Raw genomic sequence first — 51,276 nt, 5'->3', positions numbered from 1 at the left:
AAAAAAGCAGTAAACGGGATTTAGCATTGCTCCCAACGATATCGGGCCAGTTTGATTCTCTGGCCATCAAACCCTATCCCCTCCTTTTGCAGTAACTTTTTTTGCCGTTGATAGCCAACACTGCCCAATGGAAAAGCGATTTCACCTTTGGCGTTGATCACTCGATGCCATGGTAATTCAGACTCTTCTGGAAGCTGCTTTAATATCGTCCCAACATAGCGGGCATGGCGGGGATAACCACAGACTCGGGCAATTTGTCCGTAAGTCGCCACTTTCCCCTTAGGAATCATTGCCACCACCTGCCAGATAATTTCGTTTAGTTTTAGCTGATTCAAGATCGCTTACCACTTTTCATTGTTTATTTGCCTTCCTCGCTATTTTTCCGTCTTCTAGTTGCCGGTTGAACTCGATGATAAGGTTCATCTCACTGACGAATAGCCCGGTCAGGCACCAGGGAATTATCCATGCAACTCTTTTTCACTCATCGCTGCTTTTGACCAGTATTTTGTTAGTGAGCACCTCTGCTTTGGCTGAAACACCTAATTTGCAACCCGGTCTTTGGACATACACCAGCAACGCTTCGGTTGAAGGTCCAATGAATATGCCTGCCCAAACCAATAGTAATCAAGAATACCTGACACAGGAAAAACTGTAGAAGCGTTGATGTGCTGAATATTCCTGAAAGTTGCAATGTCACACAAACCGATATTAAACATGACAGTGTGATGATTTGTTATTGATTTACTAATTGATTCGACCCGTTGAACTTCAACTACATAATGCCTTCGTGATAGCTATCTGGGTACCAGCTTTCCGGTCATCTCAAAGCCCGAAAGGATAGGTGTCAGGCATGCCTTGCATCGCTTCAAAATCCAATGATTTAACGGCCTTGGTCTGGTCAAACCAGATATATTCGTCAAACTGTTTTCTGAGACGTGCTTGAAAATAATGGCTGGTTAATTCGCTTTCTGGGCGGTAAATCACCCCGATAGCCCGCTCTGGCCGCTCTTCAAGCAGGTGTTTTCTCAATTCCTTGGATTCAGGTTTACGCAGACCGAGCATAAAGGCTGGAATGTTGGTGTCATGACATACACGTTCCCAACTGCCTTCCATTGATGGACGAATGGTTTTAATCTGCATTGATTCACCCCAGTTATCCGCAGCCGCCACAGTGCCTCCGTGCGTACCAAAACCGATCAGATAAGCATCGTCTCCAAATTTACTGCGGCATAACTGCCCCACATTATGCTCGCCCCTCGCCGACATCGAGGTAGCACGGGCATCACCAATATGGGAATTATGTTCCCAGATCACTATTTTTGCCGGCTTCCCATCATGTTGCTGTTTGAAATCCAACAGGGAGCAGATGGTGTCGAACATGTGGCTGTCACGCATATTCCAGGAAGAGGTATATTCTTTATATACGCTTCGATAATATGCTTCCGCATTGGCTATCAATCGGGCATTTTGCATCGCATCCAGAAAGCTTTCCCCATCGCTTGCCACATACTCGGCCTGTTTTTCCATTATGCTCACCAGCATATCAACGACGGAATCTTCACACCTGTCATATTCTCCCGAAGCGGCCGCCCGACCATAAGTAGCTGGATCCGATTGCCATGGTGTTAAACAACCATAGCGTTCACGAGCAATTTCTGCAGCCTCGGGATCCACTGCTTCAAGATATCTAATCACCTCATCAATTGAGGAAAACATGCTGTACAGATCGAGCCCGTAAAAGCCAACTTTTAGATTTGGTTTAGCCTGCATGGCATTATGCCGACGCAGCCATTCGACAAACTCCTGCATATCCGTATTACGCCACATCCAGGTTGGAAAACGGGCAAATGCCCGCCATTCTGAAGGAGGGGTCGTATGTTCACGAACATAATGGTCAATGCGGGCGGCATCTGGCCAATCGGCCTCGACTGCCACCATATTAAAGCCTTTTTGTTCTATCAACTGTTGGGTAAGGCGGGCACGAAACCGATAGAATTCAGATGTCCCATGAGTGGCTTCACCTAATAACACCAGACGAGACTCACCAATTCGTTCGAGTAGCGGACTGAGATCCACTGTTTCAATTGCATCGATTGGTTGTGCTGCCTCAGCAATTAAGGCTTCAATTGTTTGCGATTTATGACGAACAGTATTTTCTGACTGTTCCGTGTCAAAAGGCAAACTATTGCTGGATTTTTGCTTTGTTGAGGAAGTGTTCGAATCTTCACTCCAGCCTTCACGGCCGATCAGCGGCACAAAGTGAACCTGACTAATCAGCTCTTCGTCAAACTGATTTTCATCAATACGTGTCACTCGCAATAACCGCTGATACAGACGGTTTCCAATCGGAATGACCAGCCGACCGCCAATTTTTAATTGTTTTTTTAATGTCGTCGGGATTTCCGGCCCACCAGCAGAAACCAGGATCGCATCATAAGGAGCTGCTTCGGCATAGCCAATAGTGCCGTTCGCATTGATAATTTTAATATTGTTATAACCCAGCTTACTAAGCACTGTTCTAGCCTGATCCGACAAGGATGGTATTCGCTCAATGGCGATAACCTGATCGGCGATTTCAGCGAGGACTGCCGAGGCATAGCCACTGCCCAGGCCTATTTCCAGCACCCGTTCACCACCGTGCAAATTAAGCGCGTCTATCATGAGCGCAACGATATACGGTTGGGAAATAGTCTGGCCTTCAGCAATAGGTAAAGGCGAATCCTCGTAGGCAAACTCCCGCATTTCCAGTGGTAAGAATTGCTCGCGGGGTACAGATCTCATCGCTTCAAGTACTTTTGCAGAACTTATATTTCGATTAATTAATTGCTTGCGGACCATTTCATCACGTAAATGTTGAAAATCGGTTAAAACATATTTCGAAGACATACAAATTATCTCCTTTCTGTGTTTTATTTAGGTCATCATGCAATCATGCGAGAACACATCCTGAGCAATAAAATCGAATCGATTTTAGCGGCGCTTGTTTTTAGCTTTAGTCATCATCAAGCTGGATGACTTATTTTCAATAAAATCAACTTATTCGAAAGTATAAAAGAGCTTATACACATAATTAAAAAATACACCAGCACCACTTTTCAGTAAAACGCATAATTTTCACTCTAGCTGCATTATTCTACTGATCAAAATAGACGAATAAGTATCTGGATCCTGTTAAGACTATTGCGCTCTACCTCTCACACAGGCAAGATTCTTTACTATCGGCATAGCTTATGACGACCAACATAGCAAAACATTAGGGGAACACCACTGTGCGTTATTTCATTTATTTTTCAACTTTATGTGCCACTGCAGTCCTGGCTTTGCCCGCTTTGGCAGAAACCCCAAATTTAAAACCCGGTTTATGGTCATACACAAGTACTTCGACTATGGAAGGACCAATGAATGTCCCACCTCAAACCAGTAATAATCAGGAGTGTTTAACCCAATCACAGCTGGATAAAGGTATTGATGTACTGAATATTCCGAAGAGCTGTGATGTGACGCAGACGGATATCACCCGGGAGAGAGTAGATTTCGCCGCAAATTGTAATGTTGAAGGCATGACGACCGTATTTAAAGGTTACGCTACGTTTCATGGCACCAACCTGGAAGGTAAGATGACCAGTGAAATGAATACACCGATAGGTCCGATGATCATGAAAACAGTTTATAAAGCGGAACGGGTCGGCGATTGTCAGGGGAAATAATTCCATCTGAAGCCGATAACATCAAAACCAACTTACGAGGCTAAGAATGACTATGGGAATAATTTACTATCTGTCGTTTCTGGGTCTGTTTATCATTTTACTTACCTTACTGGTGCAGTGGTTTGTCGCCAGTAAAACCAAGGCTTCACAAGAAGGAGCCATACCTGGCAAGCTTCCAGAAAATCTCAGCCATGATTCCTTTGTATTCAGAGCGCATCGTACGTTTATGAATTCATTGGAAAACATGCCGCTTATGCTAGGCACTTTTTTTATGGCCGTATTGATTGGGGCGGATGCTTTTTGGACAGGTATATTCGTCTGGATATTTGCCATTGCCCGAATCCTGCACATGGCGCTTTATTACGCAATTGCCACAGAGCAAAACCCCAGTCCCAGAACATGGTTTTTCATGATTGGGCTGTTGGCTAATGTCGCATTACTGGTGTTATGCGGTATAACACTGCTGAGTTAGTCTGATGGTCATCAAAGCGTTTCGAGGTAACAGTCCCAAATTTGGTCAACGGGTCTGGATTGATGATACTGCCTCACTGATTGGCGATATTGAAATTGGTGATGACAGCTCAGTCTGGCCGCTGGTATCCATTCGTGGCGATATGCATCAAATACGCATTGGTGCCCGCACCAGCATTCAGGATAATTCGTGTTTACATATAACCCATGCCAGTGAATTTAATCCGCAAGGTCATCCTTTAATTATCGGTAATGATGTTACGATCGGTCATATGGTGATGTTGCATGGCTGCACGATTGGTAATCAGGTGTTGGTCGGTATGTCTTCGACCATTCTGGATGGTGTGGTGGTGGAAGATAACGTGGTTATCGGTGCTGGCTCATTGGTGCCACCCGGCAAAAAACTCGTATCCGGTTATCTCTATCTCGGCTCACCAGTGAAACAAGTTCGCCCGTTGACTGAAGGTGAACTGAATTATTTTCATTATGCCTGCCAGAATTATGTGAAATTGAAAAACGAATATCTGAATAACGCTGATTAGGCTGTCAGCTGTATCAGTCGTTCGCTGATCTGATCTTTCCTGGTTAATAACTTCTCGGTATCAGCTGATTCAAAATCAATAATTTCGATGCATGAGTGAGGAAAATCATCTGCCAACTCATCATTCAGCATCGCCTCAGCAGCATATCTAGCCATATTTACGACTGCAGCCAATTGACCAGCCGCCTTATCAGATGAAGGTGTTTCTAAATGCTGAATAGTTTCAATGACAAGAGTCGGCATACGCCAACGAATAACGATCATCTGCGAAACAGCCAGCCAATATTTTTCCTCCAGTTGATGAACAATGACGTCATCTAACGGCAAGGTTTGCTGACCGGCAATATCAATCAGCGTCTGGAGAACCGCAGGACGGCCAATTGAATGAATCAATCCTGCCAGAAAAGCCACTTCGACATTTACGTTACAATGGCTGGCGATTTCCTTAGCCCACAATGAGGTTGCCAATGCTTGGCGCCAAACTGCTTCGGCATAGTCTTCATAGCCAGGAATATTAAATAATTTCGCATTGAGTACGGCACTAATAGCGATTTCACTGATAGTGGTCATCCCCAGGCGAGCGATGGCCTGTTGCAGCGAGTTCAGATTCGCCATCGGCGTATATGCCGCCGAGTTGGCAATTCGCATCACGTGCCCGGCGAGTGACGGATCAGTTTCAATCAACTTGGCCATTTTACTCGCATCAGACTCCCTATCATTCGCCAGCATAAAGGCTTTATTTGCTATTTCTGGCAGAACGGGAACCTCTACAAATCCCTCTGCAATTGCCTGATTTAATAAATCTTCCAGTTCTGATTGTTGTGGTTCCATCGCTTCATCGTCGTGCATTTCGCCATCCATTTATGATTATTGCAAGAAGTTTTCATGCCATCATTACGAGGCTGTTTCTAACCAAGATGATTCACTCAATTTATGCGTTTTTATTACTACTCTGCCAAAAAATTTAATGACTTGCATTGCTTTTAAATATAATTCCACAATTTTTATAATGTAAATACATTTATTTCACATTCTGTCAGCTAATATCCGGCATAGATAAAATAAATCATGTCTCATTAAGGACAATCACATTGGCAAGATGCATTTCTTCAAAGGATCTCCGGCTAGGTATGTTTATCCAAAAACTTGGCGGCTCATGGATAACTCATCCCTTTTTACGGAGCAGCTTTCTCTTAAAAGATCCACAGGACATTAAACGGATCATCGAAGCCGGTATCAAAGAAGTATGGATTGATGAGGAAAAAGGTGAACCATTAGTAACAGAATCACGTCCGACGGAACCAACATCAACGTTACCTGAAAAAGTATCCGAAACGACCATCAATTCCTCACCAAAAGAAGAGAAAAAAAACACTGCCGGGAGCTTGATGGAAATCGACATTATTCGTGCCCGTAAACTTTTCAAGGATGCAAAGCCCCAAGTGATGGCAATGTACAAAGATGCCAGACTGGGAAAAGCGATTGATCCACAAACGACATTAGCGTTAGTGAATGAAATTGATCTCTTAGTGCAAAGAAATTCCGCAGCGATGCTCAGTGTAGCCAGATTAAAAAACCATGATGACTATACATATATGCATTCAGTCGCTGTCAGCGCGCTGATGATTTCACTTGCCCGACAACTTAATCTGAGTGAAGAGCAGGTTAAACTCGCCGGTATGGGTGGGCTGATGCACGATCTTGGGAAAGCGCTTATGCCTCTGGAAGTGTTAAACAAACCCGGAAAGCTCTCCGACGCTGAATATAACATTATGAAAAAGCATCCTGCGGCAGGGGCTAAATTATTAGAACGCTCTGGAGCACCGACAGAAGTGGTGGATATTGCACTGCACCATCACGAAAAAATAAATGGCTTCGGCTACCCCAATCAACTAAAGGGAGATGATATTTCGATATTGTCGCGTATGGCCGCAATTTGTGATGTTTACGATGCTGTTACTTCTGAACGCGCCTACAAAAAAGCCTGGGATCCTGCAGGAACGATTCGCGAAATGTCTAAATGGGAAGGCCATTTTGATAAACAAATATTTAACGCCTTTGTAAAATTAGTCGGCATTTATCCTGTTGGCTCTCTGGTACGTTTAGCATCACAACGTCTGGCGGCAGTCATTGAGCCAGGTACGACCTCGCTGATAAAACCGAAAGTTAAAGTGTTTTTTTCACTGCGTTCAAAAGAACAGATCCCTATGCAAGTTATCGACCTTGCCCTTTCAGGTTGCAAAGAAACGATTGAGGGACCGGAAGATCCCTCCACATGGCACTTCAAACATTTGGAGACGCTCTGGCAGTAAACGATTTACTCTGCTGCATTTATATACAGCAGAGTAATCGAGTATGGTGAATCAGACTTTCACTTTATAACCGGTTTTAAATATCCACCAGATAAACAGCAAAAAGATCAGCAGAAATGTTGAGATCATCACTAAACTGAATGTCAGACTTACATCAGCAGTTCCATAAAAGCTCCAGCGAAATCCACTCACCAGATAAACCACCGGATTAAATAACGTCACTTTTTGCCAGAACTCCGGCAACATACTGATGGAGTAAAACGTACCACCCAGAAAGGCCAGCGGAGTGACCACCATCAGTGGAATAACTTGTAATTTTTCAAAGCCATCGGCTACCACACCCAGAATAAAGCCCAACATGCTAAAAGTAATACAGGTCAGCACTAGAAACAGCATCATCCATAGGGGATGCAAAATCGAGTAGTCCACAAATAACCGGGCAGTCAGCAAAATCAGCATAGCCAGAATAATGGATTTGGTTGCCGCTGCTCCGACATAGCCCACCACAATTTCAAATGCGGAAACCGGAGCGGATAATACTTCATAAATAGCTCCAGACCATTTGGGCATGTAAATACCAAATGAGGCATTGGAAGTGGTCTCGGTCAACACCATCAACATGATCAAACCGGGAATAATAAATGCACCATAACTCACCCCGCCAATGCTGGTCATGGCTGAACCAATGGCCGAACCAAATACGATGAAATATAACGAGGTCGATAGTACCGGTGATGCAATGCTTTGCAGAGGTGTCCGCCAGCTGCGATGCAGTTCAGATAAATAAATAGCTTTAATGGCATACCAATTCATTTCGACTCCTCCAGCAAACCAACAAAAATCTGCTCCAATGTACTTTGTTTGGTTTGCACATCACTGAGTTCTATCCCCGAACGATGAATTGCCGCCAGCACTTCCGTGACATTATTGTTCGACTGATTATCATCATAATCATAGGTCAGCTTTTTGCCATCCTCATCAATATCAAACACAAACTTCTGCAATTCCTTCGGTAACTGGCTAATCGGCTGCTGTAACTGCAGGATAAGTTGCTTACGTCCCAACTTTTTCATCAGATCCCGTTTGTTATCAACCAACAGAATCTCGCCATTGTTAATAATGCCAATCCGATCAGCAATTTCTTCAGCTTCTTCAATGTAGTGGGTGGTCAGAATAATCGTGGTACCACGTTGACGTAACTTTTCCACCAGTCGCCACATATCACGACGTAATTCCACATCGACACCGGCCGTCGGTTCATCCAGAAAAAGTATTTCCGGCTCATGCGCCAAAGCTTTGGCAATCAGCACACGCCGCTTCATGCCACCGGAAAGGAATTGAATCTTGGCGTGGCGTTTATCCCAGAGGGATAATGCCTTTAAAATTTCCTCCAGATAGGCATCATCGCGAGGTTTACCAAATACGCCTCGGCTGAACACCATGGTATTCCAGACAAAAGCAAAGACATCAATCGCCAATTCTTGCGGAACCAAACCAATTTGCTGGCGAGCCTGGCGATATTGCTTGACCACATCATAGCCACCGACCAGGACTTCGCCCTCTCCAACATTCACCAAACCACAGATAATGCTTATCAAAGTCGTTTTACCCGCCCCATTAGGGCCCAGTAAGGCAAATATTTCGCCACGTTTGATTTGCAGATTGACCTGTTTTAATGCCTGAAAACCGGAGGGATATTGTTTGCTGAGATTACGCACATCAATGATGTGATCTTCCATCACTTGTGTTTCCTTTACTGCATTATTTAAAAGCTTAGTCGATTTAGAGTGTCAATATTCGACAAGTTTAAAATCGACAGCATTTAAACATAAATGACTCTGAATCAGGAAAATGCCTTCAAAGGTAAATAACTGTTCATTTTGCCATTTCAAAGTTAAAAAAGCGTTATAAAACTGGAGAAAGCCTCCCATCACCGTGAAAACAGCCGATAGGATGATTTAACGCTGGAGATTTTGCGATGACAAAGCTGTAGCAGCTTTTGGTGTAAACGCCTTTTTGTCCAGCGGTTCGCCAATGACAAACTGGTTAGTCATAATAGTATCGACGCTATTATCCGCAGAGGTTTGTTTTAAAATAATCGATCTGAATAATTGATATTGCGGTGCGGTTAAAACAGATTCAATGGCCTGGGAGCGTGGTTCAAAACCCCATTCTACGCCACCTGACCAGGTACAGGTTTTCACCTCATCCTGACTGGCGATACTGCTATTCACACAGGGCTGGCCTGCCACCATCGTCATTTTATCGCTTGAACGAACATCCTCACGGGCTGGCGAGCGTAACAATAAACTGGCATCAATATTGGATAAAGGCTTTAGCTGATAAGGCTGATTATCATTCAGATGTATTCCGGTTACCCCATCGGCTTCAATCAGAACATGCCGTCCACGACTGATGAGCTCAAAATAACAATGAGGCGTTTCCTGTGGCTCGGCCAACTGATAATCCCAGGACTCCAGGCGATAGGCGGTTATATTCCCATCTATCCAGCGTTGTAACCGCATTGTTCCCAGTTGACTTCGCTGTTTTGCTGTCAGTTGTTTTAACGGCACCTGTTCTTCCTGACAAACTTTGAGCAAATCGTCATAGAGTTCTCGACGGTTTTTGGCTGAGGTCGGGGTAATAGTTTGATCAATATAAATACCCGGCATAACATCGGGGGGCTCAATCACTTTTATCGAATCCACCTCGGTATCACTTATTTTAGAATCGGACAGCTCATGCTCTATCACGAATACAAGAGCCAATAATCCGATAAAAGCCAGCAGCCAAAGTAAGGAAGTGAATTTCAATCCATTATCCAGCTAGTTCACATTCAACCGTTTCATAGCCCGTCCCCTGTTGCTTATTAACCAGTTCAGAAGCTTTTTGAAAGCCAGCTTGTTGTGCAGCAGGCATATCTTTTTCTGCTATTTCGTGAACCACAATCGCGCCATTGCCCATTCCGCAAGCAGCAGGATAAGCCACCCCGGTTTTATGACCACAATACGTTTTGTTAACCGTGATTCCCGCATTGAAAAGTTTGGCGGCACTTTCAGCGGGATCGATACCGGTGGTTTCACACTGCAAAGCCTGTCGGCTTTCAAACACCAGCACCCTTTCCGACAGTGAATGCTCATTCGTGCAACCGCTGAGAAGGATCATTGTGATAAAGATTAAGGTACATATTTTCATAATCACTACTTTACCATCCGCCACCTGTTTTTTTATGCTTTTCAGCTCATCATTGAGCAAAGCGTTCCTACGATGCATTATTATCCTGCTCGAAAAATAACGCTATCTCACTCAATCAATGTGCAAGACGATTGGCTAATAAGTGGGTTCGATCAACGTTAAAGTTGAAAAAGTGGTGAAAGCCCCAGGAGCAACTGGAATAAATAGCGGCGTGTCGGTTTCCGGGTGATCGGAAAACGCTAAAACCAAAAAAGGGTAAGCGATGCTTACCCTTTGTTTTGCAATTGTTCAGAGGCCTGAACGTAATTGTCGAAATTCTGAATATAATCATCCATATTCAACTCCAACATCCGCCGGTATTCATTGACAAAAAAATCGACGGTTTCATCCCGTGCATCCGCCATATCCCTGGCAGTGGTCCAGCCAGATGCACTAAACCACGCACTATATCTTGCTAATCCATACATAAACGATGCACTTACTTCACCGGCCTCTACGCTTTTTTCCAGCTGATTATTAGCCAGTTTGATAAACGCATCCGCTCTATCAAAAAAGGCTTTATCTCTCTCACTCATAAAGGTTTCGCTTTTTTATTTTCAAAGTTGGCTATCAGCCAGTAAAGAACGTGCAGAATAAACCCTGACCACAGAAGATGAATACGGAATAAAGCACAATACAACACAGGAAAAAGCCATGGATTGATTTTACGGCAGTTGGCTCACTCGTTTTACACATGATAGGTTAGGAAAAAGCCTAAAAAGTCTTTGCCCATCATCATTCGTTGCAACGCCGAATCAAACATTCTCTTTCGAAGATAAAGTCATGAATAAATCTAATGATGCAGAACTAAAACGATCTGTCCCAGCCCCTCTTCTGGCTTTATATGGTCTGGGAACCATATTGGGCGCGGGCATTTACGTATTGATTGGCGAAATTGCCGGTAAAGCCGGAATCTATGCCCCACTCACTTTTTTACTCGCGTCCATTGTGGCGGCGTTTACTGCTTTTTCCTTTGCGGAACTGGCTGTGCGGTTACCCAGAAGTGGTGGTCCGGTTGCCTATATCAGCGAAGCTTTCGGCTCCAGGTGGCTTTCAATTATCACCGGATGGATGATTGCCGCTACCGGCATTGTTTCGGCTGCCACTATCACCACAGGGTTTGCGGGATATTTCCAGATTTTTCTGTCCTGGCCGGAGCTTCCATTAATGATAGGTCTGGTTTTGTTACTCGGCGGTATAGCGGCTGTTGGCATGAAAGGAACAGCATGGTTTATGGCGGTCACCACTTTGGCAGGTGTCTCGGGGTTAATTATCATACTGGTGGTAACGGCCGGTAATTTCTCTGAATTACCTGGCCGACTTTCTGAAGCCCCCACGTTAACCAGCTCTTCTGCCTTGAATGGCATTTTGCTCGGCGCTTTTCTGGCGTTTTATGCCTTTATCGGGTTTGAGGATATTGTTCACGTCTCTGAAGAAACCAAAAACGTCAGAAAAGCCATGCCGTTGGCCATTTTGTTTGCCTTGATTGTTTCTTTGTTCTTTTATATTAGCGTTTCGATGGGGACAGTATTGACCTTATCCGCTGAAGCACTTGCTGATTCTAAAGCTCCGCTGGTTGATGTAATGAAAGCCCAAGGTTATTCGGGGAATATTTTGGGAGCACTTTCGTTATTCATTATCGTGAATGGTGCCCTGGCTCAGATTGTGATGGCTTCAAGAGTCTTACATGATATGGGCAAGCATCTTAATGGGGTACCCAGCTGGTTATCTCGCATAAGCCGGCGTACACATACACCGTTAATGGCTACCTTACTTATTGTTTTAATTATTATTTTATTAGTGTCACTTTTTCCAACCGAAAAATTAGCACAAGCCACTTCATTCATTGTGCTAATGGTATTTGCCTTATCTAACCTGGCTCTTATTCATCTTAAAAATCGCTCTCCAACGCCTGTCGGCTTCAGCGTTCCGATAATCGTTCCTTATGCTGGAGCCATACTTTGTATTTTAATGATTGCAGGACAGTTTTTTGTTTCTTTTTCAGCGCATTAGTGGAGGGCACTTCCTGAGCGTGATTACGTAATTAGCACCTATTCATCCAGCCAAATGACAGTGAATATGCGAAATAAGTGATGAATATGGTACCTTTCAGCCATCAATAATGAGTACCAATTCATGTCACGAAAAAAAGCCGCCCGCCACAAATCGATAATTGATGAACTGACCATTCGTCCATCAATGCGTGTCAATGAGCTGGCCTCGGCATTAAATGTGACCACAGAAACCATTCGACGTGATCTGGAAGAACTGGCAGAACAAAACCTGATCAGCCGAACCTATGGTGGTGCATTATTACGTCAAGCTGTTGAACCGGTGCTTAATGAACGTCATAAAGCCAATCTGGCGGAACGGGTCGCCATCGCTAAAAAAGCCGCTCCACTATTAAAAGATGCAAAAGTTCTAATGATAGGTTCTGGGGTGACAACGGTCGAAGTCGCCAAGCGTATTGCCTATGAAATGAATCATATTACGGTGATTACACATTCTTTTGGGGTGGCCACGGTGTTGTCCTTTAATCCGACAATCAAAGTTATTATGGCGCCGGGTATTTACCATGCTGAAGAAGGCGCTACTCACGGTTCGGTGACATGTCAGTTTCTGGCAAATTACACTGCTGACTGGGCGATTCTGGGTGCCAGTGGATTAGCGCCTACCGGACCGACGGATGCACTCGTTGATGCGGCGGATGTCTATCAACAGATGATTCGGCAAAGCTCACACAATATGGTTGTGGCTGATCACAGTAAATTCGATCGCATGGCTACGGCGCGTTATGCGAAGTGGAATGAAATTGACCATTTAATTACCGATCAAAAACCCAGCGGGCCACTTAAAAAAGCTTTATCCAGCGAACAGGTTAAAATTATTGAGGCGTCGCTCCAATAATGGCTGTTCCCGATGCATATTAAACCTGCTGAGAAAACGCCTCTAAAAAGAATTCCGCTTCAGATTGCGTCAGTGTTAACAACGGCCTTAATTTTAAGGTGGCGCCAAACCGACCTGCAGCGCCGATCAACACTCCAGCCACTTTTAAATTATTAATCACCTGTTTGGTTTTGAGCGGATCCGGGATGTGTTTATTATCTCGTTTGCCGATATCAATTCCCAGAAATAAACCCTGCCCCCTCACCTCGGCCACGTAAGCTGACTGCTTAGCGATGGATTGCAATTGATTTTTTAAATATTGCCCCATTTTCAGAGCATTATCCTGCAGGTTTTCCTGCCTGATAGTGTCAAGGACTGCCTGACCCGCTGCAGCGGCAACCGGATTACCGCCAAATGTATTGAAATAACCTACATCAGCACAAAAACTTTCCAGATAGTCTGATTTTGTGGCGACGGCCGCCATCGGAAAACCATTGCCCATCGGCTTTCCCATCGTCACAATATCCGGTATTACTCCATGGAAATCAAAGCCCCAGAAGCTTTCCCCCATTCGGGCAAAACCCGGCTGTACTTCATCGGCGATAAATACACCGCCTGCGTTATGCACTACATCCACTGCTTTTTTTAGAAAACCTCTGGGCTCGGTGTAAATGCCATCAGAGGAAAAAATGGTATCCACTAATAATGCCGCGAGGTTAAACCCTCTTTCCTGCAACAGCGTAATCGCCTCAGATACACGTGCAGCAAAGCCTGTTTCAATATCCTGCCCATAAACAGCAGAGTTTGGTGCTGGTATGGCCACAACATGATCCCGCAACTGGCCCTGTTTGATAATCGATGGCGATACCTCGGTGACCAGACTGGTATTACCGTGATAGGCATCCTCCGTCACAATAAACCCTTGCCCACCAGAAGCCTGTTTGGCCAGTCGCATCGCTAAATCATTGGCCTCACTCCCTGAGCAGGTCATTACAATATTATCTATGGACTCAGGTAACGTGGCTTTTAAGGATTCAAGATAATCATCGACTACCGAAACCAGATAACGGGTATGTACATTCAATGTGGCGATTTGCTTTGACACAGCCTTAACAACATTTGGGTGGCAATGTCCCAGACAAGGCACATTATTGTAAAAATCAAGATAACGTTTACCATCGGCAGCCTGCATCCAGGCACCTTGTGCCGACACCATTTCAATAGGATCCTGATAGAACAGGACCGAGGCAGCGCCCAGGTTATTCAAGCGTCGCGTTACATTTTGTGAATGTCCACCCTTATCGGCCTCAAAGGCATTCATATCCAGAATTCGTTTTTCAGTTAAGTCATTACTCTGTTTGGCCTGTTGTTGCAGATATTTTTTTGCCAGTTCAATGGTGCCGAAGGTGAAATGTTCAAATCCTGCCTCCGCAGCAGTTTCTGTTTCCGGATGACTTGCCACCCAGGCAGTCAGCAACAACCTGCGAAACATCACAAATGTTGAGATCATCGCTTCATCATCGATAGATAAAGGCGCTATGGATTTATAGCCACGCACCCAGGCACGTTCCAGTTCCGGCAATAAGGGAGACGTTTCCAGAAAGGACACGGCAGAGGCAAAATCATAGATAAACCAGCTAAACCCGCAGTCATCAAAATCAATCACACTTAACTGCTTGCCATCGATTAATAAATTTGCCAATCGCAAATCTGCATGTACCAATCCGAAGCGATCAGGTCCTTCACCATAGTGGTGTAATTTTTCTTCCAACACGTCGCACAATTGTTCTAATATCGCCTGGCCTTGTTGATCCAGCCCAGGAGCTTCACGCCAATCTCCCCATAAGGGCTCAGCCCCAAAAGCACTGTCAAAATTCCACTTTTTTCGAACAAACCCTTCCGGCAAGGTCCATTGTTTTGCCTGTTGATGCAATCTGGCAGAGGTCGCCCCTAGTACTTCAAATCCTTCTATCAGCGACTTGTCTTCATCTGGTTGTTTACCCGGCATAAACTCAAATGCCACCACATAACGTTCCATCCCATCATCACTAAAGGAAGCCACCATCGAACCGTCCCGACGGACTAACGGTTCCGGTGTGTTAAGCAACGCTTGTTCCCGAAGCGATTGAATCCAGCGTAATTCGGAAAGAATTTCATTTTTGGAGTGATACTCAGGCCGATGCACACGAATAATAAAGCGTTGATTATTTTCTTCATCAGTCACCATAAACGTGGCATTTTCAGAAACCGTCAATAACGCAATATCGGCATTTTCCTTGATATTCCAATGCCCCAGTAATTTTTTGACCTCTTCAGCCAATCGCTGCAGATAATGGTTGTTATATAACCCGGTCATAACGCAACCCCAGATAAACAGTGATGAAATAGTTATAACGTCAAAATGTCCGACTTGCAATATTTTTGTTGCAAAGAAAAAGATTTATGCTAAAAATACCTTTAACTGATTAACTCAACTTCTGGAGGTATTTCATGCTCACATCCATTCAAGATAAAACCGTTATCGTGACCGGAGGCTCAAAAGGAATTGGTAAAGGTATTGCCAGCGTCTTTGCCAGGCAGGGAGCCAATGTGATGATTGCTGCACGCGGCGAAACCGCAGCGAAGGAAACCGTGGACGAGATTAATGCAGCAGGCGGCACCGCCAAATACTATCTATGTGACGTTGCCGATTGGGAACAGGTTCAAGCGCTGGTTGAGCATACCGAAAACACATTTGGCCCGGTTGATATTCTTTGCGCCAATGCCGGCACCTTCCCACAAAAGAAAATTGTCGATCTCTCACCGAAAGAGTGGGATGACATCATGTCGACCAATCTGAAAAGCACCTTTCTATGTGTCAAAGCCTGTATTCCCCACTTTGAAAAGCTCGGTAAAGGTCGCGTCGTGATCACCTCATCAATCACCGGCCCCATTACCGGCTACCCGGGATGGGCACATTATGGGGCGACCAAAGCGGGACAACTTGGTTTTATGAAAACCGCGGCGATGGAACTGGCACGTTATAACACCACTATTAATGCCGTTATGCCCGGCAATATTGTCACTGAAGGTTTAGCCAGCCTGGGAGAAGATTATCTCAACAGCATGGCTGCAGCGATCCCGTTGAAAAGACTTGGCGCAGTTGAAGATATTGCTAATGCGGCCTTGTTTTTTGCCTCCGATGAAGCAGCTTATATCACCGGTCAGCAGATGGTTATTGATGGCGGACAGACCTTACCAGAGTGCGCCGAAGCCGTAGACGAAATATAGAATGTCTAAAGCAAGATGCGATGTCAGCGGAAAAGCTGGCTGTGCGTTTTACGAACGTCAGTACAAAAGGCTGCCTTATAAACACAAAGGATTATTGCTCCGTCAGTTGCCACTGAATTGAGCGATAATCTCTGCTTCTGTGAGGTTTCTGGTATTTTCGGCAAATGAGTAATAAGCGGGTTTATTATCGATAAATACCTGTTCAGCCAATTGCCACTGTTGCTTTTCATCAAACAGTCCTACCGGTATGGCATAAAACCCACCCTGCTTGAAGCGATAAAACAGATGTGTACCACATTGCTGACAAAAGCCCCGCTCTGCCCAATCGGATGAGCTGTAAACACCAATATTCCGGTCGCTTTCAAAATGTACATCGTCTTCACATTCCACCACTAAAAGTGGACCACCGCCCCACTTCCGGCACATATCACAATGACAAGCTCCCACATGATTACTTTTGGGTTTTGCGGTGATTGTTACAGCACCACAAAGGCAACTGCCGCTTTGTTCAGTGGTAATATTCATGCTTTTCTCCTTGAAATCAGTCTAGGTATGAGATTAATAACGCCAGATTTTGCTGAATGCAGGTTTGCAAAAAATTTCGTTAATTTATATCAACACAACCCACTAATTTGTGACTGACTTTTCTAACGCATAAGCAACCCATTGAAATATTAAGCCTTCACTTCATTGTCAGCATTAAACATCAGTTGGAACATTAACTCCGGCTCAATTCTATGAGCTGATAGCCACTTTAATAATTAATTTCCAAAATAACTTTTTTCTCACTCGTAAGAATTTCTCTATTCAATGGTCACTTTGATGGAGAGGTTGCTTTTGCCCAGTTGTCACTTAACTTTAGCAAGATATCAAACATAGCTTAAGAAGCTGAACCTTTGTCTTGCATATCGAATGCCTGATGAAAATGTATATGATTAGAACCGGATTTTTTGGCTTTATACATAGCATGATCGGCGGCTTCCAGCATCGCAATCGAAGAAATCGTCGTATTATTAAAAAGTGAGATTCCTATGCTGGCAGAAATATGAACAGGCATTTGCACAAGATGGAATGGCACCGCTATCGCGTCAATTATCGATTGCGCCACCAGCTCAACATCTTTTTGCTGCTGAGCACCAGTGAGGATAATAGTAAATTCATCTCCGCCAAGCCGGGCCACAGTATCTTCATCACGGACACATTTAATCAGCCGTTCTGACACAAGCTGTAATACGCGGTCCCCAGCTTCGTGACCAAGTGTGTCGTTTACCTCTTTAAACCCATCCAGATCCATAAACAGTACTGCAAGTGGAATATTGCTACGCTTGGCATGTTTGACCTCCTGTTCCAGGCGATCCAGAAAAAGACGTCGATTGGGCAGCCCGGTTAGCAAGTCATGATGTGCGTTGTGCCATATTTTTTCTTCTGCCAGCGCTTGTTCGGTGATATCCCGGGAAATGCATACAGTGGCTTCGATGTTTTGCTGCTCATCCAGGACGGGTGCCAGCAGATACTCAAATCTTTCGCCCTGACCAGAGCTGAAGGTATGTACAAACTTTCCACGATAGGTCGTCTGGTCCGCTATCACCTTTTCCAGATTGTGCTGAAAATCAGATGCAAACGGAAATCCAAGATCAAAAGTAGATTTTCCAATGATCTCCAGAGGTTCCAGAGCGAAAAGATCGGCTGTGGCTTTGTTTGCATAAATAAATTTGCCTTCAAGATCCAGCACATAAATTGGATCAGGCGAGGCTAAAAGAATGGCACCAAACAACCGTGTTTCCATTTCTTTTGCTGTTGCATACTGCTCCAGGGACTCGGCGACAGCCTGGTCAATCGCTTCATGAAACCGGGTAAGATCTTCAAGATCATGGTTCTGATTTGTTTTGTATGCTTTAGTCCACTGTGAGACTACGCTGGCCCGAAGCGCCCTGAACTCGGAAACGGTCTCCATGACGCTGAAACCACTTATATGTCGAGCACCGCCGTGTACTTCTGCCCAAGATTCATTGTCATCCGCTGGTTCATGCCCTTTCGATTTGGCGACCTGTTCTGTTTCGCTTTGAGGCGTATCAAGATCATCTGCAATCGCCAACAGCATATCTCTGGCATGATCACGCAGTCCTGATTTACTCATATGTTTTCCACTCAGGAGTGTTTTGGCAAACGCTTCCCAATCCTGCAGAATCAGCTCTATTTGTGCTCGGATAAAATCAGCTAATCGCATTACTCATCTGCATTTTTGACTCACATTGAGGGTAGGGAAAATTAAGATGGAGGTGGTCAGCAATTCGATTGCAGACAGAGAAAACAGTTTCGCACATTTTAATTTATTGCATCAAAAAATTAGCTTCATACCCATTAAAAGCCATCATTTCAAGTATTCACATCAGCATGATTGCACGGAATAGCTAAACATTTCATAACTCAGAATGACACTAAAAGCCGAGCCGGCTAAATATACAGCCCAATTACTGGATGTTTTAACAAAGGAAGTAATTTTAGAGACTTATCAAAATAAAAGCCGATCGACTAAAGCGATCAGCTTTTATTTTTATTTATATATCATCCGTTTTAATGATATTAGATGCTTCCTAGAACTGGTAAGCAACACCTACTGAAAGGATCTGGGTTTTAAGATCGACAGAACTTTTCAAATCATTTGCAAGCGTTGGTGAAGCTGGATTGGTTACCAATGCTGTTGTGTCAGCTTTTCCATAATCCGCATACAGATACTCTGCTCGGATGGTCCAACTCTCGGTTAATGCATATTCCCCGCCCAGACCTATTACCCAGCCTAGCTTGGTGTCATTATCTGAATCGCTACCAAAAGCGCCGCCAGCCCCGGAAAAATCATCCGAAAATGTTGCATCCATTCGGATTCGAGTAGCAGCGACACCACCGGTAAGATACGCCAACCAGCGTTTTTCAGCCCAACCTACACGAGCACGTAATGAAGCTTGCCAGTCAGCTTTCACGGAAATTTCATTAGTAAAGCTTGAAGTTGGACTTGACTCGTAGATTTCACCTGATGAAGCGGATTCATCAAAGCTTAAACTGTTCACACCAGCTTCAACCCCGACATATAAATTATCAAACTGCTTGCCATAACCACCAAATAACCCTGCACTCAATCGTGATTGTGAAGCACTCTTATCCGCCGCTTCAGCAATTTGCTCAGGATCTGGCGGTGTGAAATAAGACCCCACAAAACCGTCAGAGGTTGACGCATCAAATGATCCACGACTATGAGCCGCGCCAAGACTTCCGCCGATGTATGATCCAGACCAATCATAATCCTGAAGTGTCTGGGCTTGAACATTTGTCATTAAACTTAAAGTCGCCAAAAGCCCTAAAACAGGCAAAGTTTGATGGGAATGAATTGCCAATGTCATTTTGCTGTTCGACATTTTTTGTTTCCTTACTTGTAACGTAAATCTAACCTTATTGATGGTGATGCTGCTTCCTCATTTTATAGAAGCTATTCGCTAAATAGGGTGTACTTGTTGTCAACAATACTGAAACTATCTTCTATTGTCGACGATACCACTGCCAGCCAATACTGAAGACAAGCAAGGTCCACAGGCTGGCAACCACATCATCCAACACGATTCCCACGCCTCCAGGTAAGGATTCAGCCGCACGGGCTGGGGGTGGTTTAGTCCAGTCAATAATGCGGTTTGTCATAAAAATACCCGCCAGCATGACAGGATGTTGATGAACGGGAAGACCAATCGTTGCCAGGGGAAAGGTAAGCAACTCATCCGCCACGATTGATGGTGCATCTTTAGTCGCGAAATAGTTTTCGCCGTATTCGCTTATCGGAATTGCGACAATAATCAGTAAAGCAACAGCAATCACCTGTTTTGTAATACTCAGTCGGCTGATCAATAGACTAAGCAGGATGCCGCCGAGGGCGCCCGCGGTGCCAGGAATTAACGGTACACACCCTAACCCCAAACCAATCGAAAGCATCACCATAGCGTTATCTGAACTGACACCACATAAGGTTTGATTTGATAAAGCTAAATACAAACCGATGCATACTGCAGTAATACAGAGTATGACCAGCGAAATGATCACTTTTTTACCAGGTTGTCGATTCATGCTTCACCCGAAATGTAGGTAGTGTTAACATCAGACTACAACACCTTACCCCATTTAAGTTTCTGGGATAGCGCCGTTTTTATCCAGAATACTCAAAATCACTATCCCTGTTACATCCCACCAAGCGAACCATTCCCAACCGGAGGCGAAGCATGGAAAGACGAGATTTTCTGACAGCAGTCGCAGGTACTGGCCTGGCATTATCCCCCTTATTATCAGCAGCAGCGACATCAGGCTCAGTAAGAGCACCCGAAGCATTGCCTGTCAATAGTGATCAATCCAAACGGTATCGTCCCACACATCGAATAGGCCTCGGCGGCGCGATCGGGCTGGGGAATATGCGAAGGGTATTAACAGAAAAAGAGGCTTTTGAGTTATTGCAAACCGCCTGGGAGGAAGGTATTCGTTACTATGACACCTCACCGTGGTATGGCTTGGGCATCAGCGAACGTCGTCATGCCATGTTACTGGCAGCCAAGGAATTAGGCTCTTATGAAATCTCTTCCAAGATTGGTCGACTTCTGGAACCCGATCCTGGTTATGACCATGATGGCTGGGAAGGCGTTAATAATTTTAATTACACATACGACTACAGCGCCTCCGGCACCCGCCGCTCTATTGAAGACAGTTTGCAACGTATGGGCGTGCCCAGTCTGGATATGGTGTTTATTCATGATTTATCTCCCGATAACGTGGACATGGGAGAGAACTGGAGAGACTATTTTCAGACAGCGTTGAATGGTGCCATGCCGGAACTGATCAAAATGCGCGAGGAAGGTCTGATTAAAGGCTGGGGAATGGGGGTGAATACAATTCCACCCGCTCAAGCAGCCATTGAGCAATCCGATCCAGATGTGATCCTTCTCGCGACACAATATTCGTTACTTAAACATGATGATGCGCTTAACCGTTTATTCCCCTTGGCCGAACAACGTGAGGTGTCATTTGTACTGGGCGCACCGCTCAACTCTGGCTATTTAGCCGGTAATAATTATTACAACTACAAGAAAGGCGCACCCGAACACATCCATCAAAGACGTGAGCAATATCGTAAGCTGGCAAAAGAAATGAATATAGACTTACGCACAGCAGCCTTACAGTTTTGTAATACACCTAATGTCGTTAGTGCGATTTTGCCCGGTGCCAGCAAACCCGAGCATATTCGCGAAAATATGGCTTCGCTTTCCGCCAGCATACCAAGTGAATTTTGGGAAGCAGCCAAACGAAAGGGCTTGATCGAGGAGAATGCGCCGGTGCCGGTTTAATCCGCCCCTCCCTTCTCTCTATCTTGGTTTACGATTTTACTGCCAGTTTTGGCAAACCATGCATGGATTAAACCTGCTTGAAAAAACGGCACGGGTGCGTCAAAACCTGCTGCCTGGATGAGCGAGGCAACACTATCAGGCGGCAGAATCGCAACATCTTTGGCATAAGCTTCTTTGATACGATTCTGCTTTTCGATTGAAATGTCCGCGCCCGCCATCATGTTCATCCAAGCCTGAAGTAACGCTTCAAAAGATCCTGGCTCTGCTGACAGATCGGCACTGGCCAATAACCCATCTGGTTTTAGTCTGCCGGCAATCTCAGCAAATAATTCTGTGCGAATTTGTTTATCCAGAATAAATTGAGACACCAGAAAACACGTTGCCGCGTCATAAGATTCTTGTCCGGGTAGTGAGTCAAGATAACCTTCATGGAAATCGCAACGATTGGTCATGCCCTCTTCATCAACGCGTTGTCGACAAACAGTTAACATGGCGCCTGATGGTTCAACCGCTGTAAAGTGCCAATGCGGAAATTTCCTGCCAAGATAAATCAGCTCTTTCCCTGTTCCAGCACCCACACAAAGAATACGAGCCGTCTCGGGAAGTGGCGCAAATACCGATTCCAGAAGAAAATATAATCCATTATTAATAGGCGCCATCTTTGCCCATTGCTGATCATAGCTTTCTGCTTGTTGATCAAAAATTTCTTTAAGTTCTTCTGGCTGCATTTATCTGTTTTACCTTTTTAAGTTTAAGGATTGATGAAATGAGTGCTCCAGAGAATCAGCATTGCTAAACACGCTCTTCATCGCGCAGCGTCAGCACTTCATAACCGTTCGATGTGACCGCGATGGTGTGCTCGCATTGGGCAGATAATTTTTTATCACTGGTCACGACCGTCCAGCCATCTTTTTTTACTTTCACTTTGGCTTTTCCCTGATTAATCATTGGCTCAATGGTAAAGGTCATGCCTTCCTGCAAAACCATTCCCGTAGCCGGCCTTCCATAATGCAAAACAGCAGGCTCTTCATGCATTTCCCGCCCGATCCCGTGACCACAATATTCCCGAACAACGGAATATCCATGCTTCTCGGCAAAGTGCTGAATCGCATAGCCGATATCACCTAATGTCGCCCCAGGTTTGACGACACGAATTCCTTGCCACATTGCTTCATAAGTTTTAGCCACCAAACGCTTCGCTAGCGGCGAAACATCACCGATCTGGTACATTTTGCTGGAGTCCGCAATAAAGCCATCCTTCTCCAAGGTGATATCCACATTGATAATATCGCCCGATTTCAGCTGCTGATTGTCTGATGGGACGCCATGGCACACCACATGATTAATGGAGGTGTTCAGCACATATTGGTAACCATACTGACCTTTACTTGCCGGGCGAGCTTTCAATTGATCAACAATATAGCGCTCTGCCAAGTTGTTAATATCCATTGTCGAGATGCCCGCTTTTACATGATTATCGAGATAACTGAAAACCATAGCGAGTAGACGCCCGGCTGTTCGCATTAACGCTAATTCGGCAGATGTTTTAAGCGTGACCTTAGCCACCGACAATCTTCTTTATATCCACATCGGCATGCTGCATTTGCGCCCTGACAATCTCCGAAAACGTCAGACCGGGATTCGCCTCCGCCAACATTCCTATTTTTATCCAATATTCTGCTTGAGCATTGATGGAGCGGACCATAACCGAGCTGGACTTACGAATCTCTTCGTGTAACTCATCGCTTATTTTCACGATACCCATGGAAACCCTTAATATATGAAACGTATACGGATCATATATATTGACTAGCAGACTGTAAATCAAATTTGTTTTTCTCTTATTACCTCTTAGCTCTGCATCATCACGATACCCGTCAGTGCAGCAGCTACCCCGATTATTTGAACCCATGTAGCTCGCTCTTTAAGTATTAAGAAAGCGAGAATGGCCGTTGGAATCGGAGATAAAGCCCCGGCAACGCCTGCCACTGAAAGCATCCCTAAATTAGCAGCAATGACGAATGTGAGTGTACCCAAAGTTTGGAACAGGCCAACCACCATAACGATTGGCAAATTGCTTCTATCAAAAAATAAATTCGGTTTTAATACCGGGATCAAAACAGCAACGGTTAATGCTGATGCCACAGTAGCGGCTGCCGCCGGCCATAACGGAGAACTGGATTGGGCCTGCCCAAGAAAAACAAAGAAAAGCCCAAACCATAAACCGGCGCCAGTCGCTTGCACTATGCTGCGATCGTAAGCCAAAAATCCGCGTTGCAAAGCATAAAAGGAAACTGATTTGATCTTTTTTTCAGAATTTTTTAGGACACTTTCATCTGGAGATTTTTCGCCACTGCTGACCAGGGCAATGGCGACAACTACCAGCATTATGCCAAGTATTGCCATCGTAGAAGGGCGCTCACCCAGCCAATAACCGATCACGAAAGGAATAATGGCTGTCCACACTCCAGTAACAGCTGCCACCACACCCATCCTTCCATTGGATAGAGCACGATAATAGAGAATAAATCCTGATCCGAGCATGGCGCCTGCGGCAGCTCCCCAGGCAAGATCGAAAATATCTGGCGTCCCGCCAAAAAACACTGCCGATACGCCAATGACCACCGATCCAATAGATTGTGAATAGAGGGTCAATGTCAGTGGCGACATTTTTCGCCCTACTAAACCACCAAGAAAATCGGCAATACCAAAACTTAAGGCGGTTAACAGACCGAAAAACAGCATCATAAACTCTACTCCAAATAGTTCAAAAGCAGTGAAGCGTTTAACCATCATTGGATAAAGCTATGGATGTGGTTGAAACGGTAGGTTACCGCATCGGTCTAAAGACCTATATAAGATTTAATGAGTACTACTTTCGCGTAGTTGTTTAAAGGCCGATCTTATTTCCCTTAGATACTAAGTGCACCAGCTTATTAAGCTTAGTATCCATGATAATTATTCATTCACCACAACCCTATTTCGGCCTGAATCTTTGGCGCTGTATAGCATGCGATCTACGCTTTGCAGCAGGCTTTCCTGATTCTGATCTAACTCAAATTCGGTGACACCAATACTGCATGTCAGAGAAATCTTGAATCCATCTTTTTTACAAAAATGATGCTGCTCAATATCCAGCCTGATGCGTTCTGCAAGTCTTTTTGCATCTTCAAGATCGGTCTCGGGTAACAATAAGAGAAATTCTTCACCACCATAGCGTCCCAACACATCAGTACTTCTGCACGCATCCGACAAAATTGTCGCCACTTCAATTAAAACAGTATCGCCATAGAGATGACCATATTGATCGTTTACATGTTTAAAGTGATCAAGATCGACCATCAATAAACTTAATTTATGTTGATAGCGAACTGCCCTGTCCACTTCTATGGTCAAGCGATCCATTAACCCACCACGATTCAATACACTGGTCAAAGAGTCGGTTCGAGCCAGGTGTTGAAGCTCTTTGGTGCGGTCTAAAACACGCTGCTCAAGCAATTGATTGGCTTCAAGCAACTCATGTTTCGCCTGAAGTAACGCTTCATTTTTCGTGCGAAATTCATCATTACTGGGAATCACCAGCGCCTTTGGGATCAATCGCCAAATCAGCATGGCTGTCAAAATAGATACCAATCCAGTAGCGAACTTGGCTATGCCCTCAATGTAATAATAGCCCTGCCAAATATTGACTAGAGAAATTAAGTGGGTGACCCCGCAAAGAAAAATGAAAGCGGCAAACATGATAAAGATCCAGTTAAAAGCGAGATCAGTTCGTTTTTTAACTAAATATATAAGTGCTAAAGGAATAACAAAATAAGCAAAGACAGTTAGAACATCGCCCGTTACATGAAGAAACAAGAGATCGGGTAACCATTGCAGACAATGTCCATGAGGCATGAAGCTGCCATTAAATAATTTATTGACTAAATCCATCCAAATCTCCGATGAGAAAGTGCTGTGAATAGCTCAAAACTTGACTGAGTCATAAACAACAGTTAATCCACCGAGCAGAATGAATGCCATAACAAACATTAAACAAAATAGAAATTCATGACACTTGCAACTGATTTGTATGATTATCCGAAGGAAATGAAAGCGCGTAACAACTAAAGAGACAGACCCTACGACAGAATTTGTAAGCCGTGTTTTTGATCTGGCGCAATATAACTATATTTCTCCGGCGTATACTAGATTTTCACAGTAAACAGGAAGTTAACTGTCATAGATATTTCATCTTTATGAGGTACGAAGTCATGAAAAAATTCATTTTAATCCTATCCCTGATGACCTTAACCGCTTTTTCCACAACTAACTTTGCCGGTGGACAAGGCCAGGGTGACGGTAAAGGCAAAAAGCAGCAAGAACAGATGCAGCAATATGACGGCGAAGGCGAACAAATACGTGAACGTCAGCAGGAACACGATCCGCAAGACATGGATCAGCAACGAACAATGGAACAAGAACGCAAGGAGCTAGGCAAAGGTTCAGATCAGGGCGAAGCCAGAGAAGAGCATCGGAGAAAGTGGTGGAAATTTTGGGGAAATGACGAATAGCCATCTTCAACAATCTGATATTGATTTCACCATTACAGGTTTCGGATGATGTGGAATAAAGCAGTCGTTTGCTAAAGCAAGCGACTGCTTTTTTCTGTGTTTTTGCAAAGAAGACAACCAACATTCAGAAGCTGGCTAATAGAATCCATCGGCAATTCTTGCTATGCAGTTATTCCTAACAATAAGATTGGTTGATTCTGTAGATGTGAAATCAAATTAAATCAAGCTGTCGACGTTCATGCTCCAGCAACCAATGTTTGCGTTCCAAGCCACCACCATACCCCGTTAACATTCCGTTTTTCCCAATCACCCGATGACAAGGAAGCATAATGGCGACACGGTTACAACCATTGGCAGATGCAACTGCCCTTACTGCTTTTGGGTTTCCGATACGCTCAGCCTGCGCCTGGTAACTGGTGGTTTCTCCGTAAGGAATCTGTTTTAACACTTCCCAAACCTGTGTTTGAAATGCTGTGCCCGGGGTTTGCAAAGCAACAGTAAAGTGTTGCCGAGTGCCTGCAAAATACTCTTCCAGCTGTTGTTTTGCTTGTCTGGTATGCTCATTTTCTCCAGTCACAATCACAGCGTTTAGCAACCTCTGAAGATCTTTGAATTCAGTTTCGAGCATACGCCGATCCACAAATTCCAGTAAACAGACTCCATGCTCTGTCGCACCAACAAACATAGGTCCCAATGGCGTGGTAAATCGATTTATCGTTATTATGTTGTTCTCCAGGCAGTTTGCTGGTGACCGCCCCATTAATTTCTTGAAGGTATAGCCAAAGCCACTGAGTGATTCATAACTGGTATTAAAAGCAGTATCTGTCGCGGTTCTCCCCTCTTTCAATTCCTGAAATGCCGTATTAATGCGATACATCCGCTGGAACGCTTGAAAAGTCATACCGTAGTTCTGTTTAAACCAGCGACGAATCTGCTCTGGGCTCATCCCGAGTTGCTGCAACTGGTAATCCGAAATTTTTTCCTTCGGATGACTTCGAACCAATTCAATCGCAGCGGCCACCTGCTGGGGAGCCTCATTGGCATTCTCGGTCGGACGACAAATTTTGCACGGCCGATAACCAGCATTTAGCGCATCTTTAAATGTACTATAGAACTCGACATTCTCAGGTTTGGGTTTTCGGGCACGGCAGGATGAAATACAAAAAATGCCGGTAGTGATCACACCGGCATAGAAAATCCCCACATAGGCTTCATCGCGATTGAGCAATGCTTGATAGTAGTTTTTCACCTTGCCCGGGTTTTGAATACGCATAAGGTCGTCCGTCGTTACCAGTACTCGGCAACATACTCCCCGGCTAGTGGCTCTGCCAACCGAAAAATCGACAAGTATTTTTATAGCAAGCTGCAATTAACATTTTAATAACAAAGCCTTAACCAACAGTCAGCTCGAAATATTGACGGTTATTGCCTCGTTGCATGATGTCGTGAGGCAGATTGATAGAACCAATCATGGAAGAATAGCTTACCCATCATTTTCACGCTGGCATGTCTGTCGAGTCGGGTTATCATATAGGATGAATCTCGTTACCGGGAGAAAACAGAATGGCTGACTCTGTCCACATCGTGTGTCCACATTGCGTGTCTGTGAACCGCATCCCATCATTGCGTCTTAAAGATAAACCGCTCTGCGGACACTGCAAGAAAAACCTGTTTACCAAAAAACCGGTCGATCTCGACCAGCGCAGCTTCGAGCGCCATATAAAGCGTAGCGATATCCCGCTGCTGGTCGACTTCTGGGCCGATTGGTGTGGTCCGTGCAAGATGATGGCGCCTGCTTTCGCCCAGGCAGCTGAGCAACTTGAGCCTCGTGCTCGCCTGGCCAAGGTTGACACCGAAGCACAGCAGAATCTGGCAGGACAGTTCAATATCCGCAGTATTCCTACAATGATTCTGTTCAAGGGTGGTAAAGAAGTGGCCCGTCAGTCAGGCGCAATGGGGACGGCCGATATCCTGCGCTGGGTCGCTCCCCATCTGGCTGGCTGACCATATGCGGTAATACTTAGGAAATTTTAAATAGATGCGGGTTGTTTCGAATGAATTTTCGAATCAGCCTCTAAGCAAATGCATTAGAACTTCCTCACAGAGTATCTGGCCTTACACTGACCCCGGTCATTATTCATTGACCGGCTTGTTTGAGATATCATCTGTCCACTTTCTGGTTAGATATTTTGGTCATCTGCTGGGAGTACATCGGAAAAAAACATTAAGGCTGCTCATGTAATCTCCTGTTAACAGAGGTTGATAGCACCCATACAACCCGTATGGGGGGGAAAGAGTGTCGCCTTTGACGCGTTTATTAGCATTCATTCTGATGGCTCTGTCAGTGCCCAATCCCCAGGAATAAAGCAGAGTAAACAATAAATGAAGTTAATAAAGAAGGAATACGATAAAAACCGATCAGCGGCAGCCAACTTGTTTTTTTATAAAATTAATATGACTTAACCTTTAATCATCCTTATCACGTAACCACAGTTGTCTTTCTTGTTCTTCAGCCAGGATCGCTTTGATTTCAAGCATCACCCCATCCACATCCGCGGCTTGGGTGTCTTCTTCAAATAGGCCAGTAAGTTCTGTATCAGGCAGTAAGTCACCATTTTCGAAGAGCGACCAGATTTCTTTTTCGAAATGCGTATGGTGTAATTGGGGGGCGAACTGAGCATAGTAACGTGTCATATTTTGCACATCACGCGTTAACATGGCTTGGGCATTATTATTTGCCACGGCATTCACAGCCTGGGGCAGATCGATAATCACCGGGCCGTGCGCATCAACCAGCACATTAAACTCTGACAAATCGCCATGAACTAAACCTGCACAGAGCATTTTCTTCACCGAATGCATCACCATCATGTGGTCTTCAATGGCTTGCTCGGCAGACATGGATACGTCATTGAGGCGCGGTGCAACATCGCCCTCCTCATCCGTAATCAACTCCATCAATAACACGCCGTTCATGCAATCATAGGGTTGAGGCACTCTCACACCAGCACTGGCAAGCAAATACAGCGCATCGACTTCGGCATTTTGCCAGGTTTCTTCTTGCTGCTGACGACCAAATTTAGAGCCTTTCTCCATCGCCCGGCCGCGGCGACTATTGCGGACTTTTCGCCCTTCCTGGTATTGAACGGCTTTTTTAAAGCTACGCTTGGCGGCGTCTTTATAGACTTTGGCACAGCGTATTTCCTCACCACATCTCACGACATAGACATCGGCTTCTTTGCCGCTCATTAAGCGACTGATTACCTCGTCCACTAAGCCGTCATCAACGAGTGGCTGAATTTGTTTTGGTATTTTCATTATTCGGTTTTTATCGCTCAAACGTAATCGAGAAGAGTATAAACTACAGCCGCTTGTTTAAATCAGTTGCTGACTAATGCTAGCTTACTTGTGGATGTATGAAGTCTTGTTCTGAGCTGGTTACTCTTGGTTAACCCAATCTTAGCGCCCAATTTCCATTGTGCTGTCGAAGACAATCCTCTTCGGTATCGTAAGAGATATGCTCAACAAGGCGTTTGAGTTTGATATGCATCGTCCTAAATTCAGAACTAATAAGTGATATCAACGCTTGGCTATCATCTGATCGAAGATAACTGTTCAAATTTTCGTTTGTATCAAATACGCAAACCACCATTAAGCTATTTGGAAAATCATCATAGTTCACCAAGTGCGTTAGCCACTGAAAACCGGCAATATCTTTTAATGCCTGTTCACATACATCGGTCAATCTTAGCCGAAGTTCGTTATCAATTTTTTTATCTGTTTTACGCATAGTTCATATTTTAACTGGCTTTGCTAAAGCTGAATGGCTCAGGTTTTTCTATCTGATATGATGTTTGCGTTAAATCGGCTGATATAGCGAGTAAAGCCTCATCACGACGGCTATCAAATTTCAAATCAATAACATTAATGAGAGAGAAAGAATGAGTGAAAATGCATCAACAAAAACATTTCAACAACGTGTCGATGAATTCATTGCCCTTGCTAATCAACAAGCAGCAGACAGCAGTGTTGATGATGCCAATACCGCAGTTTTATTTTCAGCGGCCCGATTTAATGCTTTCAGTGTCGCCCGTTCTGTTGAAAGCGCAGAAAATCTGCAAGCCGAAAAACAAGCCGCAATTGAATACTTCACCCAACGTTACGCAGAAATGCTAAATCAAAACCTGGAAGAACATATTGCCCGTTTTGACAGCTTTAGACAGAAATAATCAATCGATAAAATGCTGTGACACAAAGCCCTGTTCACTTTAAACAGGGCTTTATGTTGATTGAAGGGCCTCAGAATTACCTTTGCAAAAGTGCAACGCTCTAATAGAAAAACCAAATGACCTGGCTGACGCTTTAATCTCTGGTCATTACCCCCCCAACCGCATAGCAGCTGGAGATGTCCGGCCATTTATCCTCCTTTATGGTTGTGTAATGCCTCCAGAACTCATAGTCGATGGCCTTCAATTGAGCGGGGGTATCTTCGCGACGGTATCGTGCCAATTGTCCCGGGCCGCCGTTGTAAGCAGCATAAGTTGCCTTTACCAAATTGTCCTCACCGCCGGGCTGCTCGTGCTCGCCTTTGCGGATCGCATAATCAACCATGTAATGGGTCAAAATGTCGATGCCGGCGTTCACATTGTAGTCGACCTCATCAACGAGACGGTCAAGATCATAGACCTTGCGCCAGACACGACCATTGATCTGCATCATGCCCACTGCACCTCCAGCTGAACGCAACACTTTAGGTTCACCACCCGCATCTACGAGCTGGCGCCAGCAGGATTCTTTCCATGCTGTGGCACGAACCAGGGGATCGAGTCGCTCTGCCATCATATCCGGAACGCCATCATTGTTAGTCAGCCAGGCACTGGATTGCTCTTGCAGCAAGCTGTCGACCAGTTCCAGATAGTCATTAAGATTATCCTGTCGCGGGACTAACCCTTTTAAAGCCTCAGCCGGGGAGATGCTCTCGGCATGAGCGGCCGGAAAAAGCCAGGACCCTACCCGGCCAAAACCACTGGAGATTTGTTCCGTTAATTCTGGTGTAAATACGGTCTCGTCTTTAGCATTAAATCCAAACAAATCGCGAAACTCAGGATCGACCTCCAAGGGTAACGGTGTAAAACTTGGCGGCGCTGCTTCGGCCAGCAGTAAACGGGCAAGTCTTCGCAGTCCATCACGGTTGATTTCAAAACCGTACTCAGGCCCGAGAGCGTCAAGTGCCCGTAACGCGTCACCACCCGCGATAAACGCGGCAAGCTTGAAATCCACTTCCAGTCCCGGAGTCTCCATACCTTCAAGTTCACTCATCAGTGGCCGTAACCGATCCCATGTTGTCAGGAACAGTTCTCGAACCGGATCATACTCAGGATCATCGACCGTCAATGCCTCGGCAATCGCGTGTCGTGCATCCAGCAGCACGGCGAGTAATTCAAGACGTAAGGCACGTGACTCCGTCGAGTAGGCCAGCGCCGAAATGATGGTGGTCAGAAAACCGTCTAACTCATCTTCAAGCGTTTGCCATTGAGCAAACTCGCTCTTGTCCAAAGTTGGCTCGGGCGCTTGATCAGTCGTTTCAGACGCACGAACCTGGAAAGCCAGCCAAGCCCTGAGGCCTGTTTCTTCTATCTGAAGACGGGTAATGTGGGTTCGCTGAATCAGGGACAGCTCACCACCCTGATCATTCCCCGGTCCGATCATTTGCTCGATCAATCCATCAAGGCTGTTCAGTGGCCCGGCCAGGTCAATTTGTACCCTTTTCATGCGCGGCAGCACCAGCGCATCGGCAATCAGCTGAACAGGTTTACTCAAGAGACCGGGCGTGCTATCCGGGCGGGATAACTCGATCGCAGCCGGCACAAACTCTATGCCCAGTCCCGATGCCATCACCTGTGGAGTCAGTTTCAAGGCAAGCCGGCCCTGCCACGGTTTCGGTCCCCGGCATGCACCAAGCACGTAGGCGCCGGTCGTGGCGGTCAATGCCATACCAACTGATAATTGGGCATCCTCGGTCATCACAACCATATCGGACAACTCAACCCGGTTGCATGGGTCATTGCTGATTGTGCTCTGGCCATTCTCATCGAATTCAAGGGCTCGACTGATCGCAGTCTGCAGATGAGCGGTTTCAGCCAGCAAAGGGATTTCAACTTCGCCCGCAGACAGCGCGTTCGGACTGTACAAAACGAAAAGCAGCCATCCAATATGTTTCATTCGATGTTCCAATGGTTAAAGCGTGATGATTTATGGGGCAGAGCCCGGCCCAGATACTGGTGTGTAATATTATGCCGCGCTTTTTAGAGAAGTGTTATGAAATACAACGTTCGAACATATTAAGGCTGATTGCCTTGTCATAGTAGTGGTCACCCATCAAATTTGAAATCAAACTCTTCGCCATCTCGCGGTGCTTTCAATTTGGTTACCAGGCGCCTTTATGATCAGTCCTAATCTTTGCATAGCATGTTCACACGCATATTTATCAGCGATGAAAGGACTCAATATGCGACATAATTTGCGGAATTGAGCCCTCTTACCCGATTATTATTGAACCAGTGTTAACCACAACAACTGACAAGCAAGGATGCATTTATGTCAAAACGGATTCTTTTATGTTTAGCGGTTTTGTATCTCACCGTTCACGTTTTCGCCGTTCAGGCAGAGACACCACCACAGGTACAACTGGCAAACCTTTATGACCAGGATAATGTCAGTGACATTAGCAACTATTTGGTCAGTGAAAAATACGATGGAGTGCGTGCCATCTGGACAGGCGAAAAACTGCTCACCAGGCAAGGTAACCCCATATCAGCGCCGGAATGGTTTACGGCTCCCCTTCCTGCGGTTTGGCTTGATGGTGAGCTATGGACACGGCGACAGGATTTCGACACGTTAAGCGGTATTGTACGAACCCAAACGCCAGACGATGACCTTTGGCGTGAAGTTAAATACATGGTGTTTGATATGCCTGATGCGGACCTTCCTTTTGAACAGCGCTATAACAACTATTCAAGCCTGGTCGAACAGATAAATGCTGACCATATTCAGGCCGTCAAGCAACAACGTTTTGACTCCAACCATGCGTTAAGTGAACACTTGCAAACGCTGGTTGAAAATGGTGCAGAAGGTCTGATGCTGCATTTAGCAACAGCAAAGCATCGCGCCAGCAGAAGCAATGCTGTATTGAAGTTAAAACCTTACTTTGATGACGAAGCTGAAGTCCTTGCGCATTTACCCGGTCAGGGTAAATACACGGGCATGCTTGGCGCGCTGCGAGTAAAGAATCAACAAGACATTGAGTTTTCTATTGGCACTGGGTTCACAGACGCGGATCGCGCGAACCCTCCACCTATCGGCAGTATCATCACTTATAAATACCATGGTTTCACAAAAAATGGCGTGCCCCGTTTTGCCAGCTTTTTACGAATCAGGGAGTAAAGAGAATTAAGGGGTCAGTCGCTTTGGTTGATTTTAGAGAATAATTGACGAACCTCGTCAGAACGTAACGGCCTCACGAGGCGAGCTACTTCATTCCCCTCGTGCAACCATATTAACGTCGGCCAAAGCTTTACCTTGAACATACGCCCCAGTCGTTTGCCTTTTCCATCATAGATTCTGTGATGTCGCAGTTCGGAATGTTCATTTACGACTTCGTTTATCGCCGAACTTGCCGCCAGACAGTGTCCACACCAAGGGGCACCAAACTCTAGTAAAACGTCACCGGACGATTCGCTAATTTGTTGAAAAGTAAATGCTTCTTCTGTGTACTCAGCGTTAGAAACAATATCATTCATCACATATACTCCCCACTATAAATAACAAGAATATTCAAAAGAGTCAGAACTTGGCCCATTTGATTTGAACAGGATACGGAAGCTTTGCTCGTTATTTATTTAGAACGACTACAAAACGCCAAAAGTGTTCGCAAGTCCTGATAGGCTGATATACAGCGCTGTCTATCACAAACTGTATTCCTCACGCCTTGATTGCTGTATTTTCAGTGACAACAACGGCGGCTATGGAAAAGATCAACAAACCCTGGTTTCCATATTCTGTATTAATAGGTAGAGAGTTTCGCATGCTGAGATTTAATGGCAGGTTGGGGATAGTATTGTTGGCTACTGCGAGCTATGCAATAGCAGATGAGCAGGCCTATAAAGGTCAGAATTTGTTACAGAGCGAAGTTGATGTGTTGGGCCAGCCGCTGGTCTACCCAAGCGGAACACCTCGGGTTACCTCAGATATCATTACTCTGGCACCGGGTGAAGCTGGCAAACCGCATATTCATCAGATCCCGATGTTCGCCTACGTGTTGTCCGGGGTAATTTCAGTGGATTATGGCGATCACGGCGTGCGCACTTATAAGCAGGGCGAGGCTTTAATGGAGGCTCAGAATATGGTGCATTTTGGTTTTAACAACAGCAGCGACCCCGTAAGCCTGCTGGTGGTCTATATTGGCAGTGCCGAATTGTCTAATGCTGAATTACCATGAAGCTGGTTTGGCTTGAGGAATCAAAAAGGAATTAAATCAAATTGGCTGCCCCATGATTTCTCTTTTGATTACATCTCGCCAAATAGCCCGTAAAAACCAAGTAGAACTTACTCGTTTTGGAAGGTACAAGTTAACTGATGTTATTGCTCACTATTTGAGAAGCATGCAAGTATGAATTGATAGTGAGCCAGAAGAAATCGGTTCACATCCATTGAAAACAACAAGGAGAAATTATCATGTTTAAATTCTTGGGCAGTGTAGTAGGTATTATTTTTATTATCGGATTGCTTGTCGTGATCGGCCTTTTTGCGTTGATTTTTTAACTCTGTTTTATTCTCGGCTTTCAAGATATCAAGGGGTAAAGTATCTCAAAACCAAATACTCTGCCCCTTTTGGTTTCGCCCCCTGCCAATAGCTATTTCCAACCCTGAATCCATTTTTCCTGGTTTTAAAGGAGTAAGTGTAATCAGACTAAATCAATTTGGATGCCTCCTTGATTCTCACCTTGATTTAAATTTTAATTAATTTGAGTTTTGTGAAGTATAGATTAAACTCTACCGAACCAACTTGGAATCACTGTATATAACTTAAGCTATTGAACTAATTAATTAAAATTGGCAGGGTTGTTTTGAATAAACGAGATAATATAAATAGTGAATTCGGCATTGTTGTATTGATGGATGCACTAGGTGTAAAAAATAATTCGGTGGAAGAGGCCAAAAAATTCATTTCTTTTATTAAAAATACACTTGGTTTACCTAATGTAGCTTTAAGTTCAATCGTTATAAGTTGTGAAGAATTAAAAGAATACTACGAGGAAAACCCACCTATCATTAGAACTTTTGGAGACACAATTTTAATTGCTTGGGAGATACTAGGTAAGGAAAACCCTAATCAAATACTTAAACTCTTGTCAGTTATAAGTCACTTAATCAATGGAATGATTGTAAATGGTATACACAAAGGTTTTTTACTTAGGGGAGCTATTTCTGTTGGTGACTTTCTTCATGATGAAAATACATTAATTGGGCCCGCGATAACTGATTCAGCTGAGTGGTTTGAAGAAGCAGACTGGTTTGGTTGTATTACTACCCCAAGTTGTACATTAAAAATTAACTCCGTAATAAATGGTATGTCAGTGTTTGGTATGCCCATATCACATGATTATATCGATTATGAAGTTCCATTAAAATCAGGGAAAACCATTAGGGTTTTGTCTACAAATTGGCCGGCATTGTTTTCACAGGTGACTCTAATCACTAATAGTAAGAGTAATGATGCTGGAAACATAGAAAATGTGGAGGTGTTTCTTCGGGCTTCTATTAGGTATCATCTTTCATGCTTGAGAATCCCAAAAGGTACTGAATCAAAATATAAACACTCCTTAGACTTCTTCGATTATTCCATTCAAAGCGATTTTATTAAAATGATATTAAGTGGTCAGCCACTGACCGATCCCCACGAAAATAATAAAGCTTAAACAACAAGATGTCCCGCCTCTGCATTGTTTGATAAGCCGTTTCCCACTTGATTTGTTTAAGCCTTAGTGTTGAACGAAATCAAGGGGTCAGCCACTGACCAATCCCCACGAAAAAATGAATCTAAACAATAAAGTAAGCAAGCTTTGAAAGGAACTCGCACGACACTAACTGATCTGATCTATCACCACAACAAAACAGGTCAGAAATGCCATGCGAGTTCAATCTATTGTGAATACATTCCTAAACGATGTCACGCCCACCATGCACAAAGTAAGACGAGCCAGTCTTCAGGCGTCGTTGACCAGCTTGCTTCAGGGAAGTCCATTATCTATCACTGGTATTGGTCGCAATATCACCAGCCAAACCAGCGAAAAACATCAAATAAAACGCAGTATGCGTTTATGTCGTAATCCTCACTTACAGGCTGAAATCCAGGCCATTTATTCGAGGATGGCGTTACGTATCATCCATCAACAAACACAGCCAATCATCCTGGTTGACTGGTCCGACTTAGATCCACGAAAGCACGAATCAAGGGGTCAGCCACTGACCACCTCTTAATGCATAACGCGAAGCACAGCGGTGGCCATCAGAGACGCCTAGCAGCTGCAAGCTGCGTACTTCTGCGAATTGTTATGGTTAAAAGGTAGCGTCCGCAACAGCATACATTTTCCAGCCATCATCTGTTTTTGTAAAAGCATAGAACCCATGCACACTCTCAATTTTTGAGCCATCTGCTCTGCATCTGACAGCAGAAGCAACTGCATGGGCTTCAATATTATTTGCAGCTGTTACCTCAAACTTCCAATCGACAGAGTGATCCCATCCCTTTTCCTCCTTTAGACTTTTCGGATCAATAGGGTACGAATCACACATGGTCACCGAACCATTTTTAATGTAGGCGATAGGATACTGGACCATTTTGTCGATCAGAGAAACATCGTTTCCTTTAAATCCTGCAACGTAGTATTTCATGTATGTTTCATGGACTTCAGATCGCAAATCTTCGAATGTCATATCATCTCCAGTCTATGGCCATAACGCCGGCTCACGCGCCGGCTTGGAGCCGCGAAGCGGCGGAAAATCGGTCACTGTGCAGCCTATTGTTACAGGGCGCTGCCCGATAGCTCATATTTTTTTGTTCCAAGGTCAGAATCTGAAAGATGAAGGAAATAGCTAATATAGCCTAGGTATCTCCTCGCCTCTACTCCAATTTTTCCTATCGTATAGAGCCTGGCGAGCGCTCTCGCAAACCTTTCAAGTCGAGAAACAACCTCGTTATTAATTTTTATATGGACTCGATTGCTTACAGAGTTATTTGTAATTTCATCCATTAGGTCCTTGCGAGCCAAAAGTATCTCAGTCTCTAGCCGTTGCCACGCAGCGTCCGGATCCTCCGTTTGCACATTCCGGCCAACGGCCACATCCAAATTGTAATACCGCGCCGCTTGCCCAAAGTCGCTAAGCACAGAAATAAATGACAGAAGCTCCTTTGAATTTAAGTATTCGACGTCTGCCTTTGCTCCAGGAATATTGTCTACGTAATCATCTAAAAAGCATTCAGTACGAATTCTCTCGAGCAGGCATTTGAGGTCATGTTCGTTTCGCCCGGATGGAAAAGCTTTGCTGGTCGGAAAACTGCCATGCGCCTCAAGCCAACGGAAGCAAAACGTAACCTTCATGAACCGCTCGAACCCACTTGCCAAAGTTAATAACGGTAAATGATAGAAATCATTGCCCGCATCGAGCGTCTGAAGCTGTCCAAGACCTGCTTTGATAAGCCTCACCGCATTAAAAAGCTCTTGGTCTAAGGCTAGTTTTTTTTGAAATTCCGTGGTCATGATCTAGCCCTGTAACGATTAAGCTAACGGGCAGACAAAAGCGCAGCTTTTGGCTGTCCAGCGAACGAAGTGAGCGCCAGTTGAGCGCATTGTTATGTGTGGGCACATAGGCTGCTAATGCTCGCTGTTTGCCTTTTTATGTCTGCTACCGGATTAAAAACGTGTGCCGCCAATTGCTGCTCGATGATTTCACGATTTTGTTGGAATAGCTCGCGCGCAAATTCAGGTACAAAAGGACTGTTCATGTATCGTTCAATGTACTTTATTTTGTTTACATTGCTTTGGGTCGGAATACTTTGACCGTATTCATCAGCGATTCTCTCGACCTCAAGTACCAGGTCAGTAGAAAACTCTAGGCACAGAGTGAGAATATCCTGCTTCGGAGCTTCAAGGCTGATGAGTCTTCCTTTGTTATCTATTCTCTCTATGTTGTTCGCGATGTAGTACTTCCCATCCGTGTAGGCATTGATGATTTGCATGCCGTCATGAGTTATGGCATTCCTGCATTCCTTGAAAAAGGTAGAGTGCCTTACATCTGCGAAGTACGACCATGCGATTTTTTGACTTGTAGCTGTTTCCAGAGAGTCTTTAAGTGATTGGAAGGTATTGACGAAAGCGTTGAAGTTGAAGTTTATATCTTCATCGCTTGTATTGACAGGATTGATGCCGGCCAAGAAATTTTTATCAATTAGATCGCATAGTTTTATGATTTTTCTTAGGAAGTACTCATATTCTTCCAGCTTGTTTTTTATGAAGCTGCCGACGACCATCTTGTGGTGTATTTCTTGTTCAGTCATACGTTGAGACTCTGCACATAACGTTTGGTTAAGGGGCGGGCTTTAGCCCGTCCCAGTGAGTGCAGCGAACGGTTTGAACCACTTGTTTGGCCTTACTTTGACGGACGCTAAGCTCTTTGGACAACTGATTTAGTGAGCTTGTGGCGACAGCTAGCTGAGCAGAACGACCGAGATACCAATCGCTGATGAGGCTGAGGCAGCTGACTGCTTCTTCAAGGGCTTCGATATTTGCTGGACCAGTAACAATTTTTAGCTTGCCTCCGTTACGAAGATTAGCTTTTGCACGCATCCATTGACGTTGCTCACCTCCAAAAAACCAAAGCGAATGCACAACTGAGTTTCTGAATGTCTCAGCTGACATTAGTGCATTACGCACGCTCTCAAGATCGATTGATGGCCATTCTGGACTCTTCCTGTCGTCATAAAGATCGCACATCAGATTCAGTTTCTGTGCATAACTCATTGCGGCAGTAACGCGATGGATGTCTTCAGATCCACGCATTTTCAGTAATGAGGCTAAAACTTCTGCGATTACATTTTCTATTAACTGAAATTTAACGACGATCTTCCCAATACAAATGTGAAGACGATCTGCATCTATTAAGATTTCTGAAGTCATTAAATTTGCCTAACGCCGCAATGTATGGGGCTGCCGGAACAAAGCGAAGTGGCGTGTAGGCAGTCCCGCACTATAGCCTTGTTATATGCCACTATTGAATACCGTATTTTGCTTTTAGCTCAGCAAGACGCGTTCTATCACGATCTTTGAAGTCCGTTGTTGAAGAGAGAGTTTTTCCATCCGCCCCATCAATTTTTTCAACAGTTACCGTGAAGACCGCATCAGCAGGAGCTTCTACTTTTCCCCAGTCTGAGAACAAGTTTGGAGCTAAACGCCAACTCTGTTCTTCTCCGGGTTCTAAACCACCAGATATGCTGTAGTTAAATGAGTCTTTGTGCCACGGGACACTGCGACCCGGGCTAGCGAGAACCCCCTCAAAATATGCTCGGGAGACAGCCGTATCAGTTCCGTTCTTTACTGTTATTTCGATAATTGGCTGCTTTCCAGTGTAACGTTGCTCTTCCTGATAAAAGCGTGACCGAAGAACCTCAAATTTCTTAAGCTGTTCTCTAGCAGTCTCGGCATTAGCGCGCGCCATCTCAAGTTCCTTTATTTCATCCAGCGCTTGTTGTCTTTGCCTAGCTTCCCGCTCAAGTTTTATGCGCTCCGCCTCAGCGATTACTTGTGAGGCTGTTTTGCCGCTCAAAGATTCTTTCATTTTATTTTCTAAATTACCAACACCCGCTGCCCCTTCGGCTAAGAGAACTTTCAGATCTAATTGGTTAAAGGCTAAAAGTTGGAGCGCTTCATCAAATTTTTCTTTTTCACCTTCTGGTAGCGATTCACGAACCTTTTGAGATGACTGCTTCATATTTTCATCTGATGATGTGTCAATTGTCGGTTCGGGCAATATCTGATCGCATCCAACGAGAGCAACAAAAATAAGAATAATTCCTATGACCTTTGAAACTTTCATTCATTTCTCCATAGTTCGAATGGCTTATAACGCCCACCACACAGGCGAGCAACTTGTTGCGAGTCCAGCGACCGCAGGGAGTGAATGTGCTGGTGTTTGTTAGGATTCAACAACCTCTTCAAGCTCTGATGTTCCTGTCGTTTGATCCCCAGTAAACCATTGCCAGCTTTCTTTGAGAACCAGCTTTCCATCTGGGCTCTGATGAGGCGTTGAACGGCATTTACCAGCCATCAGCTCACCGTGGATGTTTTCGTGATGGTACATAAACTCAAGGCTGCCATCGGCAAATACCTTCCCTTGAAGATGTCCACTTACAATCTCACCGCCAGAATAATCAGCCCAAACTTGATCTGCGTTTTGATAGTAATAAAAACGTGTTGATTCGCTGACCTCACCGTTAGCTGAATTGGATTTTCCAAAAAATATGCGATTATTATAGTTCACGAGTACTCCTAACGCCTCAATCAGCCGCCGCTTCAACGGTCGGAAGCATTGACTTGTTAGAGCCTCCCGATTGCGTAACTGAAACAGTCAATGAGACAGCTGAAACAACCAGTGCAAGAATAGCGATTGCGGTTCCTATCCAAAACTTCCTTTTCTCTTGGCGCAAGCCAGCCAAAACTGAGGTCATAAGTGGAAAGTTTATGCACCTTGGGTCATTTCCAACTTTGCGAGCAAAGAAATGAACATTACTCCCATCATCTTGTTTGTAACCGTACTGCTTCTCTAAGTGGTAGTACAAGCGACCAAAGACAATGTCAGGATCCACTTTAAGCTCGCCAGCAATTTTCTTGCAGTCAATCGGAACATAGATTCTCGAATCCCGCGCCCCATCACCTCTTTCAAAAGCAACAAAGTCAGAATGATATATGCGGTAAATCGTATTTAATATTTCCAGATCCGTGGGAATTCTCATATCTATACTTAAGCTCTAACAGTCTGTTAATGAGGTCTGCGACCTCATAATAATTATTAACGTGAATGGATCATAAATATAATGAACCAAACTTGCTCGAAATAAAGCATTGAAAAAAAATCAATAGGGCCAGAGTGTTTGATTTTTAGCTTGCTCATGATATCTCCACGATTTCCTGTCCCCTCCACGAGACTGACCCCACAAGAGTGGTCAGTTTATTATTCAAACTGTCGCTAGCAAGAACAAAAAGATAAGAGTCTATTGATATAAGCAATTTGATAATTTGAAAGCTTACTTATTGATACCGTGAACCATAGTCGCATTTGAAATGTGTAGCAAGGATTTAAGCGACTTGGAATAGTTCTTATTTATTATCTAAATGCTCAATTTATATAGAGCATAAAAAACGGACCAATGGCCCGTTTCTTATTTTAAATATATATATCATCTTACTCAGGCCGCATATGCGGAAACAGTAAAACATCTCTAATCGAAGGTGAATCCGTCAACAACATCACCAGTCGATCAATACCAATCCCCTCTCCCGCTGTTGGTGGCATACCGTATTCCAGAGCTCGGATATAGTCAGCGTCGTAATGCATGGCTTCGATATCACCGGCATCTTTTTCGGCGACTTGGGCTTTGAATCGTTCGGCCTGGTCTTCTGCGTCATTTAATTCCGAGAAACCATTGGCGATTTCACGGCCGCCGACGAAGAATTCAAATCGGTCGGTAACAAACGGGTCGTTATCACTGCGTCTTGCCAATGGCGAGACTTCGGTTGGGTAGGCGGTGATAAAGGTCGGTTGCATCAGTTGATGTTCGACGGTTTTTTCGAAGATTTCGATTTGCACTTTGCCAAGACCATAGCTGTCTTTGAGTGGAATACCCAAGCCCTGGGCGACTTCTCTGGCGGCTTCAATGCTGTCGAGTTGTTCGGCTTTCAGATTCGGGTTGAAATGCAGAATGGAATCTTTAACGGTCATGCGATCAAATGGCTTAGCAAAATCAATATCCAGACCTTGATAATGCACCTGACTGCTGCCGAGTACATTCTGAGTCACAGTACGCAGCATATCTTCGGTGAGATCCATCAGATCATTGAAATCGGCATAGGCCTGATAAAACTCGACCATAGTGAATTCAGGATTATGACGGGTAGACAGACCTTCGTTACGGAAATTACGGTTGATTTCAAACACCCGTTCAAAGCCACCGACAATCAGTCGTTTCAGATACAGTTCCGGTGCGATACGCAGGAACAGATCCATATCTAACGCATTGTGATAAGTGGTGAACGGTCTGGCTGTGGCACCGCCGGGAATCGCCTGCATCATTGGCGTTTCGACTTCAAGGTAGTCTTTATCCATCAGGTAACGACGCACGCCATCAATGACTTTGGTACGAATCCGGAAGGTTTCGCGGCTGGCTTCGTTCATGATCAAGTCGACATAGCGCTGGCGATAGCGTGTTTCCATATCGGACAGACCGTGGAATTTTTCCGGTAATGGCCGCAGTGATTTGGTCAGTAATTTGATGGTTTCAACATGGACTGACAACTCGCCCTTTTGGGTACGGAATAAGGTACCTTCGGCAGCGATGATGTCGCCGTTATCCCAGGTTTTGAATTGGGGATAGACGCCTTCGGGTAATTCATCACGCGCGACATAAAGCTGGATATCACCAGACATATCACGCACGGTGGCAAAGCTGGCTTTACCCATGACCCGTTTGGTCATCATCCGACCGGCAATCGCTACACGACGTGGTGTGGCTTTGAGTTGATCGCCATCCCATTCGGCATATTCGGTTTGCAACTCGCCGTTCATCACATTGCGACGGAAGTCGTTGGGGAAGGCATTGCCTTGCTCACGAATGGCGGCCAGTTTTTCACGACGTTGGGCAATCAGTCGGTTTTCGTCAAATTCTGTTTCTTGGGTCATGTTGGATTCGCTTATAAACCTGATTTGAGTGAGGCTTCAATGAATTGATCCAGATCGCCATCCAGAACAGCCTGCGTGTTTCCGGTTTCGACACCGGTACGTAAATCTTTGATGCGTGATTGATCGAGTACATAGGAGCGGATTTGACTGCCCCAGCCGATATCCGATTTGGATTCTTCGGCAGCCTGTTTTACTTCGTTTTGTTTTTGTAATTCCAGCTCATACAGTTTGGCGCGTAACTGGCTCATCGCCTGGTCACGGTTTTTATGCTGTGAACGTTCCATCTGACATTGCACCACGGTATTAGTGGGTACGTGAGTAATACGTACCGCTGAATCGGTGGTGTTAACGTGCTGACCACCAGCACCGCTTGAGCGGTAGGTATCAATACGTAAATCAGATGGATTAATGTCGATTTCGATGGTGTCATCCACTTCCGGATAAACAAACACCGAGGCAAATGAGGTATGACGACGGGCACCGGAATCAAACGGTGATTTACGTACCAGACGATGTACACCTGTTTCGGTACGCAACATGCCAAAGGCATATTCACCTTCAAAACGAACGGTGGCGCTCTTGATACCGGCTACCTCACCTTCGGAGACTTCCATCAGCGTGACTTTATAGCCCTGCGCTTCGCCCCAACGCAGATACATACGCAGAATAATGTTGGCCCAGTCCTGTGCTTCGGTACCGCCAGAGCCGGATTGAATATCCAGATAGGCGCTGTTGGCGTCGAGCTTGCCGGAGAACATGCGCTGGAATTCAAGTTTTTCCAGACCTTTTTCCAGCTCGTCCAGATCATTGTTAACGGCATTAAAAGTGTCTTCGTCGTTTTCTTCTACAGCGAGTTCGAGCAGGTCTTTGGCATCATCAAGCACTTCGCGGTGCGATGACAGGGTTTTGACGATACGCTCCAGTGTAGAGCGTTCCTGCCCGAGTTTCTGGGCATTTTCAGGATTGTTCCAGACGGCTGGATCTTCCAGCTCGCGGGTGACTTCAATCAGGCGTTCTGCCTTGGTATCGAAGTCAAAGATACCCCCTAAGATCGTCACTGCGATCGCGGAGAGTTTTAATTCGTTGCATCGTCGCGCCGAGTTCCACGCTAGTACCTCATTGAAATAGATTGATAATGTTGCCGCAGCAAACCCGTTATTGTAACGGATAATGCGGCTTATTGTTTAGGCAGAAAGCGTAACGGATCGACCGGTTTACCGTTACGGCGAATTTCAAAATGCAATTGATCCGTCTGCGTTCCGGATCGGCCAAGTGTGGCAATACGCTGACCGCTTTTTACCGAATCACCCTCTTTCACCAGCAGGGTATCATTGTGAGCATAAGCACTTAAATACGTATCGTTGTGTTTGATGATCAATAGATTACCGTAACGTGGTAACCCGTTACCGCTGTATACCACTTTGCCTTCAGCAGCGGCTATAACCGGTTGTCCCTGTTTACCGGTGATATTAATCCCTTTACGACCTGCTGCGGATTCAGAAAATGTCGACACCACTCGGCCTTCGGTCGGCCAGCGCCAGATTAAGCTTTCATTACCTGCTGTGACGGCTGTTGCAGCAGATGGTGCAGGTGTTGATGGTTTCACTTGTGGCGTTTGCGTGGCGGTAGATGGCCGTGATGGTTGAGATGATGACGAAGGCCGCGTTATCGAGGGGGAAGACGGTTGAGTCGTTATTGTCCGGCTTGATGAGGGACGCGTGGTACTGGCGACAACCGGCGCGCCTTTAAACTTGAGTTTTTGACCGACATAGATGGTATACGGTGAACGGATACCGTTGATACGCGCTACGTCACGATAATCCATGCCGTAACGGAAACTGATCGAATACAGTGTATCGCCTCGTTTGACGGTGTAACTGTTCGGTGCTGTAGTCGGTTCGGGTCTTGGCTGTGCTCTTCCCGTATCTTCCCGACCAATCGGCGCTAATGCATAGTTACCGCTACAGGCGGTTAATAAAAACATTAACGAAATCAGTAACAGTTTCATGGTTAGATAAATATCAGATAAGCCACAACCAGCAGACCAACTGTCAGCCAGCCAAGTCGATCGACCCATAGATGTAATTTTTCTTCAAATGCGGGACCGCCCCATTTCATCAGACCCGCAACGAGAAAAAATCGCATGCCCCGACCAATCAGGGACCCTAGAATAAACGGCAGTAACAACATGCCGATCGCACCGGCGGCAATGGTAAAAATTTTGTATGGGATGGGGGTAAATCCGGCTAAAAAGATGGCCCAAAAACCATAATTATTAAACCATTGCTGTGCCGTTTCATATGCTTCGATATAGCCGAACTGGATGATCCAGGGCTCTACCAGCTGTAAGGCAAATACCCCGATCAAGTAGCCTAATAAGCCTCCTAACACCGACGTTATTGTTGTTAAGCCTGCATAAAACCAGGCTTTATCAGGTCTGGCCAACGACATGGGTGCCAGCATGACATCGGGGGGAATGAGAAAAAAGGAAGATTCACTGAAGCTGACTAATGCCAACCAATAGGTGGCATGTTTATGCCTGGCCCATTGCATCACTTTGAGGTAAAGCCCCGAAAATAATTTCATCCAATTTGTCCGCTGAGTAGTGGGACAAAACTCACGGCGTCCCATTCCGTTTCTTCAAACTTACCACCAATCCTGTCAATGACTTTGAGGATTTGGCCTTTACTACCACCGACTGGAATCACCAATCGCCCGCCCGGTGCCAATTGCTCCAGCAATGTCGGGGGAATCTGTTCTGCACCACAAGTGACGATAATGCCATCATAAGGGCCGTTTTCCGGCCAGCCCCAATTGCCATCGCTGTGCTTGAGTCGAATATTGTTGAGCTTTAAATGATAGAAACGTTCTCTGGCCTGTTTTAATAAAGGCGCAATCCGTTCCACACTGAACACTCTGGGCACCAGCTCAGATAACACGGCGGTTTGATAACCGGAGCCCGTACCGACTTCCAACACTTTATTTCTGGGGCCACCCTGCAGCAGGATTTCAGTCATTCTCGCCACAATATAGGGTTGTGAAATGGTCTGTCCCAACCCGATAGGCAATGCAGTGTCTTCATAGGCTCTGCTGGCTAAGGCTTCATCAACAAATAAATGCCTCGGACACTGGCGCATCACTGAGAGTAATTGAATATTCTTGATACCCCGCTCTTGCAGACGCTGGATCAAACGATCCCGTGTCCGCTGCGAAGTCATTCCTATTCCGCGTGGATCGGCGATCATGACAAAGTGCTTTCCAACCATCTTGATACGCCATCAATCGCATCGTATCGAGTCAAATCAATCTGCAATGGTGTCACTGAAACCGCACCACGCCGAATGGCATCAAAGTCAGTGCCAGGACCAGCATCCTGTTCCTGGCCGGCCGGACCAATCCAGTACATTGGTCTGCCACGAGGATCAAATTCTTTGATCACCGGTTCGGCTTTATGCCGATGGCCCAGGCGGGTACTTTCAAAGCCGATAATTTCTTCTATGGGTAAATCAGGTACGTTCACATTAAGAATAGTATCAGCGGGTAATGCTACAGATTTAAGTCTTTCGACTAACTGTTGCGCCACCCAGCCGGCGGTTTCATAGTGTTTACCTTCAAAGCTTGCCAGCGAAATGGCAATGGCTGGCAAACCGAGAAAACGTCCTTCCATCGCGGCAGCTACGGTGCCCGAATACAATACATCATCACCCAGATTAGCGCCGGCATTGATGCCTGAAACCACCATATCGGGTTCTTCTTCCAGTAAACCGGTAATTGCAAGATGCACACAATCCGTTGGGGTGCCTTCGACTCGGTAAACACCGTCTTCCATGCGGTCCAGTCTTAGTGGATTTTCCAGAGTGAGCGAGTTACTGGCACCACTACGATTACGATCGGGAGCGACGACAGTAATTTCCCCCAGACCGGCAAGCGAGCGTGCCAGTGTACGGATACCTTTTGCCATGTAGCCGTCATCGTTACTTATGAGGATTTTCATTATGTTTTTTGACCCGTTGCGTCAATAGTTTATTCGCCGCTATCTTAGCAAGAATGCGCGGTTCTGACATAAAAAAGGGCATGAAAACATGCCCTTTTGTGATAGCGGTGGCTGTTTATCTTTTATCGCTACCATCATCCGGATGGAATAGCCTCATTGCTCGTTCCATCTTTCACTTAACAGCATCCTGTTTGAGCTTCGGTTTTTTACCGTCAGCTCAACCGTGAACACCTATTGACCGAGTTATTCGGCGACTTCGACTGCACTGACTTTTTGCAGTCCTCTCGGTAACTTATGTCCGCGTTTGCCGCGCTCTCCGGCGTAGTGTTGCAAATCAGTCGTTTTCAGCGTCAGATGACGGCGGCCGGCGTGCAACGTCAGGCTGTGATTTTCGGGAACCAGCGTGACCGATTGCAGCCATTCCTGGCCACTGCTGAAACGGGCCTGTGGAATATTGATCAAACGAACGCCTTTACCTTTGTTCAGTTCAGGTACTTCACTGATCGGGAAAACCAATAAACGCCCATCACCGGCGGCAACAGCGAGTTGTTGCGGTGTTTCGGTATCTATTACCAGCGGTGGTAATAAAGCCGCCTTTTCCGGCAAATTGAATAAGGCTTTACCTGCTTTGTTTTTTGCCAGTAAATTATCAAAGCGGGTAACAAAACCATACCCGGCGGTATTGGATAACAATATCATTTGCTCATTTTCAGCGGCGATAACGGCAATAAACCGTACTTCGGCGGCAGATTGCAGACGACCACTTAACGGTTCGCCCTGGCCTCTTGCCGATGGCAGTGTATGGGCAGGCAATGAATAACTGCGGCCACTTTCATCCAGAAATACGACTTGTTGATTGCTTCGGGTTTTTACTGAAGCCAGATAGCGATCGCCGGTCCGGTAATTTAATGATGCCGGATCCACATCATGACCTTTGGCGGCTCGCACCCAGCCACTGGCAGACAGCACAATAGTCAGCGGTTCTGTAGGTAATAATTCGGTTTCACTGAGCGCTTTGGCGGCATCACGTTGTTTGATTTCACTGCGGCGATCGTCACCATATTTTTCAGCATCCGCAGTCAATTCTTTACGGATAAGTGATTTCAAACGTGTGTCCGAGCTCAGCAGTAATTCCAGCGATTTACGTTCTTTGCTGAGCTCGTCCATTTCGCCTTTGAGCTTCATTTCTTCCAGTTTGGCCAAATGCCGTAAACGTAACTCGAGAATGGATTCGGCCTGACGGTCACTCAGATTAAAGCGCGCCATTAACTCGGCTTTGGGATCATCTTCTTCACGAATAATCGCAATCACTTCGTCAATATTCAGATACGCAATCAGCAAACCTTCAAGCACATGCATGCGATCCAGCACTTTATCCAGACGATATTGCAAGCGACGACGTACGGTTTGAATTCGGTAGGTTAACCATTCGCTGAGCATCTGCAGCAGGTTTTTTACCTGTGGCCGGCCATCCAGGCCAATCATGTTCATATTGACGCGGTAGCTGCGTTCCAAATCGGTTGTGGCAAACAAGTGTGACATCAGACTTTCGATATCCACCCGGTTGGAGCGCGGCACAATTACCAGACGCACCGCCTGCTCGTGATCGGATTCATCACGTAAATCAGCCACCATCGGCAGTTTTTTATTATTCATCTGTGCCGCGATCTGTTCCAGCACTTTGGCGCCGGAAGTCTGATAGGGCAATGCATGAATAATCACTTCATGTTCTTCGACTTTATACGCCGCACGCTGACGAATCGAACCATGACCGGTTTCATATATACGACGAATTTCGGCCTGAGGTGAAACAATTTCACCGCCCGTCGGGAAATCCGGTCCCTGAATTTCGGTTAACAAATCATCCAGTGTACTTTTGGGTGACTTGAGTAATAACAGGCAGGCATTGACCACTTCACGCAAATTGTGCGGCAGGATATCGGTTGCCATACCGACCGCAATCCCGGTTGCACCATTGAGCAGCACATTGGGAAGTCTGGCTGGCAGTAATTGTGGCTCATCCATGGTGCCATCAAAGTTGGGCATCCATTCGACTGTACCCTGCCCCAATTCACTCAATAGGGTTTGGGCGTAAGGTGCCAGACGCGCTTCGGTATAACGCATGGCCGCAAAGGATTTGGGATCATCCATCGATCCCCAGTTGCCCTGCCCATCAATCAAGGTATATCGGTAGGAGAAAGGCTGGGCCATCAACACCATGGCTTCATAACAGGCGGAATCACCATGAGGATGATATTTACCTAAGACGTCACCGACGGTACGAGCGGACTTTTTATGTTTGGACACGGCGCTGAGGCCGAGCTCGGACATCGCATAGACAATACGACGTTGTACTGGTTTGAGGCCATCTGCCAAATGTGGCAAGGCCCGATCCAGAATGACATACATGGAATAGCCCAGATACGCTTTTTCGGTAAATTCACGAAGCGGTTGCTGTTCTAAATCGTCAACTAATGCACTCATTTAAAATTCTCAGTTCAGATTAGACTGTCAGCCAAATCGCCATGCTGTTCCAGCCAGATTTTGCGATCGCCTGCCCGCTTTTTGGCCAGTAGCTTATCAAGCATCATAAAAGTATCGTCTTCCGCATCAATGGTCAGACGAATCAGCCGACGGGTATCAGGGGCCATGGTGGTTTCACGTAATTGCAACGGATTCATTTCACCCAGACCTTTAAATCGCTGTGTGCTGACCTTGCCTTTTATATTGTCACGCTGGATACGATCCAGAATGATTTTGCGTTCTTCATCATCCAGTGCATAGAAAACCTGCTTACCCACATCAATTCGGTAGAGCGGCGGCATCGCCACACAGATATGACCGGCTTCAACCAACGGCCGGAAATGCCGGACAAATAATGCACATAACAAGGTGGCAATGTGGGCGCCATCCGAATCCGCATCCGCCAGAATACAGATTTTGCCGTAACGCAGACCCGTCAGATCATCCGAGCCGGGGTCCACGCCTACCGCGACCGCAATATCATGGACCTCTTGTGAAGCCAGTACTTGGGTGGCTTCAACCTCCCAGGTATTGAGGATTTTACCGCGCAGCGGCATGATGGCCTGGAATACCCGATCACGTCCCTGTTTGGCACTACCGCCAGCAGAGTCACCTTCCACCAGGAACAACTCGGTACGCGAGGGATCCTGAGAAGTACAATCGGCCAGTTTGCCAGGTAAGGCAGGACCAGACTGGACGCGTTTACGCACGACTTTTTTGGCTTGTTTTAAACGGGATTGGGCATTATTAATGGCCAGCTCGGCAATTTTTTCACCATCTTCAATATGATGATTCAGCCATAAACTGAAGGAATCTTTGACTGCGCCGGCAACAAATCCTGCGCATTGTCTTGAGGAAAGGCGTTCCTTGGTTTGTCCGGAAAACTGAGGGTCCTGCAACTTAACTGATAAGACGTAACTGCAGCGTTCCCAAATATCCTCTGCGGAGAGTTTGACCCCGCGTGGCAGCAGGCTGCGGAATTCACAAAATTCCCGTAAGGCATCCAGCAAACCAGAACGCAGACCATTTACGTGAGTACCGCCCTGTGCCGTCGGAATCAGATTGACATAACTTTCGGCAATTACCTCTGCCGGTTCGAGTTGCCACATTAAAGCCCAGTCGACTTCCTGGCTTTCATCTGCAAAATGACCCACAAATGGTTTAGCCGGGACGCATGGCACATCGGTCATTGCGTTGGCAAGGTAACTGTTTAAACCATCTTCATAACACCAGCGATCGTTTTGTTTTTCGGCACCGCTTAAGTCTTCAAACGTCACCACCAGACCGGGACACAACACCGCTTTGGCACGTAAGACGTGTCGCAGGCGTGAGACTAAAAACTTCGGCGCATCAAAAAAACTGGTATCCGGCCAGAAACGGACGCTGGTACCTGTATTTTTTTT

Annotated in this window: 55 protein-coding genes; 17 read left to right on the top strand and 38 right to left on the bottom strand. The window is 45.4% G+C overall.

Features of this window, described 5'->3' with window-relative positions; all coding sequences use genetic code 11:
* Window positions 1-20 precede the first annotated feature (20 nt).
* On the bottom strand, window positions 21-335 hold the full coding sequence (locus tag LGT40_RS07775) for an MGMT family protein (protein ID WP_226075045.1): 315 nt from the start codon (window positions 333-335) through the stop codon (window positions 21-23).
* 176 nt (window positions 336-511) lie between these two features.
* On the opposite strand from LGT40_RS07775, the gene LGT40_RS07770 reads away from it, so the two are divergent.
* Complete coding sequence (locus LGT40_RS07770; protein ID WP_226343187.1) at window positions 512-655, top strand: hypothetical protein; 144 nt, start codon at window positions 512-514, stop codon at window positions 653-655.
* Between the two features lie 167 nt (window positions 656-822).
* On the opposite strand, the gene LGT40_RS07765 is transcribed toward LGT40_RS07770, so the two are convergent.
* Window positions 823-2,886: a protein-L-isoaspartate(D-aspartate) O-methyltransferase gene (locus LGT40_RS07765; protein ID WP_226075036.1), complete on the bottom strand. Its 2,064-nt coding sequence runs from the start codon at window positions 2,884-2,886 to the stop codon at window positions 823-825.
* A 383-nt stretch (window positions 2,887-3,269) separates the two neighbouring features.
* Here LGT40_RS07765 and LGT40_RS07760 point away from each other — a divergent pair, with 383 nt between their 5' ends.
* The 3 genes from LGT40_RS07760 to LGT40_RS07750 are packed head-to-tail and all read left to right on the top strand — an operon-like array spanning window position 3,270 to window position 4,720.
* Window positions 3,270-3,707: a DUF3617 domain-containing protein gene (locus LGT40_RS07760; RefSeq protein ID WP_226075028.1), complete on the top strand. Its 438-nt coding sequence runs from the start codon at window positions 3,270-3,272 to the stop codon at window positions 3,705-3,707.
* A 52-nt stretch (window positions 3,708-3,759) separates the two neighbouring features.
* A complete protein-coding gene (locus LGT40_RS07755; protein WP_226075026.1) occupies window positions 3,760-4,179 on the top strand; it encodes an MAPEG family protein in 420 nt (139 codons plus the stop codon).
* Between the two features lie 4 nt (window positions 4,180-4,183).
* Window positions 4,184-4,720, top strand: a complete 537-nt coding sequence (locus tag LGT40_RS07750) for a gamma carbonic anhydrase family protein (RefSeq protein ID WP_226075023.1) — start codon at window positions 4,184-4,186, stop codon at window positions 4,718-4,720.
* Here LGT40_RS07750 and LGT40_RS07745 read toward each other — a convergent pair.
* The gene (locus LGT40_RS07745) at window positions 4,717-5,568 is read right to left on the bottom strand and encodes an HDOD domain-containing protein (protein ID WP_226075021.1); all 852 of its coding nucleotides are present in this window, start codon (window positions 5,566-5,568) and stop codon (window positions 4,717-4,719) included. The genes LGT40_RS07750 and LGT40_RS07745 overlap by 4 nt on opposite strands.
* A gap of 281 nt (window positions 5,569-5,849) precedes the next feature.
* Between LGT40_RS07745 and LGT40_RS07740 the strand changes: the two genes are divergently transcribed.
* Complete coding sequence (locus tag LGT40_RS07740) at window positions 5,850-7,031, top strand: cyclic di-GMP phosphodiesterase (RefSeq protein ID WP_247363616.1); 1,182 nt, start codon at window positions 5,850-5,852, stop codon at window positions 7,029-7,031.
* Between the two features lie 51 nt (window positions 7,032-7,082).
* Here LGT40_RS07740 and LGT40_RS07735 read toward each other — a convergent pair whose 3' ends face one another.
* From LGT40_RS07735 to LGT40_RS07715, 5 genes are all read right to left on the bottom strand, one after another.
* Window positions 7,083-7,844: an ABC transporter permease gene (locus LGT40_RS07735; RefSeq protein WP_226075016.1), complete on the bottom strand. Its 762-nt coding sequence runs from the start codon at window positions 7,842-7,844 to the stop codon at window positions 7,083-7,085.
* The gene (locus tag LGT40_RS07730; RefSeq protein ID WP_226075014.1) at window positions 7,841-8,770 is read right to left on the bottom strand and encodes an ABC transporter ATP-binding protein; all 930 of its coding nucleotides are present in this window, start codon (window positions 8,768-8,770) and stop codon (window positions 7,841-7,843) included. Before LGT40_RS07730 ends, LGT40_RS07735 begins: the two co-directional genes overlap by 4 nt.
* A gap of 219 nt (window positions 8,771-8,989) precedes the next feature.
* A complete protein-coding gene (locus LGT40_RS07725; protein ID WP_226075012.1) occupies window positions 8,990-9,844 on the bottom strand; it encodes a hypothetical protein in 855 nt (284 codons plus the stop codon).
* A 4-nt stretch (window positions 9,845-9,848) separates the two neighbouring features.
* On the bottom strand, window positions 9,849-10,304 hold the full coding sequence (locus LGT40_RS07720; RefSeq protein WP_226075010.1) for a hypothetical protein: 456 nt from the start codon (window positions 10,302-10,304) through the stop codon (window positions 9,849-9,851).
* Between the two features lie 188 nt (window positions 10,305-10,492).
* Window positions 10,493-10,801: a DUF3144 domain-containing protein gene (locus LGT40_RS07715; RefSeq protein ID WP_226075008.1), complete on the bottom strand. Its 309-nt coding sequence runs from the start codon at window positions 10,799-10,801 to the stop codon at window positions 10,493-10,495.
* A gap of 247 nt (window positions 10,802-11,048) precedes the next feature.
* Between LGT40_RS07715 and LGT40_RS07710 the strand changes: the two genes are divergently transcribed.
* Window positions 11,049-12,278 (top strand): APC family permease, encoded by a 1,230-nt coding sequence (locus tag LGT40_RS07710; RefSeq protein ID WP_226075000.1) that lies wholly within the window; start codon window positions 11,049-11,051, stop codon window positions 12,276-12,278.
* A gap of 123 nt (window positions 12,279-12,401) precedes the next feature.
* Window positions 12,402-13,172 (top strand): DeoR/GlpR family DNA-binding transcription regulator, encoded by a 771-nt coding sequence (locus tag LGT40_RS07705; protein ID WP_226074998.1) that lies wholly within the window; start codon window positions 12,402-12,404, stop codon window positions 13,170-13,172.
* A 19-nt stretch (window positions 13,173-13,191) separates the two neighbouring features.
* Here the strand turns inward: LGT40_RS07705 and LGT40_RS07700 are convergent, their stop codons facing one another.
* Complete coding sequence (locus tag LGT40_RS07700) at window positions 13,192-15,507, bottom strand: aminotransferase class III-fold pyridoxal phosphate-dependent enzyme (protein WP_226074996.1); 2,316 nt, start codon at window positions 15,505-15,507, stop codon at window positions 13,192-13,194.
* A 134-nt stretch (window positions 15,508-15,641) separates the two neighbouring features.
* Between LGT40_RS07700 and fabG the strand changes: the two genes are divergently transcribed.
* Window positions 15,642-16,421, top strand: coding sequence for a 3-oxoacyl-ACP reductase FabG (gene fabG / locus LGT40_RS07695; protein ID WP_226074994.1), 780 nt, complete (start codon window positions 15,642-15,644; stop codon window positions 16,419-16,421).
* Between the two features lie 102 nt (window positions 16,422-16,523).
* Here fabG and LGT40_RS07690 read toward each other — a convergent pair whose 3' ends face one another.
* The 4 genes from LGT40_RS07690 to LGT40_RS07675 all read right to left on the bottom strand — a co-directional run bounded on the left by LGT40_RS07690 (window position 16,524) and on the right by LGT40_RS07675 (window position 20,528).
* On the bottom strand, window positions 16,524-16,946 hold the full coding sequence (locus LGT40_RS07690; RefSeq protein ID WP_226074992.1) for a GFA family protein: 423 nt from the start codon (window positions 16,944-16,946) through the stop codon (window positions 16,524-16,526).
* A 355-nt stretch (window positions 16,947-17,301) separates the two neighbouring features.
* Complete coding sequence (locus LGT40_RS07685) at window positions 17,302-18,648, bottom strand: diguanylate cyclase domain-containing protein (protein WP_226074983.1); 1,347 nt, start codon at window positions 18,646-18,648, stop codon at window positions 17,302-17,304.
* Window positions 18,649-19,015: 367 nt separating this feature from the next.
* Entirely contained in the window at window positions 19,016-19,831 is an 816-nt protein-coding gene (locus LGT40_RS07680) for an outer membrane protein (RefSeq protein ID WP_226074967.1), read from the bottom strand.
* Window positions 19,832-19,952: 121 nt separating this feature from the next.
* Entirely contained in the window at window positions 19,953-20,528 is a 576-nt protein-coding gene (locus tag LGT40_RS07675) for a phosphatidylglycerophosphatase A family protein (protein ID WP_226074965.1), read from the bottom strand.
* A gap of 152 nt (window positions 20,529-20,680) precedes the next feature.
* On the opposite strand from LGT40_RS07675, the gene LGT40_RS07670 reads away from it, so the two are divergent.
* Window positions 20,681-21,793 carry an aldo/keto reductase gene (locus LGT40_RS07670; RefSeq protein WP_226074963.1) on the top strand — a complete coding sequence of 371 codons (1,113 nt, stop codon included), beginning with the start codon at window positions 20,681-20,683 and terminating at the stop codon, window positions 21,791-21,793.
* On the opposite strand, the gene LGT40_RS07665 is transcribed toward LGT40_RS07670, so the two are convergent.
* The 5 genes from LGT40_RS07665 to LGT40_RS07645 all read right to left on the bottom strand — a co-directional run bounded on the left by LGT40_RS07665 (window position 21,790) and on the right by LGT40_RS07645 (window position 25,726).
* Complete coding sequence (locus LGT40_RS07665; protein ID WP_226074961.1) at window positions 21,790-22,521, bottom strand: class I SAM-dependent methyltransferase; 732 nt, start codon at window positions 22,519-22,521, stop codon at window positions 21,790-21,792. The genes LGT40_RS07670 and LGT40_RS07665 overlap by 4 nt on opposite strands.
* Window positions 22,522-22,585: 64 nt before the next feature.
* Window positions 22,586-23,359 carry a type I methionyl aminopeptidase gene (gene map / locus LGT40_RS07660; protein ID WP_226074959.1) on the bottom strand — a complete coding sequence of 258 codons (774 nt, stop codon included), beginning with the start codon at window positions 23,357-23,359 and terminating at the stop codon, window positions 22,586-22,588.
* Window positions 23,352-23,549 carry a TA system antitoxin ParD family protein gene (locus LGT40_RS07655; RefSeq protein ID WP_438861569.1) on the bottom strand — a complete coding sequence of 66 codons (198 nt, stop codon included), beginning with the start codon at window positions 23,547-23,549 and terminating at the stop codon, window positions 23,352-23,354. Before LGT40_RS07655 ends, map begins: the two co-directional genes overlap by 8 nt.
* A gap of 95 nt (window positions 23,550-23,644) precedes the next feature.
* The gene (locus LGT40_RS07650) at window positions 23,645-24,541 is read right to left on the bottom strand and encodes an EamA family transporter (protein WP_226074955.1); all 897 of its coding nucleotides are present in this window, start codon (window positions 24,539-24,541) and stop codon (window positions 23,645-23,647) included.
* Window positions 24,542-24,751: 210 nt separating this feature from the next.
* The gene (locus tag LGT40_RS07645; RefSeq protein WP_226074953.1) at window positions 24,752-25,726 is read right to left on the bottom strand and encodes a GGDEF domain-containing protein; all 975 of its coding nucleotides are present in this window, start codon (window positions 25,724-25,726) and stop codon (window positions 24,752-24,754) included.
* 320 nt (window positions 25,727-26,046) lie between these two features.
* On the opposite strand from LGT40_RS07645, the gene LGT40_RS07640 reads away from it, so the two are divergent.
* The gene (locus tag LGT40_RS07640; RefSeq protein WP_226074951.1) at window positions 26,047-26,346 is read left to right on the top strand and encodes a hypothetical protein; all 300 of its coding nucleotides are present in this window, start codon (window positions 26,047-26,049) and stop codon (window positions 26,344-26,346) included.
* A 211-nt stretch (window positions 26,347-26,557) separates the two neighbouring features.
* On the opposite strand, the gene LGT40_RS07630 is transcribed toward LGT40_RS07640, so the two are convergent.
* Complete coding sequence (locus LGT40_RS07630) at window positions 26,558-27,619, bottom strand: bifunctional transcriptional activator/DNA repair enzyme AdaA (RefSeq protein ID WP_285229321.1); 1,062 nt, start codon at window positions 27,617-27,619, stop codon at window positions 26,558-26,560.
* 290 nt (window positions 27,620-27,909) lie between these two features.
* Here LGT40_RS07630 and trxC point away from each other — a divergent pair, with 290 nt between their 5' ends.
* Window positions 27,910-28,350 carry a thioredoxin TrxC gene (trxC, locus tag LGT40_RS07625; RefSeq protein WP_226074949.1) on the top strand — a complete coding sequence of 147 codons (441 nt, stop codon included), beginning with the start codon at window positions 27,910-27,912 and terminating at the stop codon, window positions 28,348-28,350.
* Window positions 28,351-28,812: 462 nt separating this feature from the next.
* Here the strand turns inward: trxC and LGT40_RS07620 are convergent, their stop codons facing one another.
* On the bottom strand, window positions 28,813-29,664 hold the full coding sequence (locus LGT40_RS07620) for a PA4780 family RIO1-like protein kinase (RefSeq protein ID WP_226074947.1): 852 nt from the start codon (window positions 29,662-29,664) through the stop codon (window positions 28,813-28,815).
* A 130-nt stretch (window positions 29,665-29,794) separates the two neighbouring features.
* Window positions 29,795-30,136 (bottom strand): Fis family transcriptional regulator, encoded by a 342-nt coding sequence (locus LGT40_RS07615; protein ID WP_226074944.1) that lies wholly within the window; start codon window positions 30,134-30,136, stop codon window positions 29,795-29,797.
* Window positions 30,137-30,236: 100 nt separating this feature from the next.
* Here LGT40_RS07615 and LGT40_RS07610 point away from each other — a divergent pair, with 100 nt between their 5' ends.
* Complete coding sequence (locus tag LGT40_RS07610) at window positions 30,237-30,575, top strand: DUF3144 domain-containing protein (RefSeq protein WP_226075518.1); 339 nt, start codon at window positions 30,237-30,239, stop codon at window positions 30,573-30,575.
* A 133-nt stretch (window positions 30,576-30,708) separates the two neighbouring features.
* Here LGT40_RS07610 and LGT40_RS07605 read toward each other — a convergent pair whose 3' ends face one another.
* Window positions 30,709-32,262: a lytic transglycosylase domain-containing protein gene (locus LGT40_RS07605; RefSeq protein ID WP_226343186.1), complete on the bottom strand. Its 1,554-nt coding sequence runs from the start codon at window positions 32,260-32,262 to the stop codon at window positions 30,709-30,711.
* 681 nt (window positions 32,263-32,943) lie between these two features.
* Here LGT40_RS07605 and LGT40_RS07600 point away from each other — a divergent pair.
* A complete protein-coding gene (locus LGT40_RS07600; RefSeq protein ID WP_226074941.1) occupies window positions 32,944-33,789 on the top strand; it encodes a DNA ligase in 846 nt (281 codons plus the stop codon).
* Window positions 33,790-33,803: 14 nt separating this feature from the next.
* Here the strand turns inward: LGT40_RS07600 and LGT40_RS07595 are convergent, their stop codons facing one another.
* A complete protein-coding gene (locus LGT40_RS07595; RefSeq protein WP_226074939.1) occupies window positions 33,804-34,145 on the bottom strand; it encodes a thioredoxin family protein in 342 nt (113 codons plus the stop codon).
* Between the two features lie 284 nt (window positions 34,146-34,429).
* Here LGT40_RS07595 and LGT40_RS07590 point away from each other — a divergent pair, with 284 nt between their 5' ends.
* The 4 genes from LGT40_RS07590 (at window position 34,430) to LGT40_RS07580 (ending at window position 36,885) form a co-directional block, all read left to right on the top strand.
* The gene (locus LGT40_RS07590; protein WP_226074937.1) at window positions 34,430-34,843 is read left to right on the top strand and encodes a cupin domain-containing protein; all 414 of its coding nucleotides are present in this window, start codon (window positions 34,430-34,432) and stop codon (window positions 34,841-34,843) included.
* 236 nt (window positions 34,844-35,079) lie between these two features.
* Window positions 35,080-35,166 carry a small membrane protein YohP gene (locus LGT40_RS16790; protein ID WP_482930553.1) on the top strand — a complete coding sequence of 29 codons (87 nt, stop codon included), beginning with the start codon at window positions 35,080-35,082 and terminating at the stop codon, window positions 35,164-35,166.
* 305 nt (window positions 35,167-35,471) lie between these two features.
* Window positions 35,472-36,323, top strand: coding sequence for a hypothetical protein (locus tag LGT40_RS07585; protein WP_226074935.1), 852 nt, complete (start codon window positions 35,472-35,474; stop codon window positions 36,321-36,323).
* Window positions 36,324-36,534: 211 nt separating this feature from the next.
* A complete protein-coding gene (locus LGT40_RS07580) occupies window positions 36,535-36,885 on the top strand; it encodes a hypothetical protein (RefSeq protein WP_226074933.1) in 351 nt (116 codons plus the stop codon).
* Between the two features lie 78 nt (window positions 36,886-36,963).
* Here LGT40_RS07580 and LGT40_RS07575 read toward each other — a convergent pair whose 3' ends face one another.
* The 15 genes from LGT40_RS07575 to parE all read right to left on the bottom strand — a co-directional run.
* Window positions 36,964-37,341, bottom strand: a complete 378-nt coding sequence (locus LGT40_RS07575; RefSeq protein ID WP_226074930.1) for a DUF6841 family protein — start codon at window positions 37,339-37,341, stop codon at window positions 36,964-36,966.
* 89 nt (window positions 37,342-37,430) lie between these two features.
* Window positions 37,431-38,165 (bottom strand): hypothetical protein, encoded by a 735-nt coding sequence (locus LGT40_RS07570; RefSeq protein ID WP_226074928.1) that lies wholly within the window; start codon window positions 38,163-38,165, stop codon window positions 37,431-37,433.
* A gap of 92 nt (window positions 38,166-38,257) precedes the next feature.
* Complete coding sequence (locus LGT40_RS07565; protein ID WP_226074926.1) at window positions 38,258-38,962, bottom strand: TM1802 family CRISPR-associated protein; 705 nt, start codon at window positions 38,960-38,962, stop codon at window positions 38,258-38,260.
* Between the two features lie 28 nt (window positions 38,963-38,990).
* Window positions 38,991-39,581, bottom strand: a complete 591-nt coding sequence (locus tag LGT40_RS07560) for a hypothetical protein (RefSeq protein WP_226074924.1) — start codon at window positions 39,579-39,581, stop codon at window positions 38,991-38,993.
* Window positions 39,582-39,672: 91 nt separating this feature from the next.
* Window positions 39,673-40,497 carry a DUF6694 family lipoprotein gene (locus tag LGT40_RS07555; protein WP_226074922.1) on the bottom strand — a complete coding sequence of 275 codons (825 nt, stop codon included), beginning with the start codon at window positions 40,495-40,497 and terminating at the stop codon, window positions 39,673-39,675.
* 99 nt (window positions 40,498-40,596) lie between these two features.
* Window positions 40,597-40,941: an avidin-fold protein gene (locus tag LGT40_RS07550; protein ID WP_226074920.1), complete on the bottom strand. Its 345-nt coding sequence runs from the start codon at window positions 40,939-40,941 to the stop codon at window positions 40,597-40,599.
* A gap of 16 nt (window positions 40,942-40,957) precedes the next feature.
* Window positions 40,958-41,413, bottom strand: a complete 456-nt coding sequence (locus tag LGT40_RS07545; protein ID WP_226074919.1) for a hypothetical protein — start codon at window positions 41,411-41,413, stop codon at window positions 40,958-40,960.
* Between the two features lie 449 nt (window positions 41,414-41,862).
* A complete protein-coding gene (lysS, locus tag LGT40_RS07540; protein ID WP_226074917.1) occupies window positions 41,863-43,356 on the bottom strand; it encodes a lysine--tRNA ligase in 1,494 nt (497 codons plus the stop codon).
* Window positions 43,357-43,367: 11 nt separating this feature from the next.
* Window positions 43,368-44,445 (bottom strand): peptide chain release factor 2 gene (gene prfB / locus LGT40_RS07535; RefSeq protein ID WP_264177847.1). Its coding sequence is split into 2 segments (ribosomal slippage): window positions 43,368-44,390 and window positions 44,392-44,445, totalling 1,077 coding nucleotides; the frame shifts between segments, so codons are not numbered across the junction.
* An 88-nt stretch (window positions 44,446-44,533) separates the two neighbouring features.
* On the bottom strand, window positions 44,534-45,433 hold the full coding sequence (locus LGT40_RS07530; protein WP_226074908.1) for a peptidoglycan DD-metalloendopeptidase family protein: 900 nt from the start codon (window positions 45,431-45,433) through the stop codon (window positions 44,534-44,536).
* Window positions 45,367-45,942 carry a YqaA family protein gene (locus tag LGT40_RS07525; RefSeq protein ID WP_226074906.1) on the bottom strand — a complete coding sequence of 192 codons (576 nt, stop codon included), beginning with the start codon at window positions 45,940-45,942 and terminating at the stop codon, window positions 45,367-45,369. Before LGT40_RS07525 ends, LGT40_RS07530 begins: the two co-directional genes overlap by 67 nt.
* The gene (locus LGT40_RS07520) at window positions 45,939-46,601 is read right to left on the bottom strand and encodes a protein-L-isoaspartate(D-aspartate) O-methyltransferase (RefSeq protein WP_226075515.1); all 663 of its coding nucleotides are present in this window, start codon (window positions 46,599-46,601) and stop codon (window positions 45,939-45,941) included. The genes LGT40_RS07525 and LGT40_RS07520 overlap by 4 nt, the downstream gene beginning before the upstream one ends.
* Window positions 46,598-47,350 carry a 5'/3'-nucleotidase SurE gene (gene surE / locus LGT40_RS07515; RefSeq protein ID WP_226074904.1) on the bottom strand — a complete coding sequence of 251 codons (753 nt, stop codon included), beginning with the start codon at window positions 47,348-47,350 and terminating at the stop codon, window positions 46,598-46,600. Before surE ends, LGT40_RS07520 begins: the two co-directional genes overlap by 4 nt.
* 243 nt (window positions 47,351-47,593) lie before the next feature.
* Window positions 47,594-49,834, bottom strand: coding sequence for a DNA topoisomerase IV subunit A (parC, locus tag LGT40_RS07510; RefSeq protein ID WP_226074895.1), 2,241 nt, complete (start codon window positions 49,832-49,834; stop codon window positions 47,594-47,596).
* Window positions 49,835-49,848: 14 nt separating this feature from the next.
* Window positions 49,849-51,276: DNA topoisomerase IV subunit B (gene parE, locus LGT40_RS07505; RefSeq protein WP_226343185.1), on the bottom strand; the 1,428-nt coding region annotated here is incomplete at its 5' end.

Origin of the sequence: Methylophaga pinxianii (assembly GCF_020447225.1) — a bacterium.
GTDB classification, from domain to species: Bacteria; Pseudomonadota; Gammaproteobacteria; order Nitrosococcales; family Methylophagaceae; genus Methylophaga; species Methylophaga pinxianii.
The sequence above is the reverse complement of the archived record's forward strand: the minus strand, read 5'-3'. Positions and strand labels throughout refer to the sequence as shown.

What these genes read in the sequence shown, in the direction of transcription:
- LGT40_RS07565 (WP_226074926.1), bottom strand. Translation starts at nt 38,962, where the DNA reads ATGACTGAACAAGAAATACACCACAAGATGGTCGTCGGCAGCTTCATA.
- LGT40_RS07685 (WP_226074983.1), bottom strand. Translation starts at nt 18,648, where the DNA reads ATGCGATTAGCTGATTTTATCCGAGCACAAATAGAGCTGATTCTGCAG.
- LGT40_RS07590 (WP_226074937.1), top strand. Translation starts at nt 34,430, where the DNA reads ATGCTGAGATTTAATGGCAGGTTGGGGATAGTATTGTTGGCTACTGCG.
- LGT40_RS07720 (WP_226075010.1), bottom strand. Translation starts at nt 10,304, where the DNA reads ATGCATCGTAGGAACGCTTTGCTCAATGATGAGCTGAAAAGCATAAAA.
- lysS (WP_226074917.1), bottom strand. Translation starts at nt 43,356, where the DNA reads ATGACCCAAGAAACAGAATTTGACGAAAACCGACTGATTGCCCAACGT.
- LGT40_RS07645 (WP_226074953.1), bottom strand. Translation starts at nt 25,726, where the DNA reads ATGGATTTAGTCAATAAATTATTTAATGGCAGCTTCATGCCTCATGGA.
- LGT40_RS07735 (WP_226075016.1), bottom strand. Translation starts at nt 7,844, where the DNA reads ATGAATTGGTATGCCATTAAAGCTATTTATTTATCTGAACTGCATCGC.
- LGT40_RS07765 (WP_226075036.1), bottom strand. Translation starts at nt 2,886, where the DNA reads ATGTCTTCGAAATATGTTTTAACCGATTTTCAACATTTACGTGATGAA.
- LGT40_RS07750 (WP_226075023.1), top strand. Translation starts at nt 4,184, where the DNA reads ATGGTCATCAAAGCGTTTCGAGGTAACAGTCCCAAATTTGGTCAACGG.
- LGT40_RS07650 (WP_226074955.1), bottom strand. Translation starts at nt 24,541, where the DNA reads ATGATGCTGTTTTTCGGTCTGTTAACCGCCTTAAGTTTTGGTATTGCC.
- LGT40_RS07745 (WP_226075021.1), bottom strand. Translation starts at nt 5,568, where the DNA reads ATGCACGACGATGAAGCGATGGAACCACAACAATCAGAACTGGAAGAT.
- LGT40_RS07555 (WP_226074922.1), bottom strand. Translation starts at nt 40,497, where the DNA reads ATGAAAGTTTCAAAGGTCATAGGAATTATTCTTATTTTTGTTGCTCTC.
- LGT40_RS07740 (WP_247363616.1), top strand. Translation starts at nt 5,850, where the DNA reads ATGTTTATCCAAAAACTTGGCGGCTCATGGATAACTCATCCCTTTTTA.
- LGT40_RS07615 (WP_226074944.1), bottom strand. Translation starts at nt 30,136, where the DNA reads ATGCGTAAAACAGATAAAAAAATTGATAACGAACTTCGGCTAAGATTG.
- LGT40_RS07670 (WP_226074963.1), top strand. Translation starts at nt 20,681, where the DNA reads ATGGAAAGACGAGATTTTCTGACAGCAGTCGCAGGTACTGGCCTGGCA.
- LGT40_RS16790 (WP_482930553.1), top strand. Translation starts at nt 35,080, where the DNA reads ATGTTTAAATTCTTGGGCAGTGTAGTAGGTATTATTTTTATTATCGGA.
- LGT40_RS07520 (WP_226075515.1), bottom strand. Translation starts at nt 46,601, where the DNA reads ATGATCGCCGATCCACGCGGAATAGGAATGACTTCGCAGCGGACACGG.
- LGT40_RS07595 (WP_226074939.1), bottom strand. Translation starts at nt 34,145, where the DNA reads ATGAATGATATTGTTTCTAACGCTGAGTACACAGAAGAAGCATTTACT.
- fabG (WP_226074994.1), top strand. Translation starts at nt 15,642, where the DNA reads ATGCTCACATCCATTCAAGATAAAACCGTTATCGTGACCGGAGGCTCA.
- LGT40_RS07620 (WP_226074947.1), bottom strand. Translation starts at nt 29,664, where the DNA reads ATGAAAATACCAAAACAAATTCAGCCACTCGTTGATGACGGCTTAGTG.
- LGT40_RS07680 (WP_226074967.1), bottom strand. Translation starts at nt 19,831, where the DNA reads ATGTCGAACAGCAAAATGACATTGGCAATTCATTCCCATCAAACTTTG.
- trxC (WP_226074949.1), top strand. Translation starts at nt 27,910, where the DNA reads ATGGCTGACTCTGTCCACATCGTGTGTCCACATTGCGTGTCTGTGAAC.
- LGT40_RS07630 (WP_285229321.1), bottom strand. Translation starts at nt 27,619, where the DNA reads ATGCGTATTCAAAACCCGGGCAAGGTGAAAAACTACTATCAAGCATTG.
- LGT40_RS07730 (WP_226075014.1), bottom strand. Translation starts at nt 8,770, where the DNA reads ATGGAAGATCACATCATTGATGTGCGTAATCTCAGCAAACAATATCCC.
- LGT40_RS07545 (WP_226074919.1), bottom strand. Translation starts at nt 41,413, where the DNA reads ATGAGAATTCCCACGGATCTGGAAATATTAAATACGATTTACCGCATA.
- LGT40_RS07570 (WP_226074928.1), bottom strand. Translation starts at nt 38,165, where the DNA reads ATGACCACGGAATTTCAAAAAAAACTAGCCTTAGACCAAGAGCTTTTT.
- LGT40_RS07640 (WP_226074951.1), top strand. Translation starts at nt 26,047, where the DNA reads ATGAAAAAATTCATTTTAATCCTATCCCTGATGACCTTAACCGCTTTT.
- parC (WP_226074895.1), bottom strand. Translation starts at nt 49,834, where the DNA reads ATGAGTGCATTAGTTGACGATTTAGAACAGCAACCGCTTCGTGAATTT.
- LGT40_RS07710 (WP_226075000.1), top strand. Translation starts at nt 11,049, where the DNA reads ATGAATAAATCTAATGATGCAGAACTAAAACGATCTGTCCCAGCCCCT.
- LGT40_RS07580 (WP_226074933.1), top strand. Translation starts at nt 36,535, where the DNA reads ATGCGAGTTCAATCTATTGTGAATACATTCCTAAACGATGTCACGCCC.
- LGT40_RS07690 (WP_226074992.1), bottom strand. Translation starts at nt 16,946, where the DNA reads ATGAATATTACCACTGAACAAAGCGGCAGTTGCCTTTGTGGTGCTGTA.
- LGT40_RS07715 (WP_226075008.1), bottom strand. Translation starts at nt 10,801, where the DNA reads ATGAGTGAGAGAGATAAAGCCTTTTTTGATAGAGCGGATGCGTTTATC.
- LGT40_RS07560 (WP_226074924.1), bottom strand. Translation starts at nt 39,581, where the DNA reads ATGACTTCAGAAATCTTAATAGATGCAGATCGTCTTCACATTTGTATT.
- surE (WP_226074904.1), bottom strand. Translation starts at nt 47,350, where the DNA reads ATGAAAATCCTCATAAGTAACGATGACGGCTACATGGCAAAAGGTATC.
- LGT40_RS07705 (WP_226074998.1), top strand. Translation starts at nt 12,402, where the DNA reads ATGTCACGAAAAAAAGCCGCCCGCCACAAATCGATAATTGATGAACTG.
- LGT40_RS07575 (WP_226074930.1), bottom strand. Translation starts at nt 37,341, where the DNA reads ATGACATTCGAAGATTTGCGATCTGAAGTCCATGAAACATACATGAAA.
- LGT40_RS07525 (WP_226074906.1), bottom strand. Translation starts at nt 45,942, where the DNA reads ATGAAATTATTTTCGGGGCTTTACCTCAAAGTGATGCAATGGGCCAGG.
- LGT40_RS07755 (WP_226075026.1), top strand. Translation starts at nt 3,760, where the DNA reads ATGGGAATAATTTACTATCTGTCGTTTCTGGGTCTGTTTATCATTTTA.
- LGT40_RS07700 (WP_226074996.1), bottom strand. Translation starts at nt 15,507, where the DNA reads ATGACCGGGTTATATAACAACCATTATCTGCAGCGATTGGCTGAAGAG.
- LGT40_RS07530 (WP_226074908.1), bottom strand. Translation starts at nt 45,433, where the DNA reads ATGGGTCGATCGACTTGGCTGGCTGACAGTTGGTCTGCTGGTTGTGGC.
- LGT40_RS07675 (WP_226074965.1), bottom strand. Translation starts at nt 20,528, where the DNA reads ATGAATCGACAACCTGGTAAAAAAGTGATCATTTCGCTGGTCATACTC.
- LGT40_RS07665 (WP_226074961.1), bottom strand. Translation starts at nt 22,521, where the DNA reads ATGCAGCCAGAAGAACTTAAAGAAATTTTTGATCAACAAGCAGAAAGC.
- LGT40_RS07600 (WP_226074941.1), top strand. Translation starts at nt 32,944, where the DNA reads ATGTCAAAACGGATTCTTTTATGTTTAGCGGTTTTGTATCTCACCGTT.